The organism is Klebsiella sp. NPDC088457 (assembly GCF_044900465.1).
Classification (GTDB): Bacteria; Pseudomonadota; Gammaproteobacteria; order Enterobacterales; family Enterobacteriaceae; genus Klebsiella.
Genome location: NZ_JBJDNH010000017.1, coordinates 1 through 56,936, shown reverse-complemented (window position 1 = coordinate 56,936; position 56,936 = coordinate 1). Strand labels below are relative to the sequence as shown.

Below are 56,936 nucleotides of genomic sequence, written 5' to 3'. Positions count from 1 at the left end.
GGCCAAGCTTGTAGCAGCGCCGGGCGCTGGGCACCGGGAATTGCAACACGCCGATTTGCAACGGGATCACCCGCGTCGGCCATCCCGTTTCCTGCTGCCACGGCAGCAGCGCCGAGAGCGGAGAGAACAGGCCGTGGTCGAGCTTTTTGTCCATAAAGAACGACATATCAAACTCGTCCGCCATCAGGCTCGCGCCGATATGCCTGGAGAGCGCCGCATCGCCTTTTACCGGCGGCAGATCGCGCGGGCCTCCCCCTTCGTCTGCCACAGCGTATTCGTTATCAATCCCGAGCGTAAACGTCGAGTAGTGATCGAAGAAAAAGGCGGTCACATGGTCATTGAAGATATAGACCAGCGCATCCGGTTTTTTCTCATCAAGCCAGATCTGCAGCGGCTCAAAGCTCTGGAAAATAGGTGCCCATGCCGCTTCCTGCTGTTTGTGATGATCGACGGCAAAGCCGATGGTCGGGGTATGAGAAACGGCGATCCCGCCGAGTATTCTGGCCATAAGGTAACTCCACTTATCGGTTATGCAACGTTTGCGACAGCGCGCTCAGATCCGCCTCTGTTTCCCGAGGCTTAGGGTGGTGGTTCATACGGTGCAGTAAAATCGCGCCCCCGGCCAGGCAGGCCGGCAGCGCCAGCACCAAAAATATTGAAGAGTGGCCCGGTACGGCGAGCATAATCACGCCACCCAGGGTAGAGCTAAGTATCGCTCCGCTACGGCCAATGCCGTGCATCCAGCTAACGCCGGTGGCGCGAATTTCAGTTTGATAGTAGGCCGGAGAGTATGCCTGCAGGCCATTCTGCGCGCCGTTGATGCACATACCGCTGATAAAGATCAGCACCGCCAGGGCCGCCGAACCGAAGTCCATCAATCCTTGCGTTAACAGGCACATACAGCCGAGGAAATAGGTCACCGCAATCACCGCTTTTGCCGAGCCGCGGTCCATCAGATAGCCGACAAGGATGCCCCCCAGCGGGCCGCCCAGCTGGAACAGGCCGGTGATAATCGCCGCCTGCGGCAACGACAATCCACCAGAACGTAAAATAGTGGGCAGCCAGCCGTTGAGCAGATAAATCACAAACAGCCCCATAAAATAGGTCAGCCACAGGGCGAGCGTGCCGCGCGCATAGCCGTTGCGGAACAGCTGCGCTACCTTACTACGCCGTGAAATTTGCGGCGCATTGAGCTGAAAGACGGTGCTGCTATCGAAGCTGCCGCCCAGACGGTTGAGGACCCGGGCAATATGCGCACCCGGTAAGCGACGCGCCACCATATTCATGGCCGACTCCGGCAGCATGACGACCATGAATGGCAGCACCACCAGCGGCAGTACGCCGCCGAAGATCAGCGCCGAATGCCAGCTGTAATGCGACAGCAGACCCGCGGCGATAAAGCCCCCCAGCCCGGAGCCGACGTTAAAGCCGCTGTACATCAGTGTGATCATCAATCCCTTACGACGTTCGGGCATATATTCCGCCACCAGCGTCACGCAGTTTGGCATCACCGCTCCCAGCCCCAGCCCGGTAAGAAAGCGCATCAGCGCCAGCTGTGACGGGCTCTGCGCCAGCGCGGCGGCAAGGCTGAAGAGAGCAAAAAAGGCCACCGACCACAGTAAAATACGCATGCGACCGTAGCGATCGGAAAGCGGCCCGGCAACCAGCGCGCCGATGGCCACGCCAAACATGGCGGCCCCGAGGATCGGCCCCATTTCTGCCCGGCTGATGCCCCAGTCTTCAATCAGAGCCGGGGCGATAAAACCCATCACCGCCGCGTCATAGCCATCAAGCATAATGATGACAAAACACAGCAGCAGGACGTTCCACTGAAAACGTGAGATCGGTCGGGCATCGATCCACGACTTCACATCGACTACACGAGAGTGATTCATAGGGTGACTTCCTTAAGCAGGCGGTACGAATGTTCTGGTTTGTGTTTTTTATGGCGAACTTTGCTATTCAACTTAAGGCAGTCACCGGGCGCTGTCCGGTTCAAAAAACCGACGGCAGGTATGAGTTCTGTTTATATTGTGAGGTGGGCAACAAAACATCAGGCATAAAAAACCCGCGGCGCAGAGGCCGCGGGCCAGGGGTCAAAGAGCGAATTGCGCCCTACGGAATAATAAGCTCTCCGCGCAGCATGCCGCCGCCGGGGATGACGTTATTTCGGGCTCATCCGGCGGGCGATACGCTCAAGCTTAATCATCAGCAGCAGCGTCACACCCACCAGCACGATGGTCAGCGCCGAGCCGTCGGCAATATTGCCGCGGTCGGTAAGACTGAAAATCGTCACCGGCAGCGTCGTCCAGCCCGGCGGATAAATCATAACCGTGGCCCCCAGCTCGCCCATCGACAGCGACAAACTCAACGCCAGCGCGGAGATCATCCACGGCGTCATCAGCGGTAAGGTAACGTAACGCAGACGATACCACGGCGATGCGCCAAGGCTGGAGGCAACGCTTTCAATATCCGGCGAAATACGCGCCAGCCCGGTGGAGACATTGCTGAACGTGAACGCCGAAATCAGCACGAAGTGCGCCGCCAGCACAATCCAGAAGGTGCCGTTCATCTGCAATGGTCCCTGGCTGAAGGCCACCAGTATGCCTAACCCAACTGAAACGGAAGGAATCGCACTGGGCAGATAGAACGCCAGCCCGAGATATTTTTGCCACCGGGCGCTGAACTGACGCAGAGACAGCGCCGCCCACATGCCGCATAGCAGGGCGAACAGACTGGCGCAAAAGCCCACCACCAGGCTTGAGAACAGCGAATCCCAGGCCGCGCCGCGAAACGCATTTACGAAGTGTCCGAAGGTAAACCCGGACGGCAGCAGACCGTTCCACTGCTGGCTAAGGCTGGACATCAAAATCACCGCCAGCGGCAGGAAGAAGAACCCGGCAAACAGCACTACCGCCAGGGTTCCCGCCGCAGCACGGCCTTTGCGCGACCAGATTAACATCGTTAGCTCCTTACGCCGGTACGCGCGGCGGCCAGCCGGTAGAGCATAAACAGCCCCAGCGACAGCAGAATATTAATCAGCGCGATCGTGCAGGCCACGCTGTAATCGGACTCCAGAATGGCCTTGCTGTAGACCATCATCGGTAGGGTATTCACCCCTTTCGCGCCGATAAACAGCACGATCCCAAACTCGTTGGTGGTCAACAGCAGGCACAGGCTGCCGCCCGCCATCAGCGCCGGCAGCGCCGCCGGGAAGATCACCTGGGCAATCACCCGCAGCGGATGGGCCCCGAGAATGCTCGCCGCCTCCAGCTGGCTTTTATCAATCTGCCGCAGCCCGGCCATCAGCGGGCGCATCACCAGCGGCGTGAAAACGGTGATCTCCGCCAGAATCACGCCGTTGATGGAATAGAGGAAGTCCACCGGCGGCAGTTCGACATGCAACAACGACATCAGCGTGCCGTTCAGTAACCCCGCAGAGCCATAAATAAAGGTAAAGGCGAGCGTGATCAGAAAGGTCGGCAGAGCAATAAAAGTATCAATCACCCGGCTAATCAGCTGGCTGCCGGGAAACGGAATAAACACCAGAATCAGCGCCAGGACGCTGCCCAGAACCAGGCAACCGAGCGTGGCAAAGACCGCAATATGTAAGGTATTCAGCAACGCGCTGATAAAACGGCGGGAATCAATCACCCGCCAGAAAGTTTCGGGACTCAGGTGACCGCTGGCATCGCGCAGCGCCTGTTCGGCGATCAGCAGCAGCGGATAGAAAAACAGGCTCGCCAGCACCAGCAGCGGCAGCAGGAGCCACAGGAAGGGGCGCAGGCTGAACGCCGGGCGCGAAAGCGTTAACATCTGCGACATCATGATACCTCAATCAGTACCGCGTCGTTCGGTTCAAAGTACAGCGCCAGCCTGTCGCCCGCGCGCGGCAGCGGGTTGACGTGCGTCATCACGATACGTACCGCCTCACCCGCAACATCACACAGCAGATGGGTCAAGTCCCCCTGCCAGCGCACCGAGGTCAGCGTGGCGTTGAGCCGGTTACTGGTCGCCGAGCGGGGTGCCAGGCTCATATGCTGTGGGCGGATACACAGCAGCTTATTATTGCCATGCTGCCCACCCTGACTGAAAGCATGAATCAATCCACCGCCGCAGCTGACGCTGACCAGCCCAGGACCCGCGCTATCGGTCAGCGCCGTGGCCTGCAGAATATTGGCGCGCCCAAGGAATTCGGCGCTAAAGCGGTTGGGCGGATAATGATAAAGCTGATGCGTCTCGCCGTGGGCAATCAGCGAGCCGTCTTTCATGATGCCAATCTTGTCCGCCAGGGTCAGGGCTTCGGTCTGATCGTGGGTGACGTAGAGAATGGTCAGCTCCGGCAGCTCGCGGTGAAGACGGGCAATCTCCTCCACCATGTTATGGCGTATTTGCGCATCCAGCGCCGAGAGCGGCTCGTCGAGCAGCAGCACCCGCGGACGCACGGCAATCGCCCTGGCGATGGCGACGCGCTGCTGCTGACCGCCGGAAAGCTGGTGTGGATAGCGCGTGGCGTAGTCCGCCATCCCGACAATCTTCAGCGCCTCGTTCACTCTGTCAGCAATCAGCGCTTGCGGCTGCTTTTGCGCGCGCAGGCCAAAGGCGACGTTATCTTCCACCTTCATATGCGGGAACAGAGCATAGTTTTGTACCACCATGGCAAGACCACGCTTGTACGGCGGCAGCCCGGTAACATCGGTATCACCAATCAGGATCCGCCCTCCCGCCGGCTGTACAAACCCGGCAATCGCCCGCAGTACCGTGGTTTTGCCGGAACCGGAGGGACCAATCAGCGCCAGCACTTCGCCGGGTTCGATGGTCAATGACAGCGGCTTCAGCACCACGTTGCCGTGGTACGAAACGCGCAGAGAGTCGAGGGTAATTCCAGTGCTCCCCATCATCGACGGGGAGCGGGAAGCAGTCGTTTTCATCAACATCAGGCCTACTCGCTGTCGGTCACTTTATGCCAACGGGCAATGTCTGCCGACAGCGATACGGCCACATCGTCCCAGTTCGGTTCCCAGCTTTTCACGCCGTCAAGCGCCGCTTTTGCCGCCTGATAGTTGCTATCGGTCGGCGTCACGTCGCTGCGTACCGGCAGGCCCCAGGAGAGAGCGCTGACGCGGGTTTGCGCCGCTTTATCCAGCAGGAAGTTGATCAACTTTTTACCGTTTTCGCTCTGCGGGCCATTCTGGACCAGACCCACGGTGTACGGCAGCGCCAGCGCGCTACGTTCGCCCTTATCGTCCGCCGGCCAGAAAATTTTCACATTCGGGTTACGCGCCATCTGCGACAGATTCATCTGCAGATCGCCGTTCGCGACAAACAGCTCGCCTTTGTTCACCAGCGCGGTGAGCTTGCCGGTAGAAGCGGACGGGCCGACGTTATTGGCCTGCAGTTTACCGAGATAGGCAAAACCCGCCTCCTTGCCGCCCAGACTGTGGAACGCCTGCAGCATTACCGCGGTACCGTCGCCGGCCTGGCCCGGCGTCGAGTACTGCAGTTTGTTTTTGTAGCGGCTATCCAACAGCGCCTGCCAGCTTGCCGGGGCGGTTTTCAGCAGCTGGCTGTTGTAGATAAAGGTCAGGTAGTTGTTCACCAGCGGCGAGTAATGGGCATTGGCGCCGGGAATTCGCTCGCTACCCTGCGGGGTAAACTCAGCTAACAGATTTTCTTTGGCGGCGCGCTGGATAAACGGCGGAACGGTCACCAGTACGTCGGCCTGCGGGTTGGTGCGTTCCTTCGCCAGCCGCTCGACGATCGCGCCGGAGCCGCCTTCCACATACTGCACTTTGATGCCCGTCGCTTTGGTGAAGGCGTCGAACTGGTTCTGATACCAGCTGTTGTCGCCATCATGCAGGCCGTCAGCGGAATAGACCGTGACGATCCCATCCGCCCAAACCGGGGAACTGGTCAGTGCGAAAACGGACAGCAGAGCAAGTCGGGAGAGTTTCATCGTGTAAGCCTCATCGGGTTGTCGGTCATTCTGGTCTACACCAGATTTGCCTTCACGCTACCGGGGGTTTATGACAAAACGATGACCGGAATATGTCGGATGGATTAAAGGCGGGGCAATTAAACATCGTGAGCCGGGGTGATCCCGAAAGCAGGGCAGTTTCTCCACCCGACCTGCCGTCGGAAGGCCGTAAAATCAGCCGATGCCGTCGTCCAGGGAGGAAAAATCAGCAAAATCAGTGGGTGTCGACTTCAATGCGCAGGCTATCGTGGCGCCAGTACTCGATATCGTAATCCAGAATACGCCCGTGCTGATCGTAGTTAAGACGGCGCAGCAGCAGCGCCGGGCGCCCTTCCATTACCCCCAGCGCTTCCGCAGCCTGCGGCGGCATCGAAGTGGGATAGAACGACAAATGCATACTGGTATATATCAGGTCGTAATGGGTGTGATAAATCTCAGTCAGACTGCCGTTCAGATCGTGGCGCAGCAGCTCCGGAACGCGGGCCGGCAGGCAGTGGTTTTCGCTATAGCAAATCGCCCGCCCGTCGGCGTAGCGCAGGCGCGTCAGCAGGTAAACCCGATCGAACGGCTGCAGTGCCAGCGGCGTCATTACATCCAGCGGCACCGCGGTTAACCGGCCGTCCAGCAGGACCGTTTTCGGCTCGCGCCCCTGCTCGATGCACAGCTTGTGAAAGTTGGTGTTTTGCGTCGGATCCAGCCACAGACGCTCCGGCGTCACAAACCAGCCGCGGCGATCGGCGCGATAGATCGCGCCGCTGGCCTCCAGCTGCGCCAGGCTCTCACGTACCGTAATACGCGTGGTGTTGAAGATCGCGCACAGTTCGCGCTCTGACGGCAGCTTATCGCCGCTTTTCAACGCGCCATTTTGGATACGCGCCTGCAATTGCGCCTTAATCATCAGGTACTGCGGGATCTCGCCAGAGGGTGATTTCATGTTGACTCGCAAACAAATTTGATAGCGCCATTATACCCACGGAGATGAATTTTTTGTTGCAGCGCGATCTTTTCTTTGACCTTTTGCATCAATTATCACCATCATAAAATCAATCTGGTATAGACCAAATGGTGAGATAAATGACTTCACGTAATTACCTGCTGCTGACCCCCGGCCCGCTGACCACCTCCCGTACGGTGAAAGAGGCGATGTTGTTCGATAGCTGCACCTGGGACGACGATTATAATCTCGGCGTGGTACAGACCATTCGCCAGCAGCTGGTTGAGCTGGCAACGCCTGACGCGGGCTACACCTCCGTCCTGCTACAAGGTAGCGGCAGCTACGCGGTCGAAGCGGTACTCGGCAGCGCCGTCGGCGCCGAAGGCAAAGTGCTGATTATCAGCAACGGCGCCTACGGGGCGCGAATGATCGAGATGGCGGAACTGATGGGTGTCGCCTGCCACGCGTATGATTGCGGGGAAGTGGCCCGTCCGGACGTGGCGACGATCGCGCAGATCCTCGAGGATGACCCGGCGATTACCCACATCGCCATGGTCCACAGCGAAACCACCACCGGGATGCTTAACCCCATCGCCGAGGTGGCGGTGCTGGCGCAGCGCTACGGCAAACGCTATATCGTTGATGCGATGAGCAGCTTTGGCGGCATCCCGATGGACGTTGCCGCGCTGAATATCGACTACCTGATCAGCTCTGCCAACAAGTGCATCCAGGGCGTACCGGGTTTCGCCTTTGTGATTGCCCGCGAGAGCGAACTGCAAACCTGCAAAGGTCGCTCGCACTCGCTGTCGCTCGACCTCTACGCCCAGTGGCGTTGTATGGAAGACAACCATGGAAAGTGGCGCTTTACCTCGCCAACCCATACCGTGCTGGCCTTCGCCCAGGCGCTGAAAGAGCTGGCCGATGAGGGCGGCGTGGCCGCACGCCACCGACGCTACAGCGCCAACCAGCGCCGTCTGGTCGCCGGGATGCGCGCGCTCGGTTTTCAGCCGCTGCTCGACGACAGCCTGCATTCACCGATCATCACCGCGTTTTACTCTCCGGATGCGCCGCAGTACCGCTTTAAAGCGTTCTATCAGCAGCTTAAAGAGCAGGGCTTCGTTATTTATCCGGGCAAAGTCTCACAGAGCGATTGTTTCCGTATCGGCAACATCGGCGAAGTGTATGACGCTGATATCACCGCCCTGCTGACGGCAATCGACAACGCCATGTACTGGAAACACTAAGGAACCGCCATGAACCGTATTACCGCACTGATTCTCGACTGGGCCGGCACCACCGTAGATTTCGGCTCCTTCGCACCGACGCAAATTTTCGTCGAGGCCTTCCATCAGGCGTTTGATGTCGACATTACGCTTGCCGAGGCCCGCGTGCCGATGGGGCTTGGCAAGTGGCAGCATATTGAAGCGCTGGGTAAATTACCCTCCGTGGACGCGCGCTGGCAGGCAAAATTCGGCCGTTCGATGACCGCCGCCGATATTGAGGCGATTTATGCTGCGTTCATGCCGCTGCAAATCGCTAAAGTTGTCGACTTTTCCACCCCTATCGCCGGTGTTGTCGACACCATTGCCGCACTTCGCGCCGAAGGAGTGAAAATTGGCTCCTGTTCCGGTTACCCGCGCCCGGTGATGGAAAAGCTGGTGCCCGCCGCTGCCGCCCAGGGCTATGCGCCGGACTACTGGGTCGCCACCGATGATCTCGCGGCCGGCGGGCGTCCCGGCCCATGGATGGCGCTACAAAACGTGATTGCTCTCGGCATTGATGCCGTCGCCCACTGCGTGAAGGTGGACGACGCTGCGCCGGGGATTAGCGAAGGACTGAACGCCGGGATGTGGAGCGTGGGTCTGGCGGTTTCCGGTAACGAGTTTGGCGCCACCTGGCAGGCATTTCAGGCGATGACGGCAGAAGAGATTGCCACCCGCCGCGAGCAGGCGGCTGAAAAGCTGTACGCCGCCGGGGCGCATTATGTTATCGATACGCTGGCGGACCTGCCGGGAGTGATCGTCGAGATTAACGCCCGGCTGGCGCGGGGCGAACGCCCGTAGATTTCACTCGCCGGTCCCCGCCGCTACCCCGCTCCGCGTCACGCGATCGGGGTTTTATCGCCGACGGGCTACACGCGAACTTTGGTCGCCACCAGCAGCCCGGTCAACAGCATCAGCGCGCCGGAAATCACCAGCGGCGACAGCAGACCGAGATGGTCCAGCGCCACGCCGCCTACCGCCGCGCCACAGGTATTGGCCAGCTGAATAACCGCCACCTGGATCGACCCGGCCTTTTCCGCCTGGTCGGACAGCGAGCGGGTAATCCACGTTGACCACCCCACCGGAATCAGCGCAAAAGCAAAGCCCCAGATAATCGCAACCGTCGACGCCACAACCTGGCTTTCCCCCCACAGCACCAGCGTCGTCGCACAAATCGCCAGCAGCAGCGGCGCAACCGTCAGAGCCATTTTCACCGAACGCTTAAGGATCATCGACGACAGCGAGGTACCGATAAAGCTGGCAATACCGAAGCTCAGCAGCACCAGCGTCAGGCCGTCGACATCAAAACCGGCAAGGGTCATGTAGACCGGACGAATATAGGTAAAGAAGGCAAACTGGCCGGCAAATGCCATGAAAATGGCGCACATCCCGGCCATCACGCCGGGCCGTTTCAGCAGGCCAAACATATTTTGCTGGTGATGCGGCGCTTCGCCGGGTAAAGAGGGCAACACCTTCAGTACCCAAAGGGTACAGAGCACGCCCATTACCGCCGCGGCATTAAAAACGTTACGCCAGCCGATCACGCCGCCCAGAAAACTGCCCAACGGCGCGGCAATCACCAGCGCAATCGACACGGCGCCAAAGATGACCGACAGCGCTTTCGGCACCACCCGCATCGGGACAAGGCGCATCGTCAGCGAGGCGGACATCGCCCAGAAACCGCCTAACGCCAGCCCGAGGCAGGCGCGCCCCACCAGCAGCAGAGCGAAGCTGTTAGCAAAAGAGACCAGCAGACAGGATACCGTCAGCAGAACGGAAAACAGGATCACCACATAGCGCCGGTCGGTGCTGCGGATAATCGAGGTAATAAACAAGCTGGCGAACATGGCCACAAACGCGGTGGTCGTGACCGACTGCCCGGCCAGCCCTTCGGAAATCCCCAGGTCCTGGGCCATTGGCGTGAGCAGGCTAACCGGTAAAAACTCAACGGTAATCAGGCAGGCCACGCAAAAGGCCACCGCAAATACCGCAGACCAGTTTGGCCGCGTTAATTCACTGGCATGTTGTCTGGTTTCATTGAGAGGAGTCATTGGTTACCTGCAAATTTGGATGGCGGAAAAGTTGCGCAGTGTAACATTTTGTTTGTGACTAATTTAACGTTTTGACAACTTTAAGCTTGATTATCGGGCATGAATAAACCGGAACCCGCCAGTAACGGGCCGCTGCGCGATCGGATGTCGGGTGGCAGGTTAGGTAATCAGTGCAGCCAGTGAACGCCGTCCTCGGGTAAAAACAGCGCGTTATAGCGCTGCTGCAGGGCCACCAGCTCGCTCAGCTCTGGCTCCAGCTCGCGAAGAAACCCCTGCGCGAGACGGATCTGCGCATCGGTAACTGGAGCCGCCAGACGGGATTTTTGCATCAGCCGATACCAGTAATGCAGGTTCTGCTCGCTGCCATCGACGATGCCAACCTGCCAGATCAGCAGGACCTGGGCTGCGTTTTGCAAATGCGCTTCGTTGGGACGTTCAAGATAGCGAAGGTACTCATTCCCGGCGCTTTTCCCCAGCTGATCGATCATCGATTCCAGCGGCACCGGGGTAATGCCTAATCGCTCGCTCAGGCGGCGAATAGCACGGCGTGAATCAGAGGTAAGTACCCGAAATCCGACAACAAATACTACCACCAGCGTGGCCAATCCTAACCAGATCATGCTTCCTCTCATTCTACCGCAGCCCCACTATCATAATGGGAATTTGCCCGCTGTCGACTCCCGGGCATAGCATAATGTGACTTATCGCGGCTGGGGCCAGCCATGATGAGAGTCGGCTGTCTTAAACAGCCGAAAATAGCGGATGCGCATCACGGAATTCGGTACGAGAAACGGCTCCGCGAGGTGGGGCGAATTAAACCAGTTTTGCCGAGAGAGCCTGGCATGCCTCGCGAACCAGAACGGAGTATCGGGGAATGCGCTCTTTGGGCATTTGCAGCTCCACGCCGCTGATGCTGACCGCGGCAATCACTTCCCGGGAACGGTTAAAGACCGGAGCCGCAATACAATAAATGCCCGGCGAATCTTCCGCGTTGTCAAATGCCCACCCTTGCTCACGAATCCTGGCAAACTCCTGCATCAAAAGGGTTTTTCTGGTGATCGTCGTAGCGGTAAAGCTCGGAAGCCTCTCTTCCGGTAACAGCTGGTCTATTTTTTCTGCAGGTAGCCAGGCACATAGCGCTTTCCCCACCCCAGAACTGTGCAGAGGCAGCTTTTTACCCACCCAGGTACGAATACCGATTGGCTGTGTATTCTCAAGTTTCAGTACATAGATCGGCGCGACTTCATCAAGAATGCCAAGATGACAGGTCAGATCGGTTTGTTCTCTCAGCTTTTCCAGCACAGGCAGCGCGACGTTGCGAATATCAAACTGCTCCAGCGAGCGGTTTCCCCACTCATAAAGCTTTAGCCCGAGGAAAAAACGCCCTTTCTCCAGGCGCAATAAATGGTGATCAACCAACGCATTGAGCAACGAGGACGTGCTGCTTTTCGGTAAACCCAAATCCTGCTGAATCTGGCTGAATGTGGCGCCGGGCGAATTGAACAGGTAATTACAGATTTTGACTGTCTTATCGAGGGCGGGTACCGGTGTTGTTATATCCTTGTTCATACGCAAATTGATCTTTTGATTCATACACTCCCATCAGTATACCCCATTCTATTCTCTCCGCGATGAGGCTTTTTTGCACAAACCCGTGACCTCCCTGGCTCCGCCGGGCATTCCGTTTTAAATACGACACGAGTCACAATTGTTCATTAGTTCTACAAAAACCGTTGACGAAATGCGCGATGTTTTGCTGTACTTTATTCAACATACAGAACATTAGTTCCATATATAGAACAAAGGAGTTAGAATGACAGCCGTATTTAAGGGTGTATTTCCACCGGTACCAACCATTGTCAATGAACAAGGTGAACTCGATCGTCCAGGCATGGCCCGCATGCTGGATCATGTGATAGCCAATGGCGCTGACGGGGTGCTGATCCTTGGCAGCGGCGGGGAGTTTTGCCATTTATCGAACTGCCAACGTAAAGAGATTGCTGAATTTTGTCTCCAGCATATAAAAGGGAGGGTCCCGGTACTAATGGGTATCGCCTGTGCCGGTACGGCGGAAACCATTGAACTGGGTTTACATGCCCAGCAGCATGGTGCGGATGGCGTACTCGTCGTTAATCCCTATTATGCCAAATTAAGTGACGAAGCGCGTTATACCCATTATAAGCGGGTCGCAGACGCATTAAACACCCCCGTATTTCTCTATAATTTTCCCGAACTGACCGGTCAGGATATTGGCATTGAGGTCATTACGCGTCTGGCCCGGGACGTGCCCAACATCGTTGGTATTAAAGACACCATTGATAACATCAGCCATACCCGCGAAATCATCAATCGGGTACATGCTTTTCGCCCGGATTTCATCATATTTAGCGGTTATGACGAATACATGCTGGATACCCTGCTGTTGGGTGGTCACGGCGGTATTCCCGCGACGTTTAATTTCGCGCCGCAGATTACGCGCGGGATTTACCAGGCGTTCCTTGATGGCGATATGACTTCTGCCGGTCTTTACCAAAAACAGCTGGCCAGGCTTTCCCCGCTGTATGCCCTTGAGCAACCGTTTTTTGGCGTGATTAAAGCGGCAATAAATTTAAGTGGCCTGGATATTTCTACTGCCGTGGTACCGCCAGCGCTGCCGCTCAATGCCGAGAAAACGGAGTACGTTAAAAACGTTCTGGCCCGCATTAGCCAATAAATTCTTAGAGAGCAATGTCAATGAACACGAATCCTGTACTCAAACTAAATGATAAAGATGATGTCGTCATCGCCAGACAACCGGTCGCCGCCGGTACCTGGCTTCCTGAAGAACAATTGAAAACCCTCAGCGATATCCCCGCCGGTCATAAAATTGCCATTCGTGATATTGCCGCAGGTGAAGCGGTAAAACGCTACGGACAGATTATCGGGTTTGCTACCCAGTCTATTCGTCGTGGTGAGCATATTCATATGCAAAACCTCGGCATGGGCGATTTTGAGCGCGAGTATGGTTGGGGGGAAGACTGTCATACCCTGCCGCCTGCCGGGCACCAGGATACATTTATGGGCATACGCCGGGCCGATGGACGGGCAGCAACCCGCAACTACATTGGCGTACTGAGCTCAGTTAACTGCAGCGCTACCGTTGTCAAAGCCATTGAAGATCACTTTCGGCTTCATGGTCTCGGCGACTATCCCAACGTGGATGGCGTTGTCGCGCTACCACAAAGTTTTGGTTGCGCCATTGGTTCAAAAAGCGAATCGATGGAGGTCATGCGTCGAACCATGGCGGGTTATGCCACTCATGTAAATTTTGCTGGCGTGATCATCATTGGTCTCGGATGTGAATCCAGCCAAATCAAAGATATGATGAACGCCCATGGCTTAAGCGATGGTCCCATGCTGCACAGCTTCACGATTCAGGAGATCGGCGGTACCCGCCATGCTATTGCCAGGGGCATTGAGCTCATCAACGAAATGCTGCCGCAGGCAAACCGGGTGCAACGGGAGCCGATTCCCGCGGCAGAAATCATTCTGGCCCTTGAATGTGGGGGGTCAGATAGCTATTCCGGTATCTCTGCCAATCCCGCGCTCGGTTACGCGGTTGATAAACTGGTGCAGCAAGGGGGTACCGCAATCCTCTCTGAAACGTCAGAGATCTATGGTGCTGAGCATCTCCTGACCCGCCGCGCCGTCACTCGTGAAGTCGGTGAAAAACTCATCGCTCGTATTCATTGGTGGGAAGATTATTGTCGCCGTACCGGGAGCGAGATGAACAATAACCCCTCAGCGGGTAATAAAGTTGGTGGACTGACCACCATCCTGGAAAAATCGCTTGGGGGAATTGCTAAGGCCGGAACCACAAATTTAACCGCTGTTTATGAATATGCCGAACCGGTAACGGAAAAAGGATTCGTATTTATGGATACCCCCGGGTATGACCCCATTGCGGTCACCGGGCAAATTGCCGGAGGCGCAAATCTGCTGTGCTTCACGACTGGCCGCGGTTCTGCGTTTGGCTCTAAACCCACCCCAAGCCTGAAACTCGCCACCAACAACACCTTATGGCAACGCCAGCAGGAAGATATGGATATTAATTGCGGCACCATTGTTGAAGGTGAAGAGACAATTGCACAGGTCGGTGAACGTTTATATCAAATGATCCTTGAAATGGCGTCCGGTAAAAAAACAAAAAGCGAAGAGTTTGGTTATGGTAGCCAGGAGTTTGTTCCCTGGACTATCGGTTCCATTATGTAAGTTACCCTGATAATTATAATACCTCGTATCGCCATGCTCATTATTGGGCATGGCAAGGAGCATCTATGTCTCATGTCAATGTCCATACTGAAGAAGAAAAGCTCAAAGCGACAACGGTAAGATGGCGAATATTTATTGTCATGCTTATTCTGGGAGCAATTAACTATATTGACCGTACCTCTTTATCCATTGCCATGCCCTATATTACCGATGAATTCGGCATTACCGACACGCGTGTTGTTGGTGTTATTCACAGTGCATTCTTCTGGGCCTATGCGCTCATGCAAATACCCAGCGGGGTCATTGCTGACAAATTTAAAGCCCGAAATATTATTGCTATCGCCACAATTTTATGGGGTGCATTTCAGGCCATCGCCGCCCTCTGTCATTCTATTTTTACCCTCTCAATTTCACGCATTGGACTGGGTATCGCCGAGTCCCCCATTATGCCCGCGGGCGCAAAACTGATGGGGACCTGGCTGACCCCGACTGAACGCGGCCGCGGCTCAATGCTGCTGGATGGCGGCGCGCCGTTAGGTACCGCACTGGGTGCCGTCATCATTGCCGGGCTTATTGCTCAGTTTGACTCCTGGCGGATGGCCTTCATCATTGCCGGGGTGGGGACTATCGCTATAGGTCTTATTGCCTGGTGGTATATTCGTACCTATCCTTCTGAACACCCTGGGATTAACAAAGCTGAACTGGATCATATTACTGAAGCCAATGGAGATTCCACCGCTGGTAAAAAATATCGTCTCGCAGATATCAAACCTTATTTAAAACAACGTAATGTCATTGCGTTAATTTGTGGGTGGGTATGCTATAGCTTTGTCTTCTATGGTCTCATGACCTGGCTGCCATTATATTTCCAGGCTACCTACGGCTTCGATATTAAGTCTATGGGTGGCGCCATGGCAATTATTTTCCTGCTGTGTTTTGTCGGCCAACTAACCGGCGGCTACATCATGGATAAATGGCGCAGTAAAGGCGGTAAAACCAGTCGCGTTATGCATACCATGCTGGCGATTTCAGCTATTACTGCTGGCATAGGGATATTTCTTTGCGCGCAAAGCAGTACGCCAGGCGTCGCGATTACGCTGCTCACTATCGCCCTGTTCCCTCTGCGTTGGGCAAGCGTCTACTGGTCTATTCCGGGTCTTCTTGGCGCTCAATCCGTAGCGGGGACGATCTGCGGCACCATGAACTTTACCAGCAATCTGTTCGCCGCCATCCTGCCGATTTTTATCGGTTTCCTTGTGCAATTCACCGGTAATTATTATGCCGCAATGATGTTCTTCGCCCTCGCAGCGGTGGGGTATCTCGTCTGCTCTTTGAGCATCAATTTCGATAAGAAAATGGAAATTTCAGAGCAGTAACTATCTCATCCACGGCCTGGCAACAGGCCGTTTTATCCATCAGGAATGCTTGATGTTCAATCTACAAAACTATATTGCCGTGGACTGGGGTAGCAGCAATCTGCGCCTGTGGCTATTCCAGCAAGGTGAAACGATCTGGACCTATCGTAGTCGCGAAGGGGTAACCCACCACCGACCGGGCGCGTTTAAAGAGCTCTGGCTCACCATCCTCTCACGGTGCCCACATCCCCTGGCCCCTGACACCATTGTCATCATGAGCGGCATGATCGGTAGCAATCTCGGCTGGCTTGCCGTGCCCTATATTCCCTGTCCGACATCCGTTTCAGCGCTCTCCTCAAACCTGACGCCGGTCGAAAATGCCGGGCCTTTACCGGTGTGGATTGTCCCCGGACTCCAGCTCAACGGCCCGGAACATTTCAACGTGATGCGTGGAGAAGAAACGCAACTCCTGGGCGCACTGAATGCAGAGAAGTGGTATGTCTTTCCCGGCACCCACAGCAAATGGGTACGCATGGAGAGGGAGTACATCGGTGATTTTCAAACCATCATGACCGGGGAGTTCTTTCACTTGTTAAGCCACTACTCCGTGCTGTCCCAACCACAAGACGGGCATCGGGAAGATCGCCAGGCATTTCTTGATGGCGCGCGACTGGGAGCCCAGGAGTGCTGCCTGTCGCGAGGAACCTTTGCGCTGCGCGCACGTATGCTCTGCGGCGCCCTGCCTTCTGACGCTCTGCATAGCGCCCTCTCTGGCCTGCTGATTGGCCACGAAGTCGCCAGGATGTGCGAGCAATACGCCATTTCCTCCACGGAAAGCGTAGTTCTGGTCGGTAACGATGCGCTACTGGCGCGTTACCAAAGCGTTTTTGCCCTTTTTGGCCTCACCTGTCGCCCCCTCAACGGTGAAGCGGCCTTTCTTAACGGCATCAGGAGACTTCTTCATGATCACACCTGACTCTCTTCCTCTGGTCGCCATCCTGCGCGGGGTAACCCCAGATGATGTACTGGTGCACATGGCGGAACTGTATCGTGCGGGTTTTACGCAGGTAGAGATCCCGCTTAATTCCCCCAGCTGGCAACAAAGTATTGTGCTTGCCGTAAAACATTACGGCGACCGGATGCGAATCGGCGCCGGTACGGTAACCACACCGCGAGAGGTCGCCATATTAAAAGAGGCGGGCTGCGAATTTATCCTTACGCCCAATACCGATATCTCCGTCATCGAGGCCGCGACATCTGCGGGAATGGCCACCTGCATCGGCTGTCTGACGGCCAGCGAGGCGTTGACCGCCCTCAGGCATGGTGCCAGCATGCTGAAGATCTTCCCTGCGGGCGATGTCGGGCCAGGCTATATTCGCTCACTTCGGGCAATACTGCCGTCGAAGACCCGGCTGTACGCTGTGGGTGGCATCACCGCGACAAATCTCGCAGATTATCTCCGGGCCGGTTGTGAGGGGGCGGGATTAGGGAGCGATCTGTATCGTGCTGCACAGTCCAGGACGGAAACCGCGGAAAAAGCGCAGCGCTTCATCCAGGCCTGGCAGGCATATCACGCCTGAAATAAAAAAGCCCGGCATCAAGGCCGGGCAACGTTACCAGAACCTGAAGTCCTCAGGCGGTCTGCAAAGTGCGTTTCTTTTTCTCGCGGCGAATTTTACGTTCTTCACATACCGCCACGATGGCCATCAGGCAGATACAGCCAATCGCGGCCGCATCCAGCGCCGCAAAGGTCCCTGCCCAGCCGGTCAGGCCGAAGATCGGCGTACCGTCGGCAATCATCCCGAGACCCAGTTTGGCAAAGCTGTCGCCAATCAGATAGGCGAACGTCCCTTTGATACCGTCGGCCGCGCCGATGGCTTTCTTCGGCACGAAGCCCACCGCGGCGACGCCGATCAGCAGCTGCGGACCGAAGACCAGGAAGCCTAAAGCAAACAGCGACGCCAGATAGATATACTGGTTGCTGGCATGCTGGTAGACGCCAAGGGTGGCAATGATTAACGCCAGGGCGATACAGGCCACCAGCGCACGGCGGCCGTTCGCCAGATCCGACAGCCAGCCCCACAGCAGCGTCCCGACCAGAGCGCCGACTTCAAACAGGGTAAAGCCCTGAATCGCCACCTCTTTTGACAGCTTCAGCTCCTGGAAAGCATAGACCGTGGACCATTGGTCGATACCGATACGCACCACGTAGAGGAAGATGTTGGAGAAACACAGCAGCCAGATGACTTTGTTTTTCAGCACGTACTCGACGAAGATCTGCCACTTGGTCATGGCGTTTTCTTCGGTTTCTTTATCCTCTTCGCTGATCTCTTCGCCGAACAGCTCTTCGGCGTTACCCAGGCCGTAGGATTCCGGGGAGTCGCTGCCAAAACGCAGGCCGATGAAACCCACAATCAGCGCGATAATCGACGGGAAGATGAACATGCCGATCACGTGACCGTTGAACAAATAGTTGGCCCCGAACAGCGCCACGCCCGCCGCGCCGGCCCCGCCGAGGTTATGCGAGATATTCCAGAAGCCAAGGAAGGTGCCGCGCTTACGACGAGGCGTCCATTTGGTAATGGTCGAGTAGCTGCACGAACCGCCGGTACTCTGGAAGAAGCCGCTCAGCGCATAGAAGGCGATCATCAGGAACAGGCTGGTTGAACCGGCCCCCATGCTGGCGCTGAAGCCCAGCATACAGATGGCGGAGAGGATCAGCATAAACGGCAGGAACTGCTTGGTGTTTTTACCGTCCGCGTAGTAGGACACCACCGTTTTACCCACGCCGTAGGTAATCGAGAAGCCAAGGCCGATCATCCCCAGCTGGGTCATGCTCAACCCGTAGGTGGAGATCATGTCGTTCTGAGCAATGTTAAAGTTTTTGCGGATCAGATACATGGTCAGGTAGCCAATAAAGACCACCAGGTAGGACTGCATGAACGGTTTGAACCACATCTTACGCCGCACGTCGAGCGGCAGATCCAGGGTCGGTTTACGCACCTGGTTTAGAAAGGCCAACATAGGACACTCCGGGCTAATTTTTATACCTGCGAATGGCAGGCATTGTAAAAATCAGCGGCGCGACAGGCCTGAGACAGCGTCCCGACGGAACCGGGAAAATGTCTTAGTTTTGCCCCACTCGGGGCAAAAAGGAGAGGTAGGTCACGCTTCGCTGGCGGTTCTCGGCGCCTGGGCGTTTAAAAATGGCAGCAGCAGCAGGGCGGAAATCCCGGCGGCAATGGCGATGACCACAAAAAAACCGCTCCAGTGCCAGATATCCATCACCTGCGCCAGCGGCCAGCCGGACAGCGAGGCCCCGAGATAGGCAAAGAGCCCGACGAACCCGGTCGCCGCGCCGGCGGCCTCTTTGTGGGAACACTCCGCCGCCGCCATGCCAATCAACATCTGCGGTCCAAAAACGAAGAAGCCGATGGTAAAGAAGCAGGCCGCCTGCATCACATAGCTGGCGAAGGGCATCAGCCACAAACCGCCGACCGAGAGCAAAATCCCGGCGGCAAAAATCAGGTTCATCGGCCCGCGGTTGCCGTTAAACAGCTTATCCGAGCCCCATCCCGCCACCAGCGCGCCGATAAACCCGCCCAGTTCGAACATGGTGACCGCCGAGTTGGCGGTCACCAGATCGACGCCCAGCGTCTCCGACATGTAGAGATTGCCCCAGTCGTTAATCGCCGCCCGCACCACGTAAACCAGCACGTAGCACAGCGACAGCAGCCAGATATAGGGATTCAGGAGCACGTATTTGTAGAGGATCTCCTTACGCGTCAGCCCTGCCCCTTCCTGCTGCTGGGCAATCTCCAGCTCATCGTGTCGCCAGTCGCCCACCGCAGGCAGGCCAAGCGCCTGCGGTCGGTCGCGCAGCCGCCAGCAGAGAAACAGCCCGACGACAATCGCCAGCGTGCCGGCAATCATCATCCCGGCGCGCCAACCGTAGTGCAGCGCCGCCGCCCCCACCACCATCGGGATCAGCGCCCCGCCGACGTTATGCGCGGTATTCCACAGCGCCCACCAGCCGCCGCGCTCGGTACGTGAATACCACGTCGTCAGCAGGCGGGCACACACCGGCGAGCCCCAGCCCTGGAAAAAGGCGTTCAGCGCCCATAGCAGGGCGAAGGCCCACAACGAGGTGGAGAAGCCAAACAGAATGTTGACCACTCCGGTGGCAACCAGACCGAGCCCCATAAAGTACCGGGCGTTGGAGCGGTCGCTGACGATACCGGAGAAAAACTTCGATAGCCCGTAGGTGATGTAAAACAGCGTCGCCAGCAGGCCAATATCGCTGCGCGTCAGCACGTTGTTGGCAAGGATTTCCGGCACCGCGGCGTTGAAGCTTTTGCGCGTGAAGTAAAACAACGCATAGCCCAGCCAGATAGTCAGCAGAATATGGCGCCGCCAGTAGCGATAACGCTCATCCAGCGCCTGTTTATCGGCAACCGGCGCGGCATCAGGCGGGGATTTCAGAAAGCTCAGCATCATCGCTCCTCAGACATAACGTCGCGGCAGGCTAACGCAAACGCGGGTGCCGTGGGTACAGGAGATGGTTAAGGTGCCGCCCAAAGCCGTCACGCGCTCGCGCATCCCGGTCAGGCCAAAGCCCTGCTGCCCGGTGCCCGGCGGCAGCCCGCAGCCGTCATCCTCAAGCACCAGCATCAGCCGTTGATCCTCCTGCCAGCCCTGCAGCGTCACCGCGCTGGCGCTGGCATGTTTGACGATATTGTTCAGCCCTTCCTGACAGACGCGGAACAGGGTCACGCGCTGGTTTTCGCTTAAGGCGGACTCGTCGATGCGCCAGTCGAGATGGCTGACCATCCCGCGATCGTCCAGTTCCATCTCACGCATCAGCGAACGCACCGCCTGTTCAAGGGTAAGATCGTCAAGCTGCCGCGGACGCAGGCGGCCCAGTAGGCGGCGCACCGAGTCGTAGACGCCCAGCGACAGTTGCTCGATCAGCTGGCCGCTCTGTTTGACGCCGCCGTTATCCGGCGCCAGCCGCTGCACAATACCCGCCTGGGTACGAATGGCGGTGATGGTCTGGCCGATATCGTCATGCAGCTCGCGCGCCACGTCCCGGCGCACGCTCTCTTCGGTTTCCAGCAGCCGCTCCGCCAGGCGACGGTTGCGCGCCAGCTCGCTTTGCAGCGACAGGTTCAGTTCGCGCAGGCGCTGAATTCCGGCGCCCAGCAGCAGCCCGGTCAGGCTCTGCGCCAGCAATGAGAGCAGTAAATCCACCGGATGATCGTGCCAGGTCTGGCTGGCGATTAACGCAATGGCATTCATCAGGGCGGCGATTAGCGCCCCCTGCCAGCCGTAATGCCAGGCCAGCGCGATGATCGGCAGGGCCAGACAGAACGGGGTAAAGCGCGACAGTTCAGCGGGCAGCCCCAGCTGCAGCCACAGACTGATGACAAACAGCAGCAGGTACCAGATCAGGTGCCGGCCGCGCCAGTTAACCGGCTGCGAAACCAGCGCGGGCCCCAGCGGCCGCCAGACGGTACTGGTAAGATAATGCCAGATAACCAGGCAGGTCGGCGCCAGCGTCAGGCCGCCGGTCAGGGTCAGCAGCAGCGCGTTCACCCCCTCGCTCGCTTCCCCCATCCACGGCAGAGATTGCAGCAGCGCGGCGGCGATCAGCGCTCCGCCCTGACGCAGCAGGGTAAGCCAGTCGCGCTGCTGCCGGTAGCGAGAGATCAGCGCCACCGGCAGCAGGGTCAGCAAACTACCGATCATCAATATTACCGGATGCGCCAGCGCCACTTCCTGCGCCAGCCAGAAGATTAACAGCCACTCCGCGCCCAGCAGCACCGGCCAGTAGCCGCGCGGGCATTGCAGCATCAGGCCCAGCCTGAGGCCGAAAGGGAACAGCAGGACGGCGAGATCCGCGCGTTCCACCAGGTGCAGGCTGATGCTCCACAGGCAGAACCACGCGGCAGAGAAAATACACAAGCAGCCGACCACCGAAAGCAGCCGGGAGAGCAGCGCTTTCATTGCCAGCTATCGAACATACGCCGCGCCAGCTCAACGTCGTTGCTGACGCCCAGCTTTTCCAGCAGATTGGCGCGATGCACATGCACGGTTTTCGGCGATAGCCCCAGCTCGGCGGCGATCTCTTTCACCGCCATCCCCTGCGCCAGCTTCTCCGCCACCTGCCGCTCGCGCCGGGTGAGCGGATCCTGACGCCCCGCCGCCAGCTTCATGGCGATATCCGGGGTCAGATAACAGCCGCCGGTCGCCACCGTTCTGACCGCGGCGATCAGTTCATCCGGGCTACAGCGTTTGGAGAGAAAACCCCGGGCGCCGGCATTGAGCGCCTGTTCAACCAGCGCCGGGCTGTCGTGAACCGAGAGCATGATGATCCCCATCCCTGTGGGCAGCTGGCTTAACAGCTCGAGGCCTGAAATATCCGGCATCGAAATGTCGCAGATACAGACCTGGACGCCGCGCCCGGGCAGCCCCGCCAGCGCTTCGCGGCCGGAACCAAATTCAGCGACGACCTGAAAGTCGGCTTCCAGCCCCAGCAGCTGCGCAAAACCGGAGCGGACGATAAGATGATCGTCGATAAGGGCAATGGTGGTCATGGCGTTTCCTGGCGGGTAAAAAAACGCGCTTACCTTAACGATAAGCGCGTTGTTGTTCAAGCCTTGAGCAATATTATCCCGCTCAGGCGATACCGGTGGTCACCGAGAAGGTCCGGGTTTGCCGCGGGGCCAGCGAAATCAGGCTACCGTTACGCTGGGCCGCCAGAAATCCCTCCGGGCGGCAGGTGGCAGGCAGCGCAAAGGCGGCAACCTGCTGATCGCCGTTATACAGGATCCAGCGGGTGACGTAATTCAGCTCCGCGCTTGAGAAACGGGTGATGAACGTGGTGCCATCAGGCGCCATCATGCGAAACTCAGGACTATTTGTGTAGCGTTCCAGCTTATCGGCGAAAAAGACGATTTCCGGATCGTAATAGTGCGGCTCGTTCAAGGTGGCGACCGACGCCTCTCCCTGCAGGATGCGCTGATTGAACGCCAGCCACGATTCCGTCGGCTGCACGTGAGCAGGTACCGATTCGCGCAGCGAGAGCGCTTCGTCAGGGATATTCTGACTGAAGGTCGCCCCCGCCACATAGGCATAGTTCATATGGCACATGTACTGCAGCGGCATGGCGACGGAGGCAAGGTTGGTCACCGCCATCTGAATATCAAACAGCGCGCTCGCTTTATGCAATACCACCGCGGGCCGCGCCTCATAGTGATGGCCGAAGCCCATCACATATTCATAGCGCCCCGCCACGCACAGGCAGCCCTCCTCCAGCTCCAGCCAGGCTTCATCCATCGCGGCACAGGCCATTTCGCCATGCAGCGGATGCGTGTCCTGCGGCGACGGGCAGCCATTCGCCAGCAGCCCCGAATGGAAAGCGAAGCAGCCATAGGTAGCCACCACCTCCGTTGCCGGCTTCGGTTCACTGAACATATTGCGCATGGTCAGGTCGCGGCCGTCAAATTCCGCATCCCAGATCATCTGTCCCAGCCAGGGCAAAATCACCAGATGGCCGCGCGCGTTTTCAATCCGCAACCCTTCTACGCCACTGGCATAACGGAAGGCCGTCACCGTAAAGTCATCATTCACCAGCAGCGTACGGGGTTGTTCGCTAAAGAGCTGACGCCATAAAGGTAGTCGTGTGATCATCACTATTCTCCTCAGGAGGCTGTCGCTTCGGTGAGCGCGCGGCGGGCCTTGCGCTCACGCCAGAAGTAAATGCCGACGTAGATAAAGCACAGCATCGGGACCAGGAACGAGACCTGCAGCGAGTGGAACATATCGGCAACAAAACCCTGAATCGCCGGGACCACCGCCGCGCCGATAATCGCCATCACAATCACCGCGCCGGCCATTTCGGTGTGTTCGTTGTCTACCGTATCCAGCGTACCGGCATAGATGGTGGCCCAGCATGGCCCGAACAGGACGCTCACCAGCACCGCCACGTATACCGCGCTAAAGCTCGGGGCCAGGGCCACATACGCGAGGAACAGCGGGCCGATGATCGAGTAGAGAATCAACACTTTTTCCGGCGTGAAGCGGGTCATTAATATGTTGGCGATAAACTTGCCGATAAAGAAGCAGGCAAAGCTGTAGACCATAAACGTCGAGGCATCACGTTCGTTGATATCCCCCAGCACCAGGGCGAGACGAATGGTGAACGACCAGACGGTCACCTGCATACCGACGTACAGGAACTGGGCGACAATCCCGCGACCAAAACGCGCATTGCTGGCCAGATAGCGCAGCGTATCGGCCGCCGAAGGGCGTTTATGGTTCGCCGTTTGCGCGACTTTACAGGTCGGGAAGCGCGTCAGCAGGAACAACACCATCACCACCACCAGTACCATAATCATGTACTTGTAAGGCTCAAGCGTGTTTTCCAGCATCAGAACTTTAAAGCTGTGGATCTGTTCGGCATTCATGCCGGCCATCTGTTTTTCCAGACTTTCACCGTCGGAAAAGACCAGATATTTGCCCAGTAAAATACCGGCAGCCGCGCCAATCGGATAAAAGGTCTGGCTGATGTTCAAACGCAAGGTGGCATGGCTTTTCGGGCCGATCATCGAACTGTAGGTATTCGCCGCCGTTTCCAGAAAGCTCAGGCCGATAGCTATCGCGAAAATCGCCGCCAGGAACATGGTGTAGGTCGCCATGTGCGAAGCCGGGAAAAAGAGCGTACAGCCGACGATGTAGAGCGTCAGCCCGGTCAGAATCGCGACTTTATAGCTGGTATTCTTAATGACTAAAGAAGCCGGAATAGCAATTAAGAAATAACCGCCATAAAATGCACTTTGTACCAGGGCGGAGGCAAAGTTACTCAGTGCAAATACGCTTTTAAACTGCGTGATTAAAATATCATTTAACGCCGCAGCGCATCCCCATAAAGGGAACAAACAGGATAACAAAATAAACTGGAACAGAGGGGTTTTATTCAGATAGCCATCAGGCATCTGAATGATGTTTTTATCGTTCATAGTGCTACCTTTTACTGTGCAGGGTGATTATTCGTTTAACGACAGATATTCATTAAACTGCTCAATACTGGGATAAGATGACTGCGTGCCTTTCCCGGTGACGCTAAATGCGGCAAAGAGGGCGGCTTTTTTCATGGCGAATTCCACATCTCCGCTCTGGACATAATAATGAGCGAAACAACCGATAAAGGCGTCACCCGCTCCGCTGGTATCAACCGCGCTAACTTTAAACGCCGGAACGTGAACCTCCTGAGTGCGGGTCATCCACAGCGCGCCTTTCTCACCCATAGTGACAATAATATTGTTCAGCCCTTTTTCGACGAGACTACGGGCAGCTGTACGAATATTATCGTAAGTATCAACAGGCAGACCGGTTAATATTTCCAGCTCAGTTTCATTGGGCACAAAGAAATCACATTTACAGGCATAAGACATATCTAATTCACGTAATGCTGGCGCCGGGTTTAATAAGACTTCAATACCGTGCTTTTTACCAAATTCAATGGCGTGATAAACGGTTTCGAGCTGAACCTCAAGCTGTAAAACAATCAGCCGGCATTTTTTTAAATCCTCGGCGGCGCGATCGATATCCTCAGGAGAAAGGAATTTATTGGCGCCTTTAATAATCAGGATGCTGTTGCTGGAGTTAGCGTTCACAAAAATAGGCGCGACGCCGCTGCTGGTGCAGGGGACTTTTTCAACATAGGTGGTATTGATACCCCAGGATTCGAGGTTACGAATAGTGTTATCCGCAAAGATGTCATCCCCGACCTTGGTCAGCATCAGCACTTTCGAGTTGAGCTTGGCTGCCGCAACGGCCTGATTTGCCCCCTTGCCACCGCAACCAATTTTGAACGCCGGCGCCTCGAGGGTTTCCCCCTCTTTTGGCATCTGGTTGGTATAGGTGATGAGATCCACCATGTTGGAGCCAATAACCGCGATATCCATTTTACTACCTCTCAGAAACAATCACACAACAATGATATTATAGTAACATTATCATGTTACTTTAGTACCATTTGTGACCATGATCGCGATTGTAGTATCATAAGTTGTTTATTTAGCAACCACGAAAACGCATAGACTCGCAGAGAGAAGAAAAATAAAAATCAAAAAAACAGCCATAATCACCTGAAAATAAAGTTGTTTTAATGATAAAAACGCGATCTATCAGGCTTTTAATTCCGGGTAGTCCACAGTATAGTAATGTGAATGCACTATGTTTCCCTGCGAGTGAAAATGTTACTAAAGGAACATTTGCGAGCTAAATTGCGGAGAGGGTGAATGGAGACCAAGCAAAAAGAACGTATCCGTCGTCTGATGGAACTGCTGAAGAAAACCGACCGCATCCATCTTAAAGAGGCGGCACGCATGCTCGAAGTCTCTGTGATGACCATTCGGCGGGATCTCAGCCAGGAAAATGACGAACCGCTGCCGCTCACCCTGCTGGGCGGCTATGTGGTGATGGTGAACACGCCTTCATCCCCTGCGGCCAGCCCCTCTCTCGCGGCAAAACAGGCCCATCATCGCGACGATTTACCCATTGCCATCCTTGCGGCAGGCCTGGTGAGTGAAAACGATCTGGTCTTTTTTGATAACGGCAGCGAAATGCCGTTGGTCATCAGCATGATCCCCGATGACATTACCTTTACCGGCATTTGCTATTCACATCGGGTGTTTATCGCGCTGAACGAGAAACCCAACGCCACCGCCATCCTCTGCGGCGGCACCTATCGGGCCAAGAGCGATGCTTTCTACGATACCAGCAACCCGTCGGCGCTGGATTCGCTCAACCCGCGTAAAGTATTTATCTCCGCCAGCGGCGTACACGAACATTTTGGCGTCAGCTGGTTTAATCCCGAAGACCTCTCCATCAAACGCAAAGCGATGGATCGCGGGCTGCGCAAAATCCTGCTCGCGCGCTACGCGCTGTTCGACGATGTCGCGCCCGCCAGTATCGCGCCGCTGCCAGCGTTTGATGTACTCGTCAGCGATCGTCCCTTACCGGCAGACTATGCCACGCACTGCCGGAATGGCTCGGTCAAGGTCATCACTCCGGACTCAGAAAGCGAGTAACTCACTCAAAGAAGACGGAAATTTTATTAAACATTGACGGATCGGACTGGTTACGCGCCACCATCTCCACATCTTCAAGCTTTTCAATCTGACTGATCATCTGTCCCAGGCGCTGATCGTCGTTAACCAGCAGCCAGATGCGGCTGTGGCTGCTGTTGTGAATCGGCAAACAGAGAATGCCTTCCACGTTGAACGCACGGCGGGCGAACAGGCCGCAAACGTGGGTCATTACCCCCGGGTGGTTGCGGACGGTAAGTTCCAGAATAACGTTGTCATGAATCTGCTGTTGCATGGTTTATTCCCCCACCATTTCTGTGTTTGCCGCGCCCGGCGGAACCATTGGATACACTTTTTCTTCCGCATCGATACGCACGTGAATCAAGGCTGGACCGGGGCGGTCAATCATCGCCTGCAGCGCGGCCTGCGGGTCAGCTTCATTATTTAAATCACAGGTTTGTAGGCCAAAACCGGCGGCAATCTGCATAAAGTTGATCATCCCTGGATAGGTCGCGGCAAAGACCCCCTGCTGATAAAACAGGCTCTGCTGCTGATAAACCAGCCCCAGCGCTTCGTTGTTCATCAGGATGATTTTTACATCCAGCTGATTTTCCGCCGCGGTGGCCATCTCCTGAATATTCATCATCAGGCTGCCGTCGCCGGAGAAGCAGATAACTTTGCGCTGCGGGTTGGCCAGCGCCGCGCCAACCGCCGCCGGCAGGCCAAAGCCCATCGTTCCCAGACCGCCGGAGGTCAGCCACTGCCGCGGACGGTTCAGCGGATAGGCCTGCGCTGTCCACATCTGGTGCTGACCGACGTCGGTGGTGATAATCGCTTCATCATCAACGCAGGCGGCAACGGCGTTGATCAGGCCGTAATGCGAGAGCGGATCGCTCTCCTGAGGGATGGTAGACGGGAATTCGCGCTGCAGGTCCGCCACCAGCTGACGCCACTCGCTGCGCGGCTGGGACTCAATTTGCGGGATCAGCTGCGCCAGCACTTCAGCAACATCGCCCTGAATCGCCACGTGCGGCTGCTTAATTTTACCCAGCTCGGAACGGTCGATATCGACGTGAATAATTTTCGCATTCGGGCAGAACTGTTCGGTTTTGCCAATCGCCCGGTCATCAAAACGTGCGCCGAGAACAACCAGTAAATCAGACTCTTGCAGAATATAGTTGGTACTGCGCGCGCCGTGCATCCCCAGCATCCCCAGCGACAGCGGATGCGCCTTCGGCAACATGCCCAGCGCCATCAGGGTCATGGTGGTTGGCAGGTTGGCTTTTTCCGCCAGTTCACGTACCTGCTCAGGGGCGTTAATCACCCCGCCGCCCAGATAAAGCACCGGACGTTGAGCGGCATTAATCATCGCCGCCGCTTCGTGGACGCTGGCGCTGTCGAACGCCGGCGCTGCCGTGCGGGTACCGGGCTCCGGCAACCTATCCAGTTCGATGGTTGCCGTCTGCACATCCTTAGGAATATCTATCCACACCGGACCCGGGCGCCCGGACTGGGCGATGCGAAACGCGTCGCTCATGACCTGCGGCAGTTCGGCGATATCGCGGACCAGGTAGTTGTGTTTGGTGATGGGGATAGAGATACCGTAGGTGTCGACTTCCTGGAACGCATCGGTGCCAATCATCGAGGCGGGAACCTGGCCGGTAATGCAGACCAGCGGGATCGAGTCCAGACGGGCATCGGCGATGGCGGTGATCAGGTTGGTGGCGCCCGGGCCGCTACAGGCCATACAGACGGCAGGTTTCCCCTCGGTACGCGCCATACCCTGGGCGATAAAGCCCGCTCCCTGTTCATGCCGCGCCAGCACATGGCGAATCTGTGTGCTTTGGCTTAAGGCATCATAGACAGGAAGAATAGAGCCGCCCGGGATACCCGTAACCGTCGAGATCCCCTGACGCTCCAGTAAATGAACAACTAACTGCGCGCCGGTAAAGCGCATTTTTTCTGCGGTTGTGCCCGAACTTGCCATGCTCCAGTCCTTTTATTCTGAGCCGACTTACCGGGCGAGGGTCGAAAAAAAACCCCGCTCGGTTTGCGCCGGCGGGGTTTGGAATCGTGTTGTTCCGGACCCTACGGCGCATTGCCGACGACGACCACCACACGCACGACGACCACCGCGGCAGGCGCGGTTTTTAGTAGGGTCGAAGTCAGAATGGAAGCGCTCATTAGGGACCTGTTGTGTCGAAAAATTAACTGAATTTATACAAACACAGCTGCCGCCATTACACAATGGATTTATTTTCAACCACGAGGATTTGTGTGCAGCATCACAATTTTTAGCCCAGCGGCGAACAATAGAAAAACCCCGCCGGAGCGAGGTTTTTATCAGCATGTTCACGGCTGGTAACCGCAAGTACACTGTATTACGTCAACGCTGCAAGTATACGCGCTCAGGGATATTCACGCAATTTTCACCACGGTTTTTGCCGAATTAGAGTATGGCGCGCGGGTGCGATTTTGTCCAGAAAACACTGTTTATTTATACAGTGTATGTTTATACTGAAAGCGTTCACTTTGTGCCATTCGGGGCCGCAAGTTGTACCGGCGCAATGAAGTCCTGGCTGAAACGGGTGGTGCCGTCAGTGCCTTAACCCCGAGAGAGCACACTGTGTTACGTCAACAAATACGCTAATGTCTTCTGGCCGCGGCAACGCGTCCAGCAGGCGGCGTATACCCCGACTGGCAACAGGCAGCGGAAAGGTACGCCAGCGGGTCGTGCTCCTCTACCGGAGGAGACGCGTATGGGCGCAATGGATATTATTGTTCTTATCCTGAAACTCATGGTTGCCGCGTTGCAACTACTTGATGCCGTCCTGAAACAGCTGCGCTGATTCAGGTTCAAGTCGCACCTGAGAGGGGCGGGAAACCGCCCCTCTACAGGCGGTGCCTCTTTACCTTATGCTGACTTGCCGGAGAAAACATGCCGCCGCTGTTGATTGCCACGACCACCCCGCACGATCCCGGCTTTCCCGCTCTGCGCCGCGAAAGCCTCGATCAACATTTCAATATGCTGCGTCGCCTGGCCGAGAACTGGCAAAGCGGGAAAAACCGCTTCAATGCCCCGGGTGAAAAACTGTTCGGCGCCTTTGTTGCCGGGCAGCTGGTCGGGATATGCGGGCTGAATATTGATCCCTTCAGCCCGCAGCCGCGCGCCGGGCGTATCCGTCATCTTTATATCAGCGAAGCCTACCGTCGGCAGGGGATCGGGCAACAGCTGCTGGTGACCGCGATCGCCCACGCCGGCATGTGGTTCGATTTTCTCAACACCCATGCGCCCCCCGCAGCCTGGCCGTTTTATGAAACGCTCGGTTTTCGCCCGGTGTATGACGAGCCAAAAGTCACCCACCGTCTGTTCTGTTCGCTGTAAGCGCGACTGGCTGGCAGAAAATACCCATGTTACAGTTCCAGGACACTGCCACTCACCGTACGCGCCCGCGATGTCGATAACCGTTTTCTGCGTTCTGCTGTTCGCCGCCCTGCTGCATGCCAGCTGGAATGCAATCGTCAAAGCGAGCGGCGATAAGCTGTATGCCGCCATTGGGGTGAGCGGTTCCGCCGCGCTTATCGCGCTGGCGCTGCTGCCCTTCGCCCCACAGCCCACATTAGCCAGCGCCCCGTATCTGGTGCTGTCCAGCGCATTGCAGGTGGTGTACACCGTTCTGGTCGCCAAAACCTATCAGGTCTCGGATATGAGCCAGACCTATCCGCTGATGCGCGGCACCGCGCCGCTGCTGGTGGCGGTGATTAGCGTCGCTTTCCTCGGCGACCGGCTATCAGTCCTGGCGTGGATGGGGATTGGCGTGATCTGCCTGGCAATCCTCGCCATGGCCTGTAACGGCCGGACCAGCTCTCGCCGTGGCATCGTCCTGGCGCTGATCAACGCCTGTTTTATCGCCGGCTACACCCTGGTGGATGGTACCGGCGTGCGGCTGTCTGGAAGCGCGCTGGGCTACACGCTGTGGTCCTTTTTTATGAACGGCTTCTGTTTGCTGAGCTGGGCAATGGTCGTCCGACGCCAGCAGGCCAGCCGCTATCTCCGTCAGCACTGGCAAAAAGGGCTGCTCGGCGGCCTGGGGACGATGGGCTCCTACGGCCTGGCGCTGTGGGCGATGACCCAGGCGCCGCTGGCAGTGGTGGCTGCGCTGCGCGAGACCTCTATTTTATTCGGTGCCGTCATCGCTTTTATCCTGCTGAAAGAGAAGGTCATGGCTCTGCGTGTCGTTGCCGCCTGCGGTATCGCGGCGGGTGCGATCCTGCTGCGTCTGTCCTGATGCCGGATGGCAACATTAGTTGCCGATTATCGTTTACAAAACCTGCCTGAAACCCCCTACCAATCCTCGCCAAATGGTTGTTCTGTCATTTTTATATGGTAGATTCCTCCATCGTTTACGGCATGTGCCAGTCACATATTCTTATTTTACCTCTACTCACAAAGTATTCATCGACATGAAACGGCATAAAAACTTCACTTTGTTGTTGATGCTGGTACTGCTGGTGGCCGTTGGCCAGATGGCGCAGACCATTTATATCCCGGCGATCGCCGATATGGCAGTATCGTTAAACGCCCGCGAGGGGGCGGTACAAAGCGTGATGGCAGCGTATCTGCTGACCTATGGCGTCTCGCAGCTTTTTTACGGCCCGCTCTCCGACCGCGTGGGCCGACGCCCGGTGATCCTCATCGGGATGTCCATTTTTATGCTGGCGACGCTGGCAGCCATCACTACCCATAGCCTGACGGTGCTGATTATCGCCAGCGCCATCCAGGGGATGGGGACCGGCGTAGGCGGGGTGATGGCGCGAACTCTGCCGCGCGACCTGTACGAAGGCGCACAGCTCAGACATGCCAATAGCTTGTTAAACATGGGGATTTTAGTCAGCCCTCTGCTGGCGCCGCTGATTGGCGGGGTGCTCAATACCGTGTGGAGCTGGCGGGCCTGCTACGCTTTCCTGCTGATACTGTGTGCTGGCGTGACCTTCAGCATGGCGCGCTGGATGCCGGAAACCCGCCCGCAGGGCGCACCGCGTACCCGGCTGGCCACCCGTTACAAAACGCTTTTCGGCAATACCGCGTTCAACTGCTACCTGCTGATGCTGATTGGCGGTCTTGCCGGCATCGCCGTTTTTGAAGCCTGTTCCGGCGTACTGATGGGCGCGGTGCTGGGCTTAAGCAGTATGGCGGTCAGTATTCTGTTTATTCTGCCGATTCCGGCGGCCTTCTTCGGCGCCTGGTTTGCCGGGCGTCCGCATAAACGCTTCCCGACGCTGATGTGGCAATCGGTGATTTGCTGCCTGCTGGCCGGGATTATGATGTGGATCCCGGGGCTGATGGGTATCATGACCATCTGGACGCTGCTGGTGCCCGCGGCGCTGTTTTTCTTTGGCGCCGGGATGCTGTTCCCGCTGGCGACCAGCGGGGCAATGGAGCCCTTCCCGTTCCTCGCCGGGACGGCGGGGGCGCTGGTGGGCGGCCTGCAGAATATCGGTTCCGGCGTGCTGGCCTGGCTGTCGGCAATGCTGCCGCAGACCGGTCAGAGCAGCCTCGGTCTGTTGATGATGCTGATGGGATTGCTGATTCTGCTGTGCTGGCTGCCGCTGGCCTCACGCTTTAGCCGTCACCAGCAGACGGTGTAAACGCCCGGATCGCGGCTTACGTCTTATCCGGGCAGCGCCGGAAACATTACTGCGCCAGCCCTTGCAGCCAGCGAATAAAGGCATCAATTTTTGGCCACTGACGGCCCGCAAGGGTCGTCACGTAGTAATGCTGATGGCACTTCAGGGTCATCTCACCAAAAGGCGCGATCAGCTCTCCGCTGGCAAGGCGCTTTTGCACCAGCCGTTTACGCCCCATCGCGACACCAACATGGTTCATCGCCGCAATCACCGCTAAATCGGAACGATCGAAGCCAATACCCGATGATTGCGGTAAATTCACCCCGAAATGCTGCGCCCAGCTAAACCACTCATCGGTACCGGAGTCGTTGCTCCAGGCCTGACGGTCATGCAGCAGAGTGCAGTGCTGCAGGTTATCGGGATTCTGCTGCAGCTGATGCTGGCGGGCATAGTCCTGGGTGCAAACCGGCACAATCGCCTCATCCATCAGGAAGTGATGGCTCAGTTGCGATGAAGGCAGATCGTCAAAATAGATTGCCAAATCGATGCCCGCCCGCTGCATGTTCACATTATCGTTGCCGGTCAATACGGTTAGCGAGATGGCGGGATAACGACGGGTAAAATCGCCTAACGCCGGTACCAGCCAGCATTGGGCGATTGACGGGCGCGAGTAAACGGTCAGCGTGCCGGACAGCTCCTGGTTTTTGATATCCAGTATCTCCTGATTCAGGCTGTCCAGCGATGACTTCAGCGCCCAGAAAACCCGCCGCCCTTCATGAGTTAATTCCACCTTGCGATGAGAACGGACAAATAGCTGAATGCCCAGCTCCTCCTCCAGCTGATTAATGCGGTGGCTCACCGCGCTGGGCGTCAGCGACAGCTCCTGCGCCGCCAGCGCGAACGACTCGTGCCGCGCGGCGACCTCAAAGGTGTACAGCTTCGACAGCTGCCAGCCGTTCAGCAGCCGGTTACCGATCTCTTTTAGCGCATCCATCGTCCGCTCCCCTCATTTTATTCCCGTCGATTGTAAGGAAAATGGCCGCCTCATGCTGGCTTAAAGATGATAAAAAGTGATTCATGACACAAAAAACAGACATTTTAAGACCGAAATCACCATTTTGATTTAATCCAATTCACCTGAAAGGCGATTTATATCGTTTGTCAGCCGATGACGTTTTTCTGTTCAATAGCCGCAGATTATTCACAGGCGAGGTGGGGTATGGAATCTCAGATTTGGGTTGTGAGCACGCTATTGATAAGCATCGTGTTGATTATATTAACTATCGTAAAGCTGAAACTTCACCCGTTCCTGGCGCTGCTGTTAGCCAGCTTCTTCGTTGGCGCCATGATGGGCATGAGCCCGCTGGATATGGTCAACGCCATTGAAAACGGGATCGGCGGAACCCTCGGCTTCCTGGCGGCGGTGATCGGCCTCGGCACTATCCTCGGTAAAATGATGGAGGTCTCGGGCGCCGCAGAACGTATTGGCCTGACCCTCCAGCGCTGCCGCTGGCTATCGGTCGATGTGATCATGGTGCTGGTGGGCCTGATTTGCGGGATTACGCTGTTTGTCGAAGTGGGCGTGGTGCTGCTGATTCCGCTGGCCTTTTCGATCGCCAAAAAGACCCACACCTCCCTGCTGAAGCTGGCTATTCCTCTGTGTACCGCATTAATGGCCGTACATTGCGTCGTACCGCCGCATCCGGCCGCGCTGTTCGTCGCCAATAAACTGGGTGCCGATATAGGTACCGTGATTGTCTACGGTCTGCTGGTCGGCCTGATGGCTTCGCTGGTCGGCGGGCCGCTGTTCCTGAAAATACTGGGCAACCGCCTGCCGTTCAAAGCGGTTCCTCTCGAGTTCGCTAATCTGGAAGTCCGTAAGGAAGAGACGCTGCCGTCGCTCGGCGCCACGCTGCTGACCATCCTGCTGCCAATTGCGTTGATGCTGATAAAAACCGTGGCCGAGCTGAATATGGCCAAAGGCGGCACGCTGTACATGCTGCTGGAGTTTATCGGTAACCCCATTACCGCCATGTTCATCGCCGTCTTCGTGGCTTACTACATCCTGGGGATCCGCCAGAATATGGGCATGGCCACGCTGCTGACCCATACCGAAAAGGGCTTCGGCTCGATCGCCAACATTCTGCTGATTATCGGCGCGGGCGGCGCGTTCAACGCCATCCTAAAAACCAGCGGCCTGGCCGATTCGCTGGCGGTCATTCTGTCGAACATGCATATGCACCCGATTCTGCTGGCCTGGCTGGTGGCGCTGATTCTGCACGCGGCGGTGGGTTCGGCGACCGTCGCCATGATGGGGGCGACCGCTATCGTCGCGCCGATGCTGCCGCTGTACCCTGGCGTCAGCCCGGAGATCATCGCCATCGCCATTGGTTCCGGCGCAATTGGCTGCACGATCGTTACCGATTCCCTGTTCTGGCTGGTTAAACAATACTGCGGGGCGAGCCTGAATGAGACGTTCAAATACTATACTACGGCCACATTTATCGCCTCCGTGCTTGCACTGGCCTGCACCTTCCTGCTTTCTTTCATCATCTGAGCGCAAAGAGACGTAATATGAAAAACGCTGACATGACCACTTTACTTGCACAGTACCCTCTGCTGGAGAATCTGATTGCCCTGAAAGAAACCACCTGGTTTAACCCGGCAACCACCTCGTTAGCCGCAGGTTTACCCTACGTGGGCCTGACCCGCGACGATGTCCAGGACGCCCGCGCCCGGCTTGAGCGCTTCGCGCCGTACCTGGCGCAAGCCTTCCCGGAAACCGCCGCCGACGGCGGAATTATCGAATCTGAACTGGTTGCGATTCCGGCCATGAAAGCGCGACTGGAACAGGCTTTTTCCCAGCCCATCGCCGGCGATTTACTGTTGAAAAAAGACAGCCATCTGCCCATCTCCGGCTCTATCAAAGCCCGCGGCGGTATTTATGAGGTCCTGACCCACGCCGAAAAACTGGCGCTGGACGCGGGTTTACTCACCCCCGCCGATGACTACCGTAAGCTGCTGACGCCGGCATTTAAGCACTTCTTTAGCCAGTACAGCATCGCGGTGGGCTCCACCGGTAACCTCGGGATGTCGATTGGTATCATGAGCGCGCGTATCGGTTTTAACGTCACCGTACATATGTCTGCCGACGCCCGGGCATGGAAAAAAGCGAAGCTGCGCAGCCACGGCGTGACGGTGGTTGAATACGAACAGGATTACGGCGTCGCGGTCGAACAGGGACGTAAGGCCGCAGAAGGGGATCCCAACTGTTTCTTTATCGATGACGAAAACTCGCGCACGCTGTTCCTCGGCTATGCCGTCGCCGGCGAACGCCTGAAGGCGCAGTTTGCCCGCCAGGGACGGGTGGTGGACGCCGATCGTCCGCTGTTTGTGTATCTGCCGTGCGGCGTGGGCGGCGGCCCTGGCGGCGTCGCATTTGGGCTGAAGCTGGCCTTCGGCGACCATGTCCGCTGTTTCTTCGCCGAACCCACGCACTCCCCGTGCATGCTGCTCGGCGTCCATACCGGCCTGCATGATGGTATCTCGGTCCAGGATCTCGGGATTGATAACCTGACCGCCGCCGACGGTCTGGCCGTTGGCCGGGCCTCAGGTTTCGTCGGACGGGCCATGGAGCGCCTGCTGGATGGCTTCTACACCCTCAATGACCAGACGATGTATGACATGTTGGGCTGGCTGGCGCAGGTAGAGAGTATTCGCCTGGAACCGTCGGCGCTGGCGGGGATGGCCGGACCGCAGCGCATCTGCGCCAGCGCGGCGTACCAGCAGATGCACGGCTTCACGGCGGAACAGATGCAGCATGCGACGCACCTGGTCTGGGCGACCGGCGGAGGTATGGTGCCGGAAGATGAGATGGCGCAGTACCTGGCGAAAGGACGCTAAGGCACCGTCAACGCAGCAGCGACATCAGCTCCGCCGCTGACCGCTGCTGCCTGCGTAAATCGCGCATCACCCGCATACAGCTGCCGCGGCGTATTCCGCGCCCGAAGCGGGTGGACTAAGCTGACTCGCCTGACTTCCTGTCATGTCACCGCCTGAATGAATAACCCGATCTGCCGCAGGTGCATGAAAGCAAACAACAATGACAGCGAAAGCACTGCGAGAGCGATTAAAAATTTGTCACGCACCGCCTGCGGCTGCACAAAATCATTATCGTTCACATCCATCAGATTGCGGCTACGCGTGTAGCGCCAGAGGATTATCGCCACCACCGCCAGTACGCCAATCGACAGCCAGAACAGCGTGCCGGCGCTATGCCAGCTATGTTTAATCGCCAGCGCCATCAGCGCTCCGTAGCCCAGCAGGGTACGAAACCAGGCCAGCGACGTACGCTCCGGCTGCAGGCCCGGATCGCTTTCCCGCCGCGCCCGGCGCCTATCCGCCATAGAGCAACAGCGCCATCACCACCCCCACCACGATCATCAATAAGACGCTAATGACCAGCAGCGTTCTGGTGTAAGGCAGATCCTGCTTCAGGCGCATCGCTTTTTCGTTACTCAGCCAGCGCAGGTAGCCATAAATCGCCAGACCGCCGGCAAACAGGCACAGCAGCAGCGCCAGGAGTTCGCGAATCAGCGGCGTGGCAAAATCCGGCGCCAGCTGATCTAAGCCGACGCCGGCGGCAAGAAAGCCTAACGCCGTGCGGATCCACGCCAGAAAAGTGCGTTCGTTGGCCAACGAGAAGCGGTAATCCGGCGCTTCGCCGACGCGAGAAATTTTCATCAGAGTTCCTTGTTCGTACCGCGAGCAGGCTTCAGCATAGCGTAATTCATCACGAACAGGGGAGAGGCAGGAAGAACCGGCACCCGATGGATGCCGGCGAAGGGCAAAGATTAATGCAGCTCTGGCCAGAACGCTTTGTTGGCCTCAATCAGGTCATCGAGAATCGCTTTCGCCACCGACGCGCTCGGCACGGTTTTCGACAGGGTAATCGCCTGCCACAGCTTGTGATAGGAGCGGTGCTCCCAGGCATCAACCACCAGTTTTTCTACCGCCACCTGCTGGCTCATCATCCCCTTCTGGAAGTGCGGAATATCGCCCACCGTCAGCGGTTCCGGCCCATTGTGGCCAACCAGGCACGGAATCTCGACCATCGCATCGGCGTCAAAGTTATGGATAGCGCCATTGTTCGGCACAATCAACAGCATACGTTCCTGAGTGTTGAAGGCGATCGCCGTCGCCAGGTCCACGATATAGGAAGCGTGCTCATCGATCTCCAGATCGCCTGCGGAGGATTTGCCCGCGGCGATAATCGCCCGACAGGCGCTGAAGACATTTTTCTCGCGGTGATCCATGACCTCGTTAGCGCGGGTGCGTTCCGGGTTGGAATGTTCAACCACATAATCCGGGAACAGATAGTACTTCAGATAGGTATTCGGCATGGTGTCCGGATCCAGCGCCTGCACATCTTTGGCTTTGGCGAAGGTATCATTCCAGCTGGCCTCGGTATGCGGATCGTTAGAGGGCGGAACATAGCCGTGTTTCGCCACATATTCCCGCAGTTTCGGCATCAGATCGTTACCCTGCAGATCTTCAATCGAGGTCCACCAGCCGAAGTGGTTCAGGCCATAGTAGCGCACGCGCATCTGTTTACGATCCGGCAGGCCGACGATTTGCGCCATGCGCCCTTCAATACCGATCGGCATATCGCAGATGTTGAGGATTTTGGCATTCGGACGCAGGCGACGGGTGGCCTCCGCCACAATCGCCGCCGGGTTGGAGTAGTTGAGCATCCAGGCGTTCGGCGAATATTTTTCCATGTAATCCACCAGTTCCAGGACGCCGCCAATAGAGCGCATACCGTAGGCAATCCCACCAGGTCCGCAGGTTTCCTGGCCCAGCACGCCGTGGCGCAGCGGGATCTTCTCATCTTTTTCGCGCATCGGATATTTGCCGACGCGAATATGCGCCATCACAAAATCCACGTCGGTGAAGGCGGCCTGCGGATCGGTGGTATAGCTGAACTCAATCTCCGGAGCCTGCTCTTTGAGGATCACCTTGCACGCTTCGGCGATGGTCTCCTGACGCGCGCCGTCGTTGTCATAAAATTTCAGTGCCCGCAGCGGGAAACGGTCCTGGTTTGCTAACAACATCAATACGATACCCGGGGTAAATGTACTGCCGCCGCCTGCGATAACAACTGAGAATTTTTTCATGATACTGCCTCCGTCATGGTGGTTTGTTCGGTCTGTAGAGAATCTTTCATCAGGGATTCGAGCTGGTCGCGAACCTGAGGGACGTGCAGGCCAACGATGACCTGAATCCCGTTGCCGCGACGCACCACCCCGTGAGCGCCCAGCGCTTTAAAGACGTCGTCGCTTTGCGTGTGCGCCATATCGACCAGCGCGATGCGCAGCCGGGTGGCGCAGTTATTGACGCTCTCGATGTTGCTCGCGCCGCCCAGCGCCTGCAGGAAACCTGCGGCCTGGCCTAATTTGGTCTCTGCGGCGCCCGCCGCGGTGGTCTTGCCGCGGGCCGCCTGATAATCCGCCTTGCTGTAGAGCTTGATTTCACTCTCTTCGCGACCCGGGGTTTTCAGATTGAAATGCAATATCAGGCTGCGGAAGATAACGAAGTAGATACCGGTGAAGCACACTCCGATGCCGATCTGGATGAACATCATCGAGGCGTGGTTATGGAACATCGGGATCCAGTTTTGCGGCAGGAACTGGTCCAGCAGGCCGCCGCCAAAATTTCCCACCACGCCGCACATGTACATCACCGTCGCCATCGTCGCCGCCAGCACCGCATGGACGGCAAACAGCAGCGGGGAGATAAACAGGAAGGTGAACTCCAGCGGCTCGGTAATCCCCACCAGCATGGCGGTCAGCGTCGCCGGAATGAGCAACCCGGCCACCTTCACGCGATTGGCGGGGGAAGCGGTGAAGTAGAGCGCCAGCGCAATCCCGACCGAGCCAAAGACTTTGGAGTTACCGTGCAGGGCAAAACCGCCTTCCGGGAACAGGGCTTTCAGCGGTTCAGTACTCTGGCTGAACTCTTGCAGATGCTGCGCCCAGTACACCTGGATGCCGCCCTCAACCACTGCCGGGCCAAAAATAAACGGTCCATAGACGAAGTGATGTAGCCCGGTAGGAATCAGAATGCGCTCAAGGAAAATATAAACCCAGACGCCAAGCGCCCCGGCCGAGCGTAAAAAGGCCTGCAGTGATTCGATGCCCATCTGCACTTTTGGCCAGCCCAGCAGCGTTAACCAGGCGCAGGGAATCATCGCCAGGAAGGCGACGATCACGACAAATGACGACCCCTGGAAAATACCGAGAAATACCGGCAGCGGTTTGTCAAAATAGCGGTTATGTAGCGCGGTGACGATTCCGGAAATAGCGATCGCGCCGATGATACTGGTATCCAGGGTTTTAATGCCGGCAATCATCGTCAGACCGCTACCCGCCGTAGGGTCGGCAGAAAAGTCGACGCCGAAAAAATGGCCCCAGGTCATCCCCATGGCGTTAATGAAGTAGTTCCAGGTCAGGAAACTGACCAGTACCGCCAGACAGGCCCGCCCCTGGGCCTGCTTTGCCAGGCCAATCGGTAAACCAACGGCGAAGATCAGCGGCATATTGCGAAATATCGTCCAGCCGCCCTCTTCAATAATGTGGACAATCTGGGCAAATAAACTATCAGGTGCCGTAAGCGCTTCGCCGACAAACATCGGGTTGCGCAGCATAATGGCTATCCCCACCACGATCCCGGCGAAAGGAAACAACAAAACCGGGGTAAACATGGCGCCGCCAAAACGTTGTATTTGACTGAGCATTTTAAAATCCTCATTTAACAACCAGTAGGGTAAGAGAGGCCTTATTTGTGTTGAGTATCGGCCTAAAGCGAGAATAGGAATTTACCTGTCTGACAACATGCTATGGCGTTGCGATTCGTGATCGCTTTCATGGTTTTATTTACAGCAATGTTGTCTACTTTTTGTGTAAAAATTAGACATGATGAATTGTGTTGATACGGGCGGGCGAATGAATAAATAACATCTCAATGTATTAAATGGATTTTTTACGCAAAAAGACGGTTTGATTACTCTTTTAATAAATGGAATAGAGGTCTACTGGTGATCTACAAATCTATTGCGGACAGATTACGGCTTCGGCTGAATTCTTCCGATTTCAATATCGGCAGTCCGTTACCGGGTGAGAAAAAGCTGGCGCAAGAGTTTGGCGTCGCGCGGATGACGGTCCGGAAGGCTATCGACCTGCTGGTGAGCTGGGGGCTGGTGGTTCGTCGTCACGGCTCCGGAACCTTCGTCGCCCGGAAAGATGTTCACCATGAGACCACTAATCTGACCGGTCTTGCCGAGGTGTTACGTCAGCAGGGGAAAGAGGTGGTAAGCCAGGTGCTGATCTTCGAAGTGATGCCCGCCCCGCCGGCTATCGCCAGCCAGCTGCGCATCCAGATTAATGAACGGATCTATTTCTCGCGCCGGGTACGCTACGTGGACGGTAAATCTCTGATGCTCGAAGACAGCTATATGCCGGTAAAACTGTTTCGCAACCTGTCGCTGGCGCATCTGGAGGGGTCAAAATTCGACTACATCGAAAAGGAGTGCGGCATCACCATTAGCGGCAACTATGAAAGCCTGACGCCGGTGCTGGCAGACAGACAGCTGGCCCAGTCGATGAATGTCCCGGAGCAAACGCCGCTGTTGCGTATTACCTCCCTTTCCTACAGCGACAGCGGCGAGTTCCTCAACTATTCGGTGATGTTCCGCAATGCCAGCGAATATCAGGTGGACTACCATCTGCGGCGCGTCCACCTTGAAACGCCGTTAACCCATTCCCCAGAACAGCACGGCCAGTAGCTGCGGCGTAATGATGCGCAAAAACATCACCAGCGGATAGACCGTCGCATATGAAAGCGCCGCCGCCCCGCTGGTGGCGTGCAGATTGTTGGCGAAGGCCAGCGCCGGAGGGTCGGTCATCGATCCGGCCAGCATGCCGCACAGAGTCAGATAGTTCATCTTCAGCAGCAGCCGCGCCAGAATCCCTACGGCCAGCAGCGGGATCGCGGTGATAAAAATCCCGTAGGCAATCCAGCTCAGCCCGTCACCTTCGGTCAGCGTCGCCACGAAATCGCCGCCGGATTTCAGCCCCACGACCGCCAGAAACAGCACAATCCCCAGCTCGCGTAGCGCGAGGTTGGCGCTCGGCGGCATAAACCAGTACAGCTTGCCGATACTGCCGATGCGCCCGAGGATCAGCGCCATAATCAGCGGCCCGCCGGCCAGCCCCAGCTTCAGCGCGGCCGGGAAGCCGGGAATAAACAGCGGGATCGAGCCAAGCAGCACCCCGAGGCCAATACCGATAAACACCGGCAGCATCTGCACCTGCTGCAGTTTTTGCTGCGCGTTGCCCAGTTCAGCGGCAACGGCATCGATCGCCTCCGGGCGACCGACAAGATTAAGAATGTCGCCAAACTGCAGGCTGGCGTGACTGCTGGCCACCAGCTCAACCCCGGCGCGATTCAGCCGCGAGATCACCACGTCATAGCGCTGTTTAAAATGCAGATCGCGGATACGCTTGCCTAACACCTTCTCGTTGGTGACGACCACCCGCTCCACTTTGAGATCCGTGCCGCGGGTGGAGAGCGAGGTCGCCACTTCCTTGCCGATGACCAGCTGAGCGTTATGTAAATCCTCCGGTCGCCCGACAAGATGCAGGAGATCGCCGGTTTGAATTAAGGTTCCCGGCGCCGGTACCATCAGCAGCTCATCGCGCTTGAGACGAGAACAAATCAACTTATCGCTGTTGAGCATCGGAACGTCCTGAATCGCCATATTATTCAGGTTAGGGTTTTCCACGCGAACGTTGATGGTTTGCAGGACCGCATGCCCGTTCCCGCTGTGCTCATCGAACTGCTGGGCTTCGTTTTCGACGTTAATGCGAAAGAACAGACGCACCAGCCACATGGTCAGCAGAATACCGCAAATGCCGAACGGATAGGCCATGGCATAGCTCATCCCCATCTGGTCGATAACCTCAAACGGCACGCCAAGGTCGCGCAGAATCTGCTGCCCGGCCCCGAGCGCCGGCGTATTGGTGACCGCACCGGAGAAAATACCGAGCACCACCGGCAGCGGGATTTGAAACAGCTTATGCAACAGCGCGGTGACCAGACCGCCGAGGATCACGATAAGGATGGCGAAGAGATTGAGCCGTAGCCCGGAGACGCGCAGAGAAGCAAAGAAACCCGGCCCTACCTGAATACCGATGGTATACACGAAGAGGATCAGGCCAAACTCCTGGATAAAGTGCAGCATCGGGCTGCTGAGGGCAATCCCCGCCTGGTCGACAAAGTGGCCAACGATAATGCCGCCAAACAGCACGCCGCCGATGCCAAACCCGACGCCGCGAATTTTGACATTGCCGATCCACAATCCGACTACCGCCACCAGCGCCAGTACGCTGACGGTCAATGCGATATCACTCATCGTCTGTTCCCTGTGAATAACATCATCAATAGCAGGGATTATGACCTAAGCCTCCAGGCCAGTATGCAGCCTGGCGCACAATAATCAGCGGGTCATCGGAATGACATATCGACCATGAGACCAGGTTTTCAGGTAAAAAAAAGCCCCGAAAATCGGGGCCTTGTATGCGAAGTCGGCTTAGCTATCGAGGGCCGGGCGCTCGCTGATGGCGATACGCTGCGGGATAACCGCCTCTGGCTCGTTGCGGGTTAAATCAATATGTAACAAACCGTTGTTGAAGGTCGCACCGGAGACTTCCATATTTTCTGCCAGGGTAAAGCTCAGGCTAAAGGCCTGGTTGACTAACCCCTGATGCAGCCATTGTGTTTCTTTGTCCGCCTGCTGCGGCGTCCCTTTCACGCTCAGGCGCGTCCCTTCCAGCTGAATATCCAGATCTTCCTGACGGAAACCGGCCAACGCAAGGGTGATGCGATAGTGGTTATCGTCGCTTTTCTCAATGTTATACGGCGGGAAGCCCTGGTTTTCGCTGGTGGTTTGCAGTGCGCTGGCCAGTTTGTCAAAACCGATCCATTGACGCAGCAGCGGGGATAAATCGTAGTTACGCATAGTCTGTTTCTCCTTCTAAGAAGCGAGTAAGTACCGCGGGTTTAAAACCCGCATTTGCTCCCTGACGGCGAGCAAGTTTTCCGGGATCGGGCCGCGCTGGCGACCCAACAGGATTAGTTGATGGCGATACGGCGTGGCTTATCGGCTTCCGGAATCACGCGTTCCAGATCGATATACAGCAGACCGTTCACCAGGTTGGCGCCGCGGACATGAATATTTTCCGCGAGCTGGAATTTGCGCTCAAAGTTGCGCTCGGCGATCCCCTGATAAAGATAGGTCCGTTCTTTCTGCTCGGCCGTATGGGAGCCTTTCACGATCAGCAGATTATCCTGCGCGGTGATCTCCAGTTCGCTCTCAGCAAAGCCGGCAACGGCGATAGCGATGCGATAATGGTTTTCATCTACCAGCTCGACGTTGTACGGAGGGTAGCCGCCATTACTCTGGCTCTGATTGTTCTCTAACAGATTAAAAAGGCGGTCAAAACCAATGGCAGAACGATACAGCGGAGAGAGATCGAAATTACGCATAATAAATAGCTCCTGAAATCAGCGAGAATTTATGACCTTCCATCATGGACAGGTCGTTATCACCCGGAATACCCCGCAGGCGTATCCTCATCGGGCCACATTATTAAAATGTGGTTCCTCCCACTGTTTTCAAGCGCGGAAGGCCAATTTTTTTTGCAGTTTCCCGCTGATTGCTTAGACTGGGGAGAGCACAAAAAGCAAAATGCGATGCCTGCCACAGTGCGGCGCAATAACGCTAGGCATTCACGGGATGGCTCGATATAACCGATATAAAGGTTATCTCAATGCCGAAACAACGATGGAAGAATGATGAAAAGCGGTCTGTTAAAGCTGGTCCTGTTCAGCGGGATGGTAAGTTTGAGCGGTTGCTCCAGCGTGATGTCGCATACCGGCGGAAAAGAAGGAACCTATCCGGGAACCCGAGCCAGCGCGCAAATGCTGGGGAGTAATGATGCCAACTGGGGGACGAAATCCCTGGTCGCCCTTGATATGCCCTTCACGGCGGTGATGGACACCCTGCTGCTGCCGTGGGATATGTTCCGTACTGACAGCTCGATAAAATCGCGTGTGGAAAAGAGCGAGCAAAAGGCGCTGGCGACCAACTCGGTCATTCCGCCAGCAACCCTGACCGCACCTTGATTTAAAACGTGACTTCGGTTATCCACAGTTGACGATAGCCGCCCACTTCCTGCATCCAGGCCAGCTGTTTCCCGTCCGGAGAAAATACCACTGCGTCCGCGGAAGGCGGATTTTCATGATCGGCCGTCAAAAAGGTGATTTCACCGCTGCGGGCATGGCAAATAGCCAGACGATTATCCAGTACAAATCCCAGCCATTCCCCCGACGGGTGCCAGTTAAAGGCCGATTGAATATCATTCACGTTGTGAGTTAATTGCCGCATATCGCGACCCTGCGGCGATATAAGCCACAGCTGAACCACTCCGGCCTCATCGCGCATCAAAAATGCGATCTGCGTTGCCTGCGGGTTTGCCCGCACCCAGTGGCGCGGCGTATTGACCAGCCCGGGATAGCGGCGATGATGAGTGAAGGTTAAACGTCGCTGCACCACCCCGGCCGGCGGTGCCGGCAGAGTAGCATCGGTGCCCGCCAGAGGCGCATCGCCCTGCTGCTTCCAGCCCCGTTCGCTGTCGGGCAGGGTTACCATAAACAGCTCCGGGATTTTTTCGCCCCCTATCGACAGCGTATCGCCGATAAATGCCAGCGCATGGTTACCCACCCAGCCTTCTTCATACGCCCGGTTTATCTCATCGCTGCCCGGGAGCGGCGTCGGCGTCGTCCGGCTCACCAGCACGCACCAGTGGCTGCCGCTATATTCACGCGGATGCTGCCCCCCCGGCGTCACCGGGCCATAGGGCGTCGCCACCCCGACGTTACGTAGATCCAGCGCGGGCGAGCGCTCGTGCAGGACATGATCGTTATAGGTAAAACTCACATACTGCCCGTCCGGGCTGTAAACATGGACATGGCTGCCGCCGCGCAGGGCGCCTGGCGTATACGGCGCGGTGATATCCATGGCGTCGAGGTTGTGCGTTTCGCCCTGATACGTCACCACGCCACGACGGTGGTGAAAATCGTACTGCCAGTCGTCATCAGGATGCTCAGGTCCATGAATAAAAACATATTTATCTTGCGCAGGATGAACGGTCACCACGCCAACATGGGCACCGTGCCCGGCATGATAGAGGGTTTCTACGTCACCGGTTTGCACATTCACCCGCTCAATCGTCTTGCCGGTAAAGGAGGCGCCCGACGGGCGAACGTCAAAGACCAGCCACTGGCTGTCCGCGGTCCAGGTACGAGTATTGGTAAGCTGATGATGACGGGAAGCAAAGGTGACTTGTTTCATAGAGATACCCTGATGCACAACGTTCACATCAGGGTATAGCATCGGGCTGGATTAACCTACACGTTTAACATCGCCCACCAGCAAGATATACGACAGGGCGCCAATCAGCGCGACGGCGGCGATATAAACCAGTGCCGGACCAAAACCATAGTCCTGCGCCAGATAACCAATCACCAGCGGAACGGTGATCCCGCCCAGCCCGCCGACGAAATTAAACACGCCCCCCGTCAGGCCAATCAGCCGCATTGGCGCCAGCGAGGAGACCAGCGACCAGGTAATGGAGGCAAAGCCGTTGCCAAAGAACGCCACCGCCATCAGTACCATGATCCAGACCGGGTCGTTAGTATAGTTAGCGCCCATAATGCAGGTAGAGATCAACAGACCGCAGATAATCGGCGTTTTACGCGCCACCCCTAGCGAGAAGCCTTTTTTCACCAGTCGATCCGCCAGCCAGCCGGAGAGCAGTACGCCGAAGAAAGCGGCCAGGAAGGGCACGGTGGTCATAAAGCCGGCCTTCAGCGCCGTGATCCCTTTCTCCTGCGTCAGGTAGTTCGGGAACCAGGTGAGGAAGAACCACAGCGTGGAGGTCACGGCAAACTGTCCCAGGTAGACGCCGATCAGTTTACGATGGAACACCAGTTTCCAGTCGGCTTTGCTCAGCGCCTGTCGCGCCGCTTTTTTAACCGGCGCATCGCCATCCACCAGCCCGCCGCCGTCGCGAATATAGTCCAGTTCCGCCTGGCTGATGCTTTTCGTCTGACGCGGCGGCTGATAGACCTTAAACCAGATTAAGGACCAGATAATGCCGATCCCGCCGGTCACGATAAACACCCAGTGCCAGCTGAGCATCTCCTGAATCCAGATCAGCAGCGGGGTCAGGAACGCCAGCCCCACAAACTGCCCGGAAGTGTAAAACCCGACGGCGGAAGCGCGTTCATGCTCCGGGAACCAGCTGGTGACCATCCGATTGTTGGTCGGGAAGGCCGGGGCTTCAAAAATCCCGGTAATCGCCCGCAGGCCAATCAATGACATCAGCCCTGTGGCGAATCCCTGGAACAGCGTCGCTACCGACCAGCCAAAAATAGCGATAAAGTACGTCAGTCGTGAACCGACCCGGTCAAGGAACCAGCCGCCGGGGATCTGGCAGAGCGTATAAAGCCAGGCAAAAGCAGAAAAAACATAGCCCATTTCCGCTTTGGTGATACCAAACTCCTCCTGAATATGCGCCGACGCCACGGCAAGGTTCGCGCGGTCAACATAGCAAATGACGACGGTAATAAAGATCATAAACAGCGTCAGATAACGACGACGCCCGGTTTTTGCAGCTGTAACTGAAATATCCATCGCAATCTGTCTCCAGATTTGGGCATAGCGAGGCCACTCACCATGCCCTGTAAAATACAGAGGGTGTATGTATTTATTTTTTAATTAATAACTTAAAGGTAATGCGCTCAATAATTCGTGGCGGGGAATACGTAGCTAACGCGCCGCCCGCATGAAGTACGACGCGCCATTACCACTCCGCGACCGACCCATCGGCGTGACGCCATACCGGGTTACGCCAGTCCGGCGCCGTTTTACTCAGCTCAATAACCCTGGCTTCGTCAATCTCGACGCCCAACCCCGGCTTCATTAACGGTTTAAAGAAGCCGCCTTCCATATTGAAGTCTGCTTTATTTTTCACAAAGTCGAGCAGCTCCGCGCCCTTGTTGTAGTGAATGCCCATGCTCTGCTCCTGGAATACCGCATTGCGTGAGACAAAATCGACGTGCAGGCAGGCGGCCAGCGCGATCGGTCCCAGCGGGCAGTGCGGCGCCAGCGCTACATCATACGCTTCCGCCATCCCGGCGATTTTATAGCATTCGGTAATCCCGCCCGCGTGCGACAGGTCCGGCTGCAGAATGGCCAGACCGCCCGCTTCCAGCACGCGCTTAAATTCGAAGCGCGAGAACATCCGCTCGCCCGCCGCGATAGGAATATGGGTTTGCGCCGCCAGCTGCGGATAATATTCCGCCTGTTCCGCCAGCACCGGTTCTTCGATAAACAGCGGACGATACGGCTCCAGTTCTTTAATCAGCACTTTGGCCATCGGCGCGCTGACGCGACCGTGAAAATCGAGGCCAAACTCAATTTCATTGCCGAAGGCTTCACGAATTTGCGCCACGGTATTCACCGCCGCATCCACCGCACGCGAATTATCGATCGCCCCCATCTCTTCGCAGCCGTTTAATTTGAAAGTATCAAAGCCAATACCGCGCAGCTTTTTAATCCCGTCGATGACTTCCGCAGGGCGGTCGCCGCCTACCCAGCTGTAGGCTTTGATTTTGTCGCGCACCAGGCCGCCCATCAGCTGCCACACCGGCGCATTCAGCACTTTACCTTTGATATCCCATAGCGCCTGGTCGATACCGGCAATGGCGCTCATCAGAATCGGGCCGCCGCGATAAAAACCGGCGCGATACATCACCTGCCACAGATCGTTGATTCGCGCAGGGTCCTGCCCTATCAGATATTCCCCCAGCTCGTGCACCGCCGCTTCCACGGTCCGCGCGCGCCCTTCAATCACCGGCTCGCCCCAGCCAACGACCCCTTCATCGGTTTCAATCTTCAGGAACATCCACCGCGGTGGTAAACGGTACGTGGTGAGTTTGGTTATTTTCATTGCACTGCCTCTCGATACGCTTTAACAAATGCGGCCGCCTGCTGTGCGGTGCGCTCGACGGACTGCCCGGCGCGATAAAGATCGCTCCCCAGCCCGGCGCCGGCACAACCGGCATCAATCCATTGCGCCAGATTCTCCGGCGTCACGCCGCCCACGGCGAAGACCGGGATCTCAGGCGGTAACACGGCTTTCAGCGCCTTGATATAGTCCGGGCCAAAAGCGGATGAGGGGAAGATCTTCAGCGCCTGCGCCCCGGCGTCGAGCGCGGTAAACGCTTCGGTCGCCGTCGCGCACCCCGGGCAAACGGTCATGCCATAGTCCACCGCCCGGCGAATGACCCCGGCATGAATATTGGGCGTCACGATAAGCCGGCAGCCCATTTTCGCCAGTTCGTCGACCTGCTCCGGCTGCAGCACGGTCCCCGCGCCGATCAGCGCCCGGTCGCCAAAGGCTTCGACGATCGCCGGAATGCTCTGCTGCCAGCGGGGAGAGTTGAGCGGAATTTCAACCGCATCGAATCCGGCGTCAATCACCGCGCCAACGTGCGCCAGCGCCTCTTCTGGCGTTACGCCGCGTAGAATGGCGATCAGCGGAAGCTTAGTTTGCCACTGCATATAGATGCTCCTTATTTACCCAAAATCATGGCGCGATCGGGACGGGCAGACGCTGCCTACATAGAGGCCGACTGAACGATAAAGCGGATACCTGCCTGAAATGCCGTATCGCCGTCTACCGTTGCCACCTCACGCCCGATGGCGTGAAATGCCTGAAGGTAGCGCGGGGTTAACGATGACCCGGCGACCAGCGTTAGCTGCCCGGCGAACTGCTCGCTCATGGTGGCGACTTCAGCACCGATCAGCAGGCCGGATAAAAACTCGCTCACCTGCTCGCGCGCCAGCGTACCCAGCACATGTGCGGCACGGACCTCAAACAGCTGTGGCAGCACGGCGGGCGAAGCAAGCCCCCGCTCCAGCCCGGCGGCAAAGGCGCCGGGAGCGGTTTCCTGTTGCGGCAACCCCGCGCCCACCAGCGAGTGGCGCAGCAGCAGATGATGCAGCTCCCCGGTCATCACGGTACGGAAATCATGGATCTGCTCGCGGTCCGCCTGCACCCATTTGCAGTGCGTACCGGGCATCACATAGACAGAAGAAGGGGAAAGGGCCCGAGCGCCAAGCAGCTGCGTCTCTTCGCCGCGCATCACGTTGTGGTTGTTATCCCCTGAGACGCACAGGCCGGGAATAATCCAGATATTGTCGCTAACGGGCGTTAACTGCTGGCTAATGGCGGAAAAACGGACGGGAACCGGCAGATACGGCGCGGTTTTCCAGCCCACGTTACTGCCAACCATTCCCGCCATCACCACCGGAGTGGCGCTATCGCGCCAGTTCTCGGTTATTTCGCTAAATACCGCGACCGGGGATTTCCCCTCCAGGCGGGTTACGCCAGCCTCTGATTGCCTGCTCTCCAGGCATTTTTCGCCCTGATACAGCCAGGCGCGCAGATTGGTCGAACCCCAGTCAATGGCGATGTAGCGAGATGTCATGTGATTTCCTTCAACCTTCGTGTCGAGCTGGCGATCATGGTCAGCGCCGCCTGCTCTGCCGCTTCGCTGTCCTGATGCCGGATAGCATCAAACAGCGCCTTATGTTCCTGGAGCGTTTTCGGCATATTGGCCTCATCGCCCATCCAGGTCCTTTCGAACACCGCTCGCTGTAGCGAGCTGATCGCTACGCTCAGCTGCTGCAGTACCGGGTTGTGCACCGACTGCAGCACCGCTTCGTGATAGCGAATATCGGCTTCGTTAAACGCATCCCGATCCTGGTTATTGGCAATCATGTCGTTGAGCGCCTCTTCGATTTGCGCCAGATCGCTCGAGGTTGCGCGTTCAGCCGCCCAGCGGGCGATGGCCGGTTCCACCAGGTTTCGGACTTCACTCATCGCGCCAATCAGGCGCGGGTCGTAATCATTCGCCAGCACCCACTGCAACACCTCGGTATCAAGGTAATTCCAGTGGTTACGCGGTGCGACGAAGGCGCCGCGATAACGCTTCATTTCAATCAGCCGCTTGGCCATTAACGAGCGAAACACTTCGCGAATAATGTTGCGCGAGGTGGCGAACTCGTCACACAGCTCCGCCTCCGCCGGCAGCGCCGAGCCGGGAACGTATTTACCGCTGACGATCTGGTTGCCCAGCGTGATAACGATGCGATCGGTTTTATTGAGAGTCATGGAGAGTCCTTGTGCTCTGTATGTCCTTCTCTACTTTACCGTGACCGCCGGATTTCGCCTCAACTTTGTAGTACTAACGTGATAGTACTCATCATTACCATGCACTCAATGTAGTACAATTATATTGTATTGTACTACAATTTAGATCACAAAAACGACAATTGATGATGAGAATATTGTTGGCCGGGAAACGGCAGGTATAAAAAAACCCGCGAGCGTCGCGGGTTGATTCCGGGGGAAGAGAGATTAATTCAGCACATACTTTTCAATGGCATAGGCAACGCCATCTTCAAGGTTAGATTTGGTGATAAAGTTTGCGGCTTCCTTCACCGTTGGGATCGCGTTGTCCATCGCCACGCCAACCCCGGCAAACTCAATCATCGCAATGTCGTTTTCCTGATCGCCAATCGCCATGATCTCTTCCTGCTTGATATTCAGCGCATCGGCCAGAGATTTCACGCCGGTCCCTTTATTGACGCGTTTATCGAGGATTTCGAGGAAGTACGGCGCGCTTTTCAGCACGGTATATTTCTCTTTTACTTCCGCCGGGATACGGGCGATGGCCTGGTCGAGAATCGCTGGCTCATCGATCATCATAACCTTCAGCAGCTGGATGTTCGGATCCATATTTTCGGCTTCGCAGAAGACCAGCGGAATCGTTGCCACGTAGGATTCATGCACCGTGTAGTAGCTTACATCGCGGTTGGCGGTGTACAGCGTGTTGCGGTCAAGGGCATGGAAATGGGAGCCGACCTCGCGGGCAAGCTGTTCCAGATAGCGGTAGTCGTCATAGCTCAGGGCCGTTTGCGCCACGGTACTGCCGTCGCTTGCCTTCTGCACTAACGCGCCGTTATAGGTGATGCAGTAGTCTCCCGGCTGCTCCATATGCAGCTCTTTCAGATAGCTGTGTACGCCGGCATACGGACGCCCGGTGGTGAGTACGACGTTGACGCCGCGAGCGCGCGCCGCGGCAATCGCGGTTTTTACAGCAGGAGAGATGGTATGGTCAGGCAGCAGCAGCGTGCCGTCCATATCAATTGCAATCAGTTTAATAGCCATGAGATCCCCAGGTAAGATGAGTCCTGGGCCATGCTAACGCGATTCCGCTCAAAAAACAGCAACAGAAGAGCGGGAAAACGGGGATAGGATCGAAAAGGGGAATTCCTCTTTTACGCGTGAGGAGCTCCCGGATCGCGACGCCAGGCGCCTTATCCGGGTCACTCCTTCAGCACGCCCGGCAAGCGTCGCGCCGCCGGGAAATCGACAGATTAGATATCGATGTTCGCCGCTTTCAGGGCGTTTTCTTCGATAAATGCGCGGCGCGGTTCAACGGCGTCGCCCATCAGGGTGGTAAACAGCTGGTCAGCGGCAATCGCATCCTTCACGGTCACGCGCAGCATACGACGGCTATCCGGATCCATCGTGGTTTCCCACAGCTGATCCGGGTTCATCTCGCCCAGACCTTTATAGCGCTGGATAGACAGGCCGCGACGGGACTCTTTCACCAGCCAGTCCAGCGCCTGCTCGAAGCTGGCAACCGGCTGACGGCGTTCGCCGCGTTCGATAAACGCGTCGTCTTCGATCAGGCCGCGCAGTTTCTCGCCCAGCGTGCAGATACGGCGATATTCACCGCCGGTGACAAACTCGTGATCCAGCGGATAGTCGGTATCCACACCGTGGGTACGGACGCGGATAACCGGCTCGAACAGCTGCTGCTCGGTGTTTTCGTGAATGTCGAATTTCCACAGGCTGCCGTGCTGCTCTTTCTCGTTCAGGTCGGTGACCAGCGCATTCACCCAGCGCGTCACGGTCTGCTCGTCAGAGAGGTCGGCTTCGTTCAGCGTTGGCTGGTAAATCAGCTCCTTGAGCAGCGATTTCGGGAAGCGACGCTCCATGCGAACGATCATTTTCTGCGTCGCATTAAACTCGGCAACCAGTTTTTCTAACGGTTCACCGGCCAGAGCCGGGGCGCTGGCGTTGGTGTGCAGGGTCGCACCATCCAGAGCGATAGAGATCTGGTACTGGTCCATCGCTTCATCGTCTTTGATGTACTGTTCCTGCTTGCCTTTCTTCACTTTGTACAGCGGCGGCTGGGCGATGTAGACATGACCGCGTTCCACGATTTCCGGCATCTGACGGTAGAAGAAGGTCAACAGCAGGGTACGAATATGCGAGCCGTCGACGTCCGCATCGGTCATGATGATGATGCTGTGATAACGCAGCTTGTCCGGGTTGTACTCGTCGCGCCCGATGCCGCAGCCCAGCGCGGTAATCAGCGTGGCCACTTCCTGCGAAGAGAGCATCTTGTCAAAACGGGCTTTCTCGACGTTGAGGATTTTCCCCTTCAGCGGCAGAATGGCCTGGTTCTTACGGTTACGGCCCTGCTTCGCAGAACCGCCCGCCGAGTCCCCTTCCACGAGGTACAGTTCGGACAGCGCCGGGTCACGCTCCTGACAGTCTGCCAGTTTGCCCGGCAGGCCTGCCAGGTCCAGCGCGCCTTTACGGCGGGTCATTTCACGAGCACGACGCGCCGCTTCACGAGCGCGCGCCGCATCGATAATTTTGCCGACCACGATTTTGGCGTCCGACGGGTTTTCCAGCAGGTATTCATTCAGCAGTTCGTTCATCTGCTGTTCTACCGCCGTTTTCACCTCGGAGGAGACCAGTTTGTCTTTGGTCTGCGAGGAGAATTTAGGATCCGGCACCTTCACCGAAACCACGGCAATCAGGCCTTCACGCGCATCGTCGCCGGTGGCGCTGACTTTCGCTTTTTTGCTGTAGCCTTCTTTATCCATGTAGGCGTTCAGGGTACGGGTCATCGCCGCGCGGAAGCCCGCCAGGTGAGTACCGCCATCGCGCTGCGGGATGTTGTTGGTAAAGCAGTAGATATTTTCCTGGAAACCGTCGTTCCACTGCAGCGCGACTTCAACGCCGATACCGTCTTTTTCGGTGGAGAAGTAGAAGATATTCGGGTGGATCGGCGTTTTGTTCTTGTTGAGATACTCCACGAACGCCTTGATGCCGCCTTCGTAGTGGAAATGATCTTCTTTGCCGTCACGCTTGTCGCGCAGGCGGATAGACACCCCGGAGTTGAGGAACGACAGCTCGCGCAGACGCTTCGCCAGGATGTCATATTCGAATTCAATCACATTGGTGAAGGTTTCGTAGCTGGGCCAGAAACGAACCATGGTGCCGGTTTTTTCGGTATCGCCGGTAATGGCCAGCGGCGACTGCGGCACGCCGTGGGTATAAATCTGACGGTGAACTTTACCGTCGCGCTGAATCACCAGCTCCAGTTTTTGTGACAGGGCGTTAACTACCGACACCCCTACGCCGTGCAGGCCGCCGGAGACTTTATAGGAGTTATCATCAAATTTACCGCCTGCGTGCAGCACGGTCATGATGACTTCCGCCGCCGAGACGCCCTCTTCCGGGTGAATACCGGTCGGAATACCGCGGCCATCGTCCTGTACGGAGACGGAGTTATCGCTATGGATAGTGACAACGATGTCTTTACAGTAACCTGCGAGCGCTTCGTCGATAGCGTTATCCACAACCTCGAATACCATGTGGTGCAGACCGGTGCCGTCATCCGTGTCGCCGATATACATACCCGGGCGCTTACGCACCGCATCCAGCCCTTTCAGGACTTTGATACTGGAGGAGTCATAAGAATTCGACATCAACGTTTCTCGCTCATTTAAACTTAGGTTAATCCGTTATTTTACCCTTTTCCACGGTGAACATCTTCGAATTTTTGTCCGACATGTCCATTACGTGTTCAGCGCTGATCGCGCTGACGAAAACCTGCGACTGCGTCGCTTTTAAGCGGCTGGCAAGCAGCCCGCGCCGCGCGTCATCAAGTTCCGAGGCAAAATCATCTATCAGATACAGGCAGCGTCTCCCGCTTTCGCGGGTTAAAAACTCCCCCTGCGCCAGTCGTAGCGCGCACATCAGGAGTTTAAGCTGCCCACGTGACAAAGTATCTTCGACCGGCGCACCATCGGCACGAATGCGGAAATCCGCTTTGTGCGGGCCGTGGGCGGTGTAGGTCAGCATGCGGTCACGCTCGAAGTTTCTCTCCAGCACCGCGGAATAGTCCGTTTCTTTCTCCCAGCCGCGCTGGAAGGAGAAGGTCAGAGAGAATTCAGGTAAAAACTGTTTACAGGTATCCGCCATATCTTCGACGATAGCGGCGCTATATTCGGCACGCCAGCGGCTGATTTGTTCCGCCAGCGGGATAAGTTCCAGATCCCAGGGCCGTATCTGGGCATAGCGGCTGACCTGACGCAGCGCGGCGTTACGCTGCTTCAGCAGGCGCTTCAGATTGCTCCAGGCGGTAAAGAATCCGGCTTCATTGTGAAAGCATCCCCAATCGAGGAAGGCTCTTCTGTATTTGGGGCCGCCGTTGAGTAAAGTAAACCCCTCCGGCGTAATCAGCTGCATCGGCATCAGGTGCGCCAGCTCCGCCACTTTATGGCCGTCGGTACCGTCAATACGGACCTTGCTGTCGCCCTGCTTATCTTTGGTCAGGCCGATCGCGACCTCGCGCTCCCCGCCCAGCAGACGCCCGTGCAGCACAAATGACTCCTGCTCATGGCGAATCACCCGGCCAATTTGCAAACTACGAAACGCCCGGCCGTGACCGAGCGTATAAATCGCCTCAAGCACGCTGGTCTTGCCGCTGCCGTTCGCGCCAACCAGAAAGTTAAAGCCGGGAGATAAAGCGAGATCCGCATCTTCAATGTTGCGGAAATCTTTGATTAGCAGGCGCGTTAGTGACATATCCGGGGTTCTTCAGACCAGGGCGTAATCGGCGCAGCCAGTTTCAACGCGGACTGCGCACAGACCCTGGAGCGTACACGAAGTACGTGACAGGGGCGAGCACGGCCCAGGTTGAAAATGGCAAGTAAGATAGCCCGATATTCTTTACAAGCGCATAGGCATGACAACGTAAGCTGCGGATTGTGACGCCGCATCCTCAATCTGCACGCTCGACACCGAGTCGGTCAGCAAAATACGCACGTTCTCGCACTTCAGCGCATTGAGCACATCCAGCACGTAGCTGACGTTAAAGCCGATTTCCATCTCGCTGCCGGAGTAGGAGACGTCGAGAATCTCTTCCGCTTCTTCCTGTTCCGGGTTATTAGCGGTGATTTTCAGCTGGTTTTCACTGACGTACAGGCGCACGCCGCGGAACTTCTCATTTGAGAGAATCGCCGCGCGGGCAAAGGCCTGCTTGAGAATATCGCAGCCGGCATCCAGATGTTTATCCGGATTTTTCGGCAATACGCGGCGATAATCCGGGAAACGGCCGTCAACCAGCTTCGAAGTGAAGATAAAGTCGCCGACGTGAGCGCGAATATTATTGCTGCCAATCTGCACGCGCAGCGGCGTATCGCCGCCGTCGAGCATACGCATCAGCTCAATCACCCCTTTACGCGGCACGATCACCGAATGGTTCGGCAGCGATTCGCCCAGCGGCATCGAGCAGACCGCCAGACGGTGCCCGTCGGTGGCGACGGTACGCAGTTCGTCACCTTCGGTCTCAAACAGCATGCCGTTTAAGTAATAACGAACGTCCTGGTGCGCCATCGAAAACTGGGTGGCTTCAATCAGGCGCTTCATCGTCGCCTGCGGCAGGGTAAATTCAACTTCGCTCTGCCAGTCATCCAGATTCGGGAAATCCGCGGCCGGCAGGGTCGACAGCGAGAAACGGCTGCGCCCGGAGCGCACCAGCATCCGATCGCCTTCCAGCTGCACCGCAATCTCCGCGCCTTCAGGCAGGCCGCGGCAGATATCAAAGAATTTACGCGCCGGAACGGTAGTTGCGCCCGCTTCATGCGGTTGAATCAGCGCAACGCGCGCCACCATTTCCATTTCCAGGTCCGTACCGGTCAGCGACAGCGCGCCGTCCGCGACCTGAAGCAGCAGGTTACCGAGAATTGGCAGCGTCGGACGACCACCTAAGGGACCGCTAACCTGTTGCAGCGGTTTTAATAAATGTTCACGTTCTACGGTAA

General features: G+C 56.8%; 52 protein-coding genes, 2 pseudogenes and 1 other annotated feature (1 of these 55 running past the window's edge). Of the genes and pseudogenes, 16 read left to right on the top strand and 38 right to left on the bottom strand.

Features of this window, described 5'->3' with window-relative positions:
• The 7 genes from ACI2JR_RS12805 to phnR all read right to left on the bottom strand — a co-directional run.
• Positions 1-508 carry the 5' portion of a gallate dioxygenase gene (locus tag ACI2JR_RS12805; RefSeq protein ID WP_132729205.1) on the bottom strand. It extends 755 nt beyond the left edge of the window, so the window shows 508 of its 1,263 coding nt (coding positions 1-508); its start codon is at positions 506-508; its stop codon lies off the left edge, out of view.
• A gap of 13 nt (positions 509-521) precedes the next feature.
• Positions 522-1,895: an MFS transporter gene (locus ACI2JR_RS12800; RefSeq protein WP_462478695.1), complete on the bottom strand. Its 1,374-nt coding sequence runs from the start codon at positions 1,893-1,895 to the stop codon at positions 522-524.
• A gap of 269 nt (positions 1,896-2,164) precedes the next feature.
• The gene (gene phnV, locus ACI2JR_RS12795; protein WP_132729201.1) at positions 2,165-2,962 is read right to left on the bottom strand and encodes a 2-aminoethylphosphonate ABC transport system, membrane component PhnV; all 798 of its coding nucleotides are present in this window, start codon (positions 2,960-2,962) and stop codon (positions 2,165-2,167) included.
• Between the two features lie 2 nt (positions 2,963-2,964).
• The gene (phnU, locus tag ACI2JR_RS12790; protein WP_132729473.1) at positions 2,965-3,825 is read right to left on the bottom strand and encodes a 2-aminoethylphosphonate ABC transporter permease subunit; all 861 of its coding nucleotides are present in this window, start codon (positions 3,823-3,825) and stop codon (positions 2,965-2,967) included.
• The gene (gene phnT, locus ACI2JR_RS12785; protein WP_462478694.1) at positions 3,825-4,937 is read right to left on the bottom strand and encodes a 2-aminoethylphosphonate ABC transport system ATP-binding subunit PhnT; all 1,113 of its coding nucleotides are present in this window, start codon (positions 4,935-4,937) and stop codon (positions 3,825-3,827) included. The genes phnU and phnT overlap by 1 nt, the downstream gene beginning before the upstream one ends.
• A gap of 5 nt (positions 4,938-4,942) precedes the next feature.
• Complete coding sequence (phnS, locus tag ACI2JR_RS12780; protein ID WP_132729197.1) at positions 4,943-5,956, bottom strand: 2-aminoethylphosphonate ABC transporter substrate-binding protein; 1,014 nt, start codon at positions 5,954-5,956, stop codon at positions 4,943-4,945.
• A 235-nt stretch (positions 5,957-6,191) separates the two neighbouring features.
• Positions 6,192-6,911: a phosphonate utilization transcriptional regulator PhnR gene (gene phnR / locus ACI2JR_RS12775; RefSeq protein ID WP_132729195.1), complete on the bottom strand. Its 720-nt coding sequence runs from the start codon at positions 6,909-6,911 to the stop codon at positions 6,192-6,194.
• A gap of 140 nt (positions 6,912-7,051) precedes the next feature.
• Between phnR and phnW the strand changes: the two genes are divergently transcribed.
• Both phnW and phnX read left to right on the top strand, forming a co-directional pair.
• The gene (gene phnW / locus ACI2JR_RS12770; protein WP_132729194.1) at positions 7,052-8,155 is read left to right on the top strand and encodes a 2-aminoethylphosphonate--pyruvate transaminase; all 1,104 of its coding nucleotides are present in this window, start codon (positions 7,052-7,054) and stop codon (positions 8,153-8,155) included.
• Positions 8,156-8,164: 9 nt separating this feature from the next.
• A complete protein-coding gene (gene phnX, locus ACI2JR_RS12765; RefSeq protein ID WP_462478693.1) occupies positions 8,165-8,974 on the top strand; it encodes a phosphonoacetaldehyde hydrolase in 810 nt (269 codons plus the stop codon).
• A gap of 68 nt (positions 8,975-9,042) precedes the next feature.
• Here the strand turns inward: phnX and nepI are convergent, their stop codons facing one another.
• From nepI to ACI2JR_RS12750, 3 genes are all read right to left on the bottom strand, one after another.
• On the bottom strand, positions 9,043-10,224 hold the full coding sequence (gene nepI / locus ACI2JR_RS12760) for a purine ribonucleoside efflux pump NepI (protein WP_132729190.1): 1,182 nt from the start codon (positions 10,222-10,224) through the stop codon (positions 9,043-9,045).
• A 167-nt stretch (positions 10,225-10,391) separates the two neighbouring features.
• The gene (locus tag ACI2JR_RS12755) at positions 10,392-10,844 is read right to left on the bottom strand and encodes a DUF1198 family protein (protein ID WP_132729188.1); all 453 of its coding nucleotides are present in this window, start codon (positions 10,842-10,844) and stop codon (positions 10,392-10,394) included.
• Positions 10,845-11,037: 193 nt separating this feature from the next.
• Entirely contained in the window at positions 11,038-11,793 is a 756-nt protein-coding gene (locus tag ACI2JR_RS12750) for an IclR family transcriptional regulator (protein WP_462478692.1), read from the bottom strand.
• A gap of 244 nt (positions 11,794-12,037) precedes the next feature.
• On the opposite strand from ACI2JR_RS12750, the gene ACI2JR_RS12745 reads away from it, so the two are divergent.
• The 5 genes from ACI2JR_RS12745 to ACI2JR_RS12725 all read left to right on the top strand — a co-directional run bounded on the left by ACI2JR_RS12745 (position 12,038) and on the right by ACI2JR_RS12725 (position 17,410).
• Positions 12,038-12,937 carry a dihydrodipicolinate synthase family protein gene (locus ACI2JR_RS12745; protein WP_132729184.1) on the top strand — a complete coding sequence of 300 codons (900 nt, stop codon included), beginning with the start codon at positions 12,038-12,040 and terminating at the stop codon, positions 12,935-12,937.
• Positions 12,938-12,957: 20 nt separating this feature from the next.
• On the top strand, positions 12,958-14,475 hold the full coding sequence (locus ACI2JR_RS12740; protein WP_462478691.1) for a UxaA family hydrolase: 1,518 nt from the start codon (positions 12,958-12,960) through the stop codon (positions 14,473-14,475).
• Positions 14,476-14,540: 65 nt separating this feature from the next.
• The gene (locus tag ACI2JR_RS12735; RefSeq protein WP_132729180.1) at positions 14,541-15,851 is read left to right on the top strand and encodes an MFS transporter; all 1,311 of its coding nucleotides are present in this window, start codon (positions 14,541-14,543) and stop codon (positions 15,849-15,851) included.
• 52 nt (positions 15,852-15,903) lie between these two features.
• Entirely contained in the window at positions 15,904-16,806 is a 903-nt protein-coding gene (locus tag ACI2JR_RS12730) for a 2-dehydro-3-deoxygalactonokinase (RefSeq protein WP_462478690.1), read from the top strand.
• The gene (locus tag ACI2JR_RS12725; RefSeq protein ID WP_132729176.1) at positions 16,793-17,410 is read left to right on the top strand and encodes a 2-dehydro-3-deoxy-6-phosphogalactonate aldolase; all 618 of its coding nucleotides are present in this window, start codon (positions 16,793-16,795) and stop codon (positions 17,408-17,410) included. The genes ACI2JR_RS12730 and ACI2JR_RS12725 overlap by 14 nt, the downstream gene beginning before the upstream one ends.
• 52 nt (positions 17,411-17,462) lie before the next feature.
• Here ACI2JR_RS12725 and uhpT read toward each other — a convergent pair whose 3' ends face one another.
• From uhpT to rbsK, 7 genes are all read right to left on the bottom strand, one after another.
• On the bottom strand, positions 17,463-18,854 hold the full coding sequence (gene uhpT / locus ACI2JR_RS12720) for a hexose-6-phosphate:phosphate antiporter (protein WP_132729174.1): 1,392 nt from the start codon (positions 18,852-18,854) through the stop codon (positions 17,463-17,465).
• A 141-nt stretch (positions 18,855-18,995) separates the two neighbouring features.
• Positions 18,996-20,324, bottom strand: coding sequence for an MFS transporter (locus ACI2JR_RS12715; RefSeq protein ID WP_132729472.1), 1,329 nt, complete (start codon positions 20,322-20,324; stop codon positions 18,996-18,998).
• Positions 20,325-20,333: 9 nt separating this feature from the next.
• Positions 20,334-21,815 carry a signal transduction histidine-protein kinase/phosphatase UhpB gene (gene uhpB / locus ACI2JR_RS12710; protein ID WP_462478719.1) on the bottom strand — a complete coding sequence of 494 codons (1,482 nt, stop codon included), beginning with the start codon at positions 21,813-21,815 and terminating at the stop codon, positions 20,334-20,336.
• A gap of 17 nt (positions 21,816-21,832) precedes the next feature.
• Positions 21,833-22,426, bottom strand: a complete 594-nt coding sequence (gene uhpA / locus ACI2JR_RS12705) for a transcriptional regulator UhpA (protein WP_462478689.1) — start codon at positions 22,424-22,426, stop codon at positions 21,833-21,835.
• A gap of 82 nt (positions 22,427-22,508) precedes the next feature.
• Positions 22,509-23,522 carry an aldose 1-epimerase family protein gene (locus ACI2JR_RS12700; RefSeq protein ID WP_462478688.1) on the bottom strand — a complete coding sequence of 338 codons (1,014 nt, stop codon included), beginning with the start codon at positions 23,520-23,522 and terminating at the stop codon, positions 22,509-22,511.
• Between the two features lie 11 nt (positions 23,523-23,533).
• Complete coding sequence (gene fucP / locus ACI2JR_RS12695) at positions 23,534-24,850, bottom strand: L-fucose:H+ symporter permease (RefSeq protein ID WP_462478687.1); 1,317 nt, start codon at positions 24,848-24,850, stop codon at positions 23,534-23,536.
• Between the two features lie 27 nt (positions 24,851-24,877).
• Positions 24,878-25,798 (bottom strand): ribokinase, encoded by a 921-nt coding sequence (rbsK, locus tag ACI2JR_RS12690; RefSeq protein ID WP_132729167.1) that lies wholly within the window; start codon positions 25,796-25,798, stop codon positions 24,878-24,880.
• Between the two features lie 336 nt (positions 25,799-26,134).
• On the opposite strand from rbsK, the gene ACI2JR_RS12685 reads away from it, so the two are divergent.
• Positions 26,135-26,926: a DeoR family transcriptional regulator gene (locus tag ACI2JR_RS12685; protein WP_132729165.1), complete on the top strand. Its 792-nt coding sequence runs from the start codon at positions 26,135-26,137 to the stop codon at positions 26,924-26,926.
• A gap of 1 nt (position 26,927) precedes the next feature.
• On the opposite strand, the gene ilvN is transcribed toward ACI2JR_RS12685, so the two are convergent.
• The 3 genes from ilvN to ivbL all read right to left on the bottom strand — a co-directional run bounded on the left by ilvN (position 26,928) and on the right by ivbL (position 29,107).
• Entirely contained in the window at positions 26,928-27,218 is a 291-nt protein-coding gene (gene ilvN / locus ACI2JR_RS12680; RefSeq protein WP_462478686.1) for an acetolactate synthase small subunit, read from the bottom strand.
• A gap of 3 nt (positions 27,219-27,221) precedes the next feature.
• Complete coding sequence (gene ilvB / locus ACI2JR_RS12675; RefSeq protein ID WP_132729162.1) at positions 27,222-28,910, bottom strand: acetolactate synthase large subunit; 1,689 nt, start codon at positions 28,908-28,910, stop codon at positions 27,222-27,224.
• A 101-nt stretch (positions 28,911-29,011) separates the two neighbouring features.
• The gene (gene ivbL, locus ACI2JR_RS12670) at positions 29,012-29,107 is read right to left on the bottom strand and encodes an ilvB operon leader peptide IvbL (RefSeq protein WP_462478685.1); all 96 of its coding nucleotides are present in this window, start codon (positions 29,105-29,107) and stop codon (positions 29,012-29,014) included.
• Positions 29,108-29,694: 587 nt separating this feature from the next.
• On the opposite strand from ivbL, the pseudogene tisB reads away from it, so the two are divergent.
• From tisB to emrD, 4 genes and pseudogenes are all read left to right on the top strand, one after another.
• Positions 29,695-29,772: pseudogene (gene tisB / locus ACI2JR_RS12665) on the top strand (type I toxin-antitoxin system toxin TisB); the annotation flags it as partial.
• 89 nt (positions 29,773-29,861) lie between these two features.
• Entirely contained in the window at positions 29,862-30,308 is a 447-nt protein-coding gene (locus ACI2JR_RS12660; RefSeq protein WP_132729159.1) for a GNAT family N-acetyltransferase, read from the top strand.
• Between the two features lie 70 nt (positions 30,309-30,378).
• Entirely contained in the window at positions 30,379-31,212 is an 834-nt protein-coding gene (locus tag ACI2JR_RS12655; protein ID WP_462478684.1) for an EamA family transporter, read from the top strand.
• 175 nt (positions 31,213-31,387) lie between these two features.
• Positions 31,388-32,572, top strand: coding sequence for a multidrug efflux MFS transporter EmrD (gene emrD, locus ACI2JR_RS12650; protein ID WP_132729155.1), 1,185 nt, complete (start codon positions 31,388-31,390; stop codon positions 32,570-32,572).
• Positions 32,573-32,618: 46 nt separating this feature from the next.
• On the opposite strand, the gene dsdC is transcribed toward emrD, so the two are convergent.
• Positions 32,619-33,545 (bottom strand): DNA-binding transcriptional regulator DsdC, encoded by a 927-nt coding sequence (gene dsdC, locus ACI2JR_RS12645; protein ID WP_132729154.1) that lies wholly within the window; start codon positions 33,543-33,545, stop codon positions 32,619-32,621.
• A gap of 225 nt (positions 33,546-33,770) precedes the next feature.
• Between dsdC and dsdX the strand changes: the two genes are divergently transcribed.
• Both dsdX and dsdA read left to right on the top strand, forming a co-directional pair.
• Positions 33,771-35,108 carry a D-serine transporter DsdX gene (gene dsdX, locus ACI2JR_RS12640; RefSeq protein WP_132729152.1) on the top strand — a complete coding sequence of 446 codons (1,338 nt, stop codon included), beginning with the start codon at positions 33,771-33,773 and terminating at the stop codon, positions 35,106-35,108.
• 17 nt (positions 35,109-35,125) lie between these two features.
• Positions 35,126-36,454: a D-serine ammonia-lyase gene (dsdA, locus tag ACI2JR_RS12635; RefSeq protein WP_462478683.1), complete on the top strand. Its 1,329-nt coding sequence runs from the start codon at positions 35,126-35,128 to the stop codon at positions 36,452-36,454.
• A 140-nt stretch (positions 36,455-36,594) separates the two neighbouring features.
• On the opposite strand, the gene ACI2JR_RS12630 is transcribed toward dsdA, so the two are convergent.
• The 4 genes from ACI2JR_RS12630 to ACI2JR_RS12615 all read right to left on the bottom strand — a co-directional run bounded on the left by ACI2JR_RS12630 (position 36,595) and on the right by ACI2JR_RS12615 (position 40,346).
• A complete protein-coding gene (locus ACI2JR_RS12630) occupies positions 36,595-36,957 on the bottom strand; it encodes a DUF202 domain-containing protein (protein ID WP_132729149.1) in 363 nt (120 codons plus the stop codon).
• Complete coding sequence (locus ACI2JR_RS12625) at positions 36,947-37,294, bottom strand: YidH family protein (protein ID WP_462478682.1); 348 nt, start codon at positions 37,292-37,294, stop codon at positions 36,947-36,949. The genes ACI2JR_RS12630 and ACI2JR_RS12625 overlap by 11 nt, the downstream gene beginning before the upstream one ends.
• 110 nt (positions 37,295-37,404) lie before the next feature.
• The gene (locus tag ACI2JR_RS12620; protein ID WP_132729146.1) at positions 37,405-38,727 is read right to left on the bottom strand and encodes a 6-phospho-alpha-glucosidase; all 1,323 of its coding nucleotides are present in this window, start codon (positions 38,725-38,727) and stop codon (positions 37,405-37,407) included.
• On the bottom strand, positions 38,724-40,346 hold the full coding sequence (locus ACI2JR_RS12615) for an alpha-glucoside-specific PTS transporter subunit IIBC (RefSeq protein WP_132729144.1): 1,623 nt from the start codon (positions 40,344-40,346) through the stop codon (positions 38,724-38,726). Before ACI2JR_RS12615 ends, ACI2JR_RS12620 begins: the two co-directional genes overlap by 4 nt.
• 300 nt (positions 40,347-40,646) lie before the next feature.
• Between ACI2JR_RS12615 and ACI2JR_RS12610 the strand changes: the two genes are divergently transcribed.
• A complete protein-coding gene (locus tag ACI2JR_RS12610; protein ID WP_132729142.1) occupies positions 40,647-41,393 on the top strand; it encodes a GntR family transcriptional regulator in 747 nt (248 codons plus the stop codon).
• Here ACI2JR_RS12610 and ACI2JR_RS12605 read toward each other — a convergent pair.
• The 3 genes from ACI2JR_RS12605 to ibpA all read right to left on the bottom strand — a co-directional run bounded on the left by ACI2JR_RS12605 (position 41,361) and on the right by ibpA (position 44,155).
• Positions 41,361-43,022, bottom strand: coding sequence for a putative transporter (locus tag ACI2JR_RS12605; protein ID WP_462478681.1), 1,662 nt, complete (start codon positions 43,020-43,022; stop codon positions 41,361-41,363). The genes ACI2JR_RS12610 and ACI2JR_RS12605 overlap by 33 nt on opposite strands.
• Positions 43,023-43,199: 177 nt before the next feature.
• Complete coding sequence (gene ibpB, locus ACI2JR_RS12600) at positions 43,200-43,628, bottom strand: small heat shock chaperone IbpB (RefSeq protein ID WP_132729139.1); 429 nt, start codon at positions 43,626-43,628, stop codon at positions 43,200-43,202.
• A gap of 113 nt (positions 43,629-43,741) precedes the next feature.
• Entirely contained in the window at positions 43,742-44,155 is a 414-nt protein-coding gene (ibpA, locus tag ACI2JR_RS12595; RefSeq protein WP_132729137.1) for a small heat shock chaperone IbpA, read from the bottom strand.
• Positions 44,149-44,222 (bottom strand) — a sequence feature (ROSE (Repression Of Heat Shock gene Expression) occurs in the 5'-region of heat shock genes and acts as an RNA thermometer to modulate expression.). (Overlaps the previous gene by 7 nt.)
• A 239-nt stretch (positions 44,223-44,461) precedes the next feature.
• Here ibpA and ACI2JR_RS12590 point away from each other — a divergent pair.
• Complete coding sequence (locus ACI2JR_RS12590; RefSeq protein WP_132729136.1) at positions 44,462-44,794, top strand: YceK/YidQ family lipoprotein; 333 nt, start codon at positions 44,462-44,464, stop codon at positions 44,792-44,794.
• Position 44,795: 1 nt separating this feature from the next.
• Here ACI2JR_RS12590 and ACI2JR_RS12585 read toward each other — a convergent pair whose 3' ends face one another.
• The 10 genes and pseudogenes from ACI2JR_RS12585 to dnaN all read right to left on the bottom strand — a co-directional run.
• Positions 44,796-46,022 carry a DUF3748 domain-containing protein gene (locus ACI2JR_RS12585; RefSeq protein ID WP_132729134.1) on the bottom strand — a complete coding sequence of 409 codons (1,227 nt, stop codon included), beginning with the start codon at positions 46,020-46,022 and terminating at the stop codon, positions 44,796-44,798.
• Between the two features lie 51 nt (positions 46,023-46,073).
• Positions 46,074-47,410: pseudogene (locus tag ACI2JR_RS12580) on the bottom strand (MFS transporter).
• Between the two features lie 125 nt (positions 47,411-47,535).
• Positions 47,536-48,684 carry a galactonate dehydratase gene (gene dgoD / locus ACI2JR_RS12575; protein WP_132729130.1) on the bottom strand — a complete coding sequence of 383 codons (1,149 nt, stop codon included), beginning with the start codon at positions 48,682-48,684 and terminating at the stop codon, positions 47,536-47,538.
• Positions 48,681-49,298 carry a 2-dehydro-3-deoxy-6-phosphogalactonate aldolase gene (locus ACI2JR_RS12570; RefSeq protein ID WP_462478680.1) on the bottom strand — a complete coding sequence of 206 codons (618 nt, stop codon included), beginning with the start codon at positions 49,296-49,298 and terminating at the stop codon, positions 48,681-48,683. Before ACI2JR_RS12570 ends, dgoD begins: the two co-directional genes overlap by 4 nt.
• Before the next feature lie 56 nt (positions 49,299-49,354).
• On the bottom strand, positions 49,355-50,227 hold the full coding sequence (locus ACI2JR_RS12565; RefSeq protein ID WP_132729127.1) for a 2-dehydro-3-deoxygalactonokinase: 873 nt from the start codon (positions 50,225-50,227) through the stop codon (positions 49,355-49,357).
• Complete coding sequence (dgoR, locus tag ACI2JR_RS12560) at positions 50,224-50,913, bottom strand: D-galactonate utilization transcriptional regulator DgoR (protein ID WP_132729126.1); 690 nt, start codon at positions 50,911-50,913, stop codon at positions 50,224-50,226. Before dgoR ends, ACI2JR_RS12565 begins: the two co-directional genes overlap by 4 nt.
• A 246-nt stretch (positions 50,914-51,159) precedes the next feature.
• Positions 51,160-51,972, bottom strand: coding sequence for a sugar-phosphatase (yidA, locus tag ACI2JR_RS12555; RefSeq protein WP_132729124.1), 813 nt, complete (start codon positions 51,970-51,972; stop codon positions 51,160-51,162).
• A 209-nt stretch (positions 51,973-52,181) separates the two neighbouring features.
• On the bottom strand, positions 52,182-54,596 hold the full coding sequence (gene gyrB / locus ACI2JR_RS12550; RefSeq protein WP_132729122.1) for a DNA topoisomerase (ATP-hydrolyzing) subunit B: 2,415 nt from the start codon (positions 54,594-54,596) through the stop codon (positions 52,182-52,184).
• 28 nt (positions 54,597-54,624) lie between these two features.
• Entirely contained in the window at positions 54,625-55,698 is a 1,074-nt protein-coding gene (gene recF, locus ACI2JR_RS12545) for a DNA replication/repair protein RecF (RefSeq protein WP_132729121.1), read from the bottom strand.
• A gap of 144 nt (positions 55,699-55,842) precedes the next feature.
• Positions 55,843-56,936 (bottom strand): DNA polymerase III subunit beta (gene dnaN / locus ACI2JR_RS12540; RefSeq protein ID WP_462478679.1); only part of this gene is annotated, 1,094 nt, incomplete at its 5' end.

Excerpts from the sequence above, each read along its gene's own strand:
- ACI2JR_RS12800 (WP_462478695.1), bottom strand. The coding sequence starts at position 1,895 with ATGAATCACTCTCGTGTAGTCGATGTGAAGTCGTGGATCGATGCCCGA.
- phnV (WP_132729201.1), bottom strand. The coding sequence starts at position 2,962 with ATGTTAATCTGGTCGCGCAAAGGCCGTGCTGCGGCGGGAACCCTGGCG.
- phnU (WP_132729473.1), bottom strand. The coding sequence starts at position 3,825 with ATGTCGCAGATGTTAACGCTTTCGCGCCCGGCGTTCAGCCTGCGCCCC.
- phnT (WP_462478694.1), bottom strand. The coding sequence starts at position 4,937 with ATGTTGATGAAAACGACTGCTTCCCGCTCCCCGTCGATGATGGGGAGC.
- phnS (WP_132729197.1), bottom strand. The coding sequence starts at position 5,956 with ATGAAACTCTCCCGACTTGCTCTGCTGTCCGTTTTCGCACTGACCAGT.
- phnR (WP_132729195.1), bottom strand. The coding sequence starts at position 6,911 with ATGAAATCACCCTCTGGCGAGATCCCGCAGTACCTGATGATTAAGGCG.
- phnW (WP_132729194.1), top strand. The coding sequence starts at position 7,052 with ATGACTTCACGTAATTACCTGCTGCTGACCCCCGGCCCGCTGACCACC.
- phnX (WP_462478693.1), top strand. The coding sequence starts at position 8,165 with ATGAACCGTATTACCGCACTGATTCTCGACTGGGCCGGCACCACCGTA.
- nepI (WP_132729190.1), bottom strand. The coding sequence starts at position 10,224 with ATGACTCCTCTCAATGAAACCAGACAACATGCCAGTGAATTAACGCGG.
- ACI2JR_RS12755 (WP_132729188.1), bottom strand. The coding sequence starts at position 10,844 with ATGATCTGGTTAGGATTGGCCACGCTGGTGGTAGTATTTGTTGTCGGA.
- ACI2JR_RS12750 (WP_462478692.1), bottom strand. The coding sequence starts at position 11,793 with ATGAACAAGGATATAACAACACCGGTACCCGCCCTCGATAAGACAGTC.
- ACI2JR_RS12745 (WP_132729184.1), top strand. The coding sequence starts at position 12,038 with ATGACAGCCGTATTTAAGGGTGTATTTCCACCGGTACCAACCATTGTC.
- ACI2JR_RS12740 (WP_462478691.1), top strand. The coding sequence starts at position 12,958 with ATGAACACGAATCCTGTACTCAAACTAAATGATAAAGATGATGTCGTC.
- ACI2JR_RS12735 (WP_132729180.1), top strand. The coding sequence starts at position 14,541 with ATGTCTCATGTCAATGTCCATACTGAAGAAGAAAAGCTCAAAGCGACA.
- ACI2JR_RS12730 (WP_462478690.1), top strand. The coding sequence starts at position 15,904 with ATGTTCAATCTACAAAACTATATTGCCGTGGACTGGGGTAGCAGCAAT.
- ACI2JR_RS12725 (WP_132729176.1), top strand. The coding sequence starts at position 16,793 with ATGATCACACCTGACTCTCTTCCTCTGGTCGCCATCCTGCGCGGGGTA.
- uhpT (WP_132729174.1), bottom strand. The coding sequence starts at position 18,854 with ATGTTGGCCTTTCTAAACCAGGTGCGTAAACCGACCCTGGATCTGCCG.
- ACI2JR_RS12715 (WP_132729472.1), bottom strand. The coding sequence starts at position 20,324 with ATGCTGAGCTTTCTGAAATCCCCGCCTGATGCCGCGCCGGTTGCCGAT.
- uhpA (WP_462478689.1), bottom strand. The coding sequence starts at position 22,426 with ATGACCACCATTGCCCTTATCGACGATCATCTTATCGTCCGCTCCGGT.
- ACI2JR_RS12700 (WP_462478688.1), bottom strand. The coding sequence starts at position 23,522 with ATGATCACACGACTACCTTTATGGCGTCAGCTCTTTAGCGAACAACCC.
- fucP (WP_462478687.1), bottom strand. The coding sequence starts at position 24,850 with ATGAACGATAAAAACATCATTCAGATGCCTGATGGCTATCTGAATAAA.
- rbsK (WP_132729167.1), bottom strand. The coding sequence starts at position 25,798 with ATGGATATCGCGGTTATTGGCTCCAACATGGTGGATCTCATCACCTAT.
- ACI2JR_RS12685 (WP_132729165.1), top strand. The coding sequence starts at position 26,135 with ATGGAGACCAAGCAAAAAGAACGTATCCGTCGTCTGATGGAACTGCTG.
- ilvN (WP_462478686.1), bottom strand. The coding sequence starts at position 27,218 with ATGCAACAGCAGATTCATGACAACGTTATTCTGGAACTTACCGTCCGC.
- ilvB (WP_132729162.1), bottom strand. The coding sequence starts at position 28,910 with ATGGCAAGTTCGGGCACAACCGCAGAAAAAATGCGCTTTACCGGCGCG.
- ivbL (WP_462478685.1), bottom strand. The coding sequence starts at position 29,107 with ATGAGCGCTTCCATTCTGACTTCGACCCTACTAAAAACCGCGCCTGCC.
- ACI2JR_RS12660 (WP_132729159.1), top strand. The coding sequence starts at position 29,862 with ATGCCGCCGCTGTTGATTGCCACGACCACCCCGCACGATCCCGGCTTT.
- ACI2JR_RS12655 (WP_462478684.1), top strand. The coding sequence starts at position 30,379 with ATGTCGATAACCGTTTTCTGCGTTCTGCTGTTCGCCGCCCTGCTGCAT.
- emrD (WP_132729155.1), top strand. The coding sequence starts at position 31,388 with ATGAAACGGCATAAAAACTTCACTTTGTTGTTGATGCTGGTACTGCTG.
- dsdC (WP_132729154.1), bottom strand. The coding sequence starts at position 33,545 with ATGGATGCGCTAAAAGAGATCGGTAACCGGCTGCTGAACGGCTGGCAG.
- dsdX (WP_132729152.1), top strand. The coding sequence starts at position 33,771 with ATGGAATCTCAGATTTGGGTTGTGAGCACGCTATTGATAAGCATCGTG.
- dsdA (WP_462478683.1), top strand. The coding sequence starts at position 35,126 with ATGAAAAACGCTGACATGACCACTTTACTTGCACAGTACCCTCTGCTG.
- ACI2JR_RS12630 (WP_132729149.1), bottom strand. The coding sequence starts at position 36,957 with ATGGCGGATAGGCGCCGGGCGCGGCGGGAAAGCGATCCGGGCCTGCAG.
- ACI2JR_RS12625 (WP_462478682.1), bottom strand. The coding sequence starts at position 37,294 with ATGAAAATTTCTCGCGTCGGCGAAGCGCCGGATTACCGCTTCTCGTTG.
- ACI2JR_RS12620 (WP_132729146.1), bottom strand. The coding sequence starts at position 38,727 with ATGAAAAAATTCTCAGTTGTTATCGCAGGCGGCGGCAGTACATTTACC.
- ACI2JR_RS12615 (WP_132729144.1), bottom strand. The coding sequence starts at position 40,346 with ATGCTCAGTCAAATACAACGTTTTGGCGGCGCCATGTTTACCCCGGTT.
- ACI2JR_RS12605 (WP_462478681.1), bottom strand. The coding sequence starts at position 43,022 with ATGAGTGATATCGCATTGACCGTCAGCGTACTGGCGCTGGTGGCGGTA.
- ibpB (WP_132729139.1), bottom strand. The coding sequence starts at position 43,628 with ATGCGTAACTACGATTTATCCCCGCTGCTGCGTCAATGGATCGGTTTT.
- ibpA (WP_132729137.1), bottom strand. The coding sequence starts at position 44,155 with ATGCGTAATTTCGATCTCTCTCCGCTGTATCGTTCTGCCATTGGTTTT.
- ACI2JR_RS12590 (WP_132729136.1), top strand. The coding sequence starts at position 44,462 with ATGATGAAAAGCGGTCTGTTAAAGCTGGTCCTGTTCAGCGGGATGGTA.
- ACI2JR_RS12585 (WP_132729134.1), bottom strand. The coding sequence starts at position 46,022 with ATGAAACAAGTCACCTTTGCTTCCCGTCATCATCAGCTTACCAATACT.
- dgoD (WP_132729130.1), bottom strand. The coding sequence starts at position 48,684 with ATGAAAATAACCAAACTCACCACGTACCGTTTACCACCGCGGTGGATG.
- ACI2JR_RS12570 (WP_462478680.1), bottom strand. The coding sequence starts at position 49,298 with ATGCAGTGGCAAACTAAGCTTCCGCTGATCGCCATTCTACGCGGCGTA.
- ACI2JR_RS12565 (WP_132729127.1), bottom strand. The coding sequence starts at position 50,227 with ATGACATCTCGCTACATCGCCATTGACTGGGGTTCGACCAATCTGCGC.
- dgoR (WP_132729126.1), bottom strand. The coding sequence starts at position 50,913 with ATGACTCTCAATAAAACCGATCGCATCGTTATCACGCTGGGCAACCAG.
- yidA (WP_132729124.1), bottom strand. The coding sequence starts at position 51,972 with ATGGCTATTAAACTGATTGCAATTGATATGGACGGCACGCTGCTGCTG.
- gyrB (WP_132729122.1), bottom strand. The coding sequence starts at position 54,596 with ATGTCGAATTCTTATGACTCCTCCAGTATCAAAGTCCTGAAAGGGCTG.
- recF (WP_132729121.1), bottom strand. The coding sequence starts at position 55,698 with ATGTCACTAACGCGCCTGCTAATCAAAGATTTCCGCAACATTGAAGAT.